Annotated in this window: 52 protein-coding genes, 4 pseudogenes and 1 riboswitch (1 of these 57 running past the window's edge); of the genes and pseudogenes, 21 read left to right on the top strand and 35 right to left on the bottom strand. The window is 75.5% G+C overall.

Annotation, left to right across the window (positions count from 1 at the left end; all coding sequences use genetic code 11):
* The 4 genes in view from ABGB16_RS18800 to ABGB16_RS18785 are tightly spaced (at most 20 nt apart) and all read right to left on the bottom strand, a layout consistent with a single transcriptional unit that may run on beyond the window.
* Nucleotides 1-1,411 carry the 5' portion of an acetyl-CoA carboxylase biotin carboxylase subunit gene (locus ABGB16_RS18800; RefSeq protein WP_347669379.1) on the bottom strand. It extends 77 nt beyond the left edge of the window, so the window shows 1,411 of its 1,488 coding nt (coding positions 1-1,411); it begins with the start codon at nt 1,409-1,411; the stop codon falls past the left edge of the window.
* Between the two features lie 18 nt (nt 1,412-1,429).
* Complete coding sequence (accB, locus tag ABGB16_RS18795; protein WP_347669395.1) at nt 1,430-1,918, bottom strand: acetyl-CoA carboxylase biotin carboxyl carrier protein; 489 nt, start codon at nt 1,916-1,918, stop codon at nt 1,430-1,432.
* A gap of 20 nt (nt 1,919-1,938) precedes the next feature.
* Entirely contained in the window at nt 1,939-3,654 is a 1,716-nt protein-coding gene (locus ABGB16_RS18790) for an acetyl-CoA carboxylase carboxyltransferase subunit alpha (RefSeq protein WP_347669378.1), read from the bottom strand.
* The gene (locus ABGB16_RS18785; protein WP_347669377.1) at nt 3,651-3,989 is read right to left on the bottom strand and encodes a TcmI family type II polyketide cyclase; all 339 of its coding nucleotides are present in this window, start codon (nt 3,987-3,989) and stop codon (nt 3,651-3,653) included. The genes ABGB16_RS18790 and ABGB16_RS18785 overlap by 4 nt, the downstream gene beginning before the upstream one ends.
* Before the next feature lie 451 nt (nt 3,990-4,440).
* Between ABGB16_RS18785 and ABGB16_RS18780 the strand changes: the two genes are divergently transcribed.
* From ABGB16_RS18780 to ABGB16_RS18765, 4 genes are all read left to right on the top strand, one after another.
* Nucleotides 4,441-5,286, top strand: coding sequence for a BTAD domain-containing putative transcriptional regulator (locus tag ABGB16_RS18780; protein WP_347669394.1), 846 nt, complete (start codon nt 4,441-4,443; stop codon nt 5,284-5,286).
* Nucleotides 5,287-5,444: 158 nt separating this feature from the next.
* Nucleotides 5,445-5,798 (top strand): TcmI family type II polyketide cyclase, encoded by a 354-nt coding sequence (locus ABGB16_RS18775; RefSeq protein WP_347669376.1) that lies wholly within the window; start codon nt 5,445-5,447, stop codon nt 5,796-5,798.
* A gap of 240 nt (nt 5,799-6,038) precedes the next feature.
* Nucleotides 6,039-7,133 carry a helix-hairpin-helix domain-containing protein gene (locus ABGB16_RS18770; RefSeq protein ID WP_347669375.1) on the top strand — a complete coding sequence of 365 codons (1,095 nt, stop codon included), beginning with the start codon at nt 6,039-6,041 and terminating at the stop codon, nt 7,131-7,133.
* Between the two features lie 182 nt (nt 7,134-7,315).
* Nucleotides 7,316-7,525, top strand: coding sequence for a hypothetical protein (locus ABGB16_RS18765; RefSeq protein ID WP_347669374.1), 210 nt, complete (start codon nt 7,316-7,318; stop codon nt 7,523-7,525).
* Between the two features lie 123 nt (nt 7,526-7,648).
* On the opposite strand, the gene ABGB16_RS18760 is transcribed toward ABGB16_RS18765, so the two are convergent.
* The 3 genes from ABGB16_RS18760 to ABGB16_RS18750 all read right to left on the bottom strand — a co-directional run bounded on the left by ABGB16_RS18760 (nt 7,649) and on the right by ABGB16_RS18750 (nt 11,658).
* Complete coding sequence (locus ABGB16_RS18760; protein WP_347669373.1) at nt 7,649-9,745, bottom strand: amino acid transporter; 2,097 nt, start codon at nt 9,743-9,745, stop codon at nt 7,649-7,651.
* A 430-nt stretch (nt 9,746-10,175) separates the two neighbouring features.
* Nucleotides 10,176-10,742 (bottom strand): dienelactone hydrolase family protein, encoded by a 567-nt coding sequence (locus ABGB16_RS18755; RefSeq protein WP_347669372.1) that lies wholly within the window; start codon nt 10,740-10,742, stop codon nt 10,176-10,178.
* Between the two features lie 58 nt (nt 10,743-10,800).
* Entirely contained in the window at nt 10,801-11,658 is an 858-nt protein-coding gene (locus tag ABGB16_RS18750; RefSeq protein ID WP_347669371.1) for a nucleotide disphospho-sugar-binding domain-containing protein, read from the bottom strand.
* A 242-nt stretch (nt 11,659-11,900) separates the two neighbouring features.
* Between ABGB16_RS18750 and ABGB16_RS18745 the strand changes: the two genes are divergently transcribed.
* Entirely contained in the window at nt 11,901-12,437 is a 537-nt protein-coding gene (locus tag ABGB16_RS18745) for a CrcB family protein (protein ID WP_347669370.1), read from the top strand.
* The gene (gene crcB / locus ABGB16_RS18740) at nt 12,434-12,796 is read left to right on the top strand and encodes a fluoride efflux transporter CrcB (protein WP_347669369.1); all 363 of its coding nucleotides are present in this window, start codon (nt 12,434-12,436) and stop codon (nt 12,794-12,796) included. The genes ABGB16_RS18745 and crcB overlap by 4 nt, the downstream gene beginning before the upstream one ends.
* A gap of 57 nt (nt 12,797-12,853) precedes the next feature.
* Here the strand turns inward: crcB and cobA are convergent, their stop codons facing one another.
* The 15 genes and pseudogenes from cobA to ABGB16_RS18665 all read right to left on the bottom strand — a co-directional run bounded on the left by cobA (nt 12,854) and on the right by ABGB16_RS18665 (nt 32,664).
* The gene (gene cobA / locus ABGB16_RS18735) at nt 12,854-14,530 is read right to left on the bottom strand and encodes a uroporphyrinogen-III C-methyltransferase (RefSeq protein WP_347669368.1); all 1,677 of its coding nucleotides are present in this window, start codon (nt 14,528-14,530) and stop codon (nt 12,854-12,856) included.
* Entirely contained in the window at nt 14,527-15,123 is a 597-nt protein-coding gene (locus tag ABGB16_RS18730) for a precorrin-8X methylmutase (protein WP_347669367.1), read from the bottom strand. Before ABGB16_RS18730 ends, cobA begins: the two co-directional genes overlap by 4 nt.
* Entirely contained in the window at nt 15,120-16,292 is a 1,173-nt protein-coding gene (locus ABGB16_RS18725) for a HoxN/HupN/NixA family nickel/cobalt transporter (RefSeq protein WP_347669366.1), read from the bottom strand. Before ABGB16_RS18725 ends, ABGB16_RS18730 begins: the two co-directional genes overlap by 4 nt.
* Complete coding sequence (locus ABGB16_RS18720; RefSeq protein WP_347669365.1) at nt 16,289-16,498, bottom strand: 4Fe-4S binding protein; 210 nt, start codon at nt 16,496-16,498, stop codon at nt 16,289-16,291. Before ABGB16_RS18720 ends, ABGB16_RS18725 begins: the two co-directional genes overlap by 4 nt.
* Nucleotides 16,486-18,193, bottom strand: a pseudogene (gene cobJ / locus ABGB16_RS18715) (precorrin-3B C(17)-methyltransferase). The gene ABGB16_RS18720 and the pseudogene cobJ overlap by 13 nt, the downstream one beginning before the upstream one ends.
* Nucleotides 18,190-19,482 (bottom strand): annotated as a pseudogene (gene cbiE, locus ABGB16_RS18710) (precorrin-6y C5,15-methyltransferase (decarboxylating) subunit CbiE); the annotation flags it as partial. The pseudogenes cobJ and cbiE, both read right to left, overlap by 4 nt.
* An 8-nt stretch (nt 19,483-19,490) precedes the next feature.
* Nucleotides 19,491-20,642, bottom strand: a complete 1,152-nt coding sequence (locus ABGB16_RS18705) for a cobalt-precorrin-5B (C(1))-methyltransferase (RefSeq protein WP_347669364.1) — start codon at nt 20,640-20,642, stop codon at nt 19,491-19,493.
* Nucleotides 20,639-21,547 carry a precorrin-4 C(11)-methyltransferase gene (gene cobM, locus ABGB16_RS18700; protein WP_347669363.1) on the bottom strand — a complete coding sequence of 303 codons (909 nt, stop codon included), beginning with the start codon at nt 21,545-21,547 and terminating at the stop codon, nt 20,639-20,641. Before cobM ends, ABGB16_RS18705 begins: the two co-directional genes overlap by 4 nt.
* A complete protein-coding gene (cobI, locus tag ABGB16_RS18695) occupies nt 21,544-22,365 on the bottom strand; it encodes a precorrin-2 C(20)-methyltransferase (RefSeq protein ID WP_347669362.1) in 822 nt (273 codons plus the stop codon). Before cobI ends, cobM begins: the two co-directional genes overlap by 4 nt.
* Nucleotides 22,362-23,735 (bottom strand): cobyrinate a,c-diamide synthase, encoded by a 1,374-nt coding sequence (locus ABGB16_RS18690; protein WP_347669393.1) that lies wholly within the window; start codon nt 23,733-23,735, stop codon nt 22,362-22,364. Before ABGB16_RS18690 ends, cobI begins: the two co-directional genes overlap by 4 nt.
* Nucleotides 23,736-23,800: 65 nt before the next feature.
* Nucleotides 23,801-24,412, bottom strand: coding sequence for a cob(I)yrinic acid a,c-diamide adenosyltransferase (cobO, locus tag ABGB16_RS18685; RefSeq protein ID WP_347669361.1), 612 nt, complete (start codon nt 24,410-24,412; stop codon nt 23,801-23,803).
* A gap of 43 nt (nt 24,413-24,455) precedes the next feature.
* Nucleotides 24,456-26,615, bottom strand: a complete 2,160-nt coding sequence (locus tag ABGB16_RS18680) for a VWA domain-containing protein (RefSeq protein WP_347669392.1) — start codon at nt 26,613-26,615, stop codon at nt 24,456-24,458.
* A 29-nt stretch (nt 26,616-26,644) separates the two neighbouring features.
* Complete coding sequence (gene cobN / locus ABGB16_RS18675) at nt 26,645-30,316, bottom strand: cobaltochelatase subunit CobN (protein WP_347669360.1); 3,672 nt, start codon at nt 30,314-30,316, stop codon at nt 26,645-26,647.
* A gap of 357 nt (nt 30,317-30,673) precedes the next feature.
* A riboswitch (cobalamin riboswitch) is annotated at nt 30,674-30,803 on the bottom strand.
* 170 nt (nt 30,804-30,973) lie between these two features.
* Nucleotides 30,974-31,309 (bottom strand): hypothetical protein, encoded by a 336-nt coding sequence (locus ABGB16_RS18670; protein WP_347669359.1) that lies wholly within the window; start codon nt 31,307-31,309, stop codon nt 30,974-30,976.
* A gap of 119 nt (nt 31,310-31,428) precedes the next feature.
* Nucleotides 31,429-32,664, bottom strand: coding sequence for an MFS transporter (locus tag ABGB16_RS18665; protein WP_347669358.1), 1,236 nt, complete (start codon nt 32,662-32,664; stop codon nt 31,429-31,431).
* 176 nt (nt 32,665-32,840) lie between these two features.
* Between ABGB16_RS18665 and ABGB16_RS18660 the strand changes: the two genes are divergently transcribed.
* Complete coding sequence (locus tag ABGB16_RS18660; protein WP_347669357.1) at nt 32,841-33,545, top strand: phospholipase; 705 nt, start codon at nt 32,841-32,843, stop codon at nt 33,543-33,545.
* A 53-nt stretch (nt 33,546-33,598) separates the two neighbouring features.
* Here ABGB16_RS18660 and ABGB16_RS18655 read toward each other — a convergent pair whose 3' ends face one another.
* Nucleotides 33,599-34,723, bottom strand: a complete 1,125-nt coding sequence (locus ABGB16_RS18655; protein WP_347669356.1) for an FUSC family protein — start codon at nt 34,721-34,723, stop codon at nt 33,599-33,601.
* Between the two features lie 119 nt (nt 34,724-34,842).
* On the opposite strand from ABGB16_RS18655, the gene ABGB16_RS18650 reads away from it, so the two are divergent.
* Nucleotides 34,843-36,156: a TIGR04013 family B12-binding domain/radical SAM domain-containing protein gene (locus tag ABGB16_RS18650; protein WP_347669355.1), complete on the top strand. Its 1,314-nt coding sequence runs from the start codon at nt 34,843-34,845 to the stop codon at nt 36,154-36,156.
* Between the two features lie 74 nt (nt 36,157-36,230).
* Here the strand turns inward: ABGB16_RS18650 and ABGB16_RS18645 are convergent, their stop codons facing one another.
* The gene (locus ABGB16_RS18645; RefSeq protein WP_347669354.1) at nt 36,231-36,563 is read right to left on the bottom strand and encodes a nuclear transport factor 2 family protein; all 333 of its coding nucleotides are present in this window, start codon (nt 36,561-36,563) and stop codon (nt 36,231-36,233) included.
* 142 nt (nt 36,564-36,705) lie between these two features.
* Nucleotides 36,706-37,584 carry an NUDIX domain-containing protein gene (locus ABGB16_RS18640; RefSeq protein WP_347669353.1) on the bottom strand — a complete coding sequence of 293 codons (879 nt, stop codon included), beginning with the start codon at nt 37,582-37,584 and terminating at the stop codon, nt 36,706-36,708.
* A gap of 124 nt (nt 37,585-37,708) precedes the next feature.
* On the opposite strand from ABGB16_RS18640, the gene ABGB16_RS18635 reads away from it, so the two are divergent.
* Entirely contained in the window at nt 37,709-38,470 is a 762-nt protein-coding gene (locus tag ABGB16_RS18635) for an HD domain-containing protein (RefSeq protein WP_347669352.1), read from the top strand.
* Between the two features lie 27 nt (nt 38,471-38,497).
* Here ABGB16_RS18635 and ABGB16_RS18630 read toward each other — a convergent pair whose 3' ends face one another.
* The gene (locus ABGB16_RS18630) at nt 38,498-38,923 is read right to left on the bottom strand and encodes a barstar family protein (protein WP_347669351.1); all 426 of its coding nucleotides are present in this window, start codon (nt 38,921-38,923) and stop codon (nt 38,498-38,500) included.
* Between the two features lie 61 nt (nt 38,924-38,984).
* Entirely contained in the window at nt 38,985-39,422 is a 438-nt protein-coding gene (locus tag ABGB16_RS18625; protein ID WP_347669391.1) for a ribonuclease domain-containing protein, read from the bottom strand.
* 520 nt (nt 39,423-39,942) lie between these two features.
* On the opposite strand from ABGB16_RS18625, the pseudogene ABGB16_RS18620 reads away from it, so the two are divergent.
* Nucleotides 39,943-40,137 (top strand): annotated as a pseudogene (locus tag ABGB16_RS18620) (transposase family protein); the annotation flags it as partial.
* Between the two features lie 97 nt (nt 40,138-40,234).
* On the opposite strand, the gene ABGB16_RS18615 reads toward ABGB16_RS18620, so the two are convergent.
* The gene (locus tag ABGB16_RS18615; RefSeq protein ID WP_347669350.1) at nt 40,235-41,167 is read right to left on the bottom strand and encodes an HNH endonuclease; all 933 of its coding nucleotides are present in this window, start codon (nt 41,165-41,167) and stop codon (nt 40,235-40,237) included.
* A 71-nt stretch (nt 41,168-41,238) separates the two neighbouring features.
* Nucleotides 41,239-41,478, bottom strand: coding sequence for a winged helix-turn-helix domain-containing protein (locus tag ABGB16_RS18610; RefSeq protein ID WP_347669349.1), 240 nt, complete (start codon nt 41,476-41,478; stop codon nt 41,239-41,241).
* Nucleotides 41,479-41,776: 298 nt separating this feature from the next.
* On the opposite strand from ABGB16_RS18610, the gene ABGB16_RS18605 reads away from it, so the two are divergent.
* Nucleotides 41,777-42,055: a DivIVA domain-containing protein gene (locus tag ABGB16_RS18605; RefSeq protein WP_347669348.1), complete on the top strand. Its 279-nt coding sequence runs from the start codon at nt 41,777-41,779 to the stop codon at nt 42,053-42,055.
* Nucleotides 42,056-42,057: 2 nt separating this feature from the next.
* On the top strand, nt 42,058-42,267 hold the full coding sequence (locus ABGB16_RS18600; RefSeq protein WP_347669347.1) for a hypothetical protein: 210 nt from the start codon (nt 42,058-42,060) through the stop codon (nt 42,265-42,267).
* Between the two features lie 116 nt (nt 42,268-42,383).
* On the opposite strand, the gene ABGB16_RS18595 is transcribed toward ABGB16_RS18600, so the two are convergent.
* From ABGB16_RS18595 to ABGB16_RS18580, 4 genes and pseudogenes are all read right to left on the bottom strand, one after another.
* Entirely contained in the window at nt 42,384-43,925 is a 1,542-nt protein-coding gene (locus ABGB16_RS18595; protein ID WP_347669346.1) for a plasmid pRiA4b ORF-3 family protein, read from the bottom strand.
* Between the two features lie 49 nt (nt 43,926-43,974).
* A complete protein-coding gene (locus tag ABGB16_RS18590) occupies nt 43,975-44,178 on the bottom strand; it encodes a hypothetical protein (protein WP_347669345.1) in 204 nt (67 codons plus the stop codon).
* Nucleotides 44,179-44,260: 82 nt separating this feature from the next.
* Nucleotides 44,261-45,214: a DUF559 domain-containing protein gene (locus tag ABGB16_RS18585; RefSeq protein WP_347669344.1), complete on the bottom strand. Its 954-nt coding sequence runs from the start codon at nt 45,212-45,214 to the stop codon at nt 44,261-44,263.
* A 301-nt stretch (nt 45,215-45,515) separates the two neighbouring features.
* Nucleotides 45,516-46,273: pseudogene (locus ABGB16_RS18580) on the bottom strand (winged helix-turn-helix domain-containing protein).
* Between the two features lie 65 nt (nt 46,274-46,338).
* On the opposite strand from ABGB16_RS18580, the gene ABGB16_RS18575 reads away from it, so the two are divergent.
* Together ABGB16_RS18575 and ABGB16_RS18570 are read left to right on the top strand one after the other, a co-directional pair.
* Nucleotides 46,339-46,962, top strand: a complete 624-nt coding sequence (locus tag ABGB16_RS18575; RefSeq protein ID WP_347669343.1) for a flavin reductase family protein — start codon at nt 46,339-46,341, stop codon at nt 46,960-46,962.
* Between the two features lie 192 nt (nt 46,963-47,154).
* The gene (locus ABGB16_RS18570; RefSeq protein ID WP_347669342.1) at nt 47,155-48,075 is read left to right on the top strand and encodes a hypothetical protein; all 921 of its coding nucleotides are present in this window, start codon (nt 47,155-47,157) and stop codon (nt 48,073-48,075) included.
* A gap of 74 nt (nt 48,076-48,149) precedes the next feature.
* Here the strand turns inward: ABGB16_RS18570 and ABGB16_RS18565 are convergent, their stop codons facing one another.
* Nucleotides 48,150-48,503 (bottom strand): hypothetical protein, encoded by a 354-nt coding sequence (locus ABGB16_RS18565; RefSeq protein ID WP_347669341.1) that lies wholly within the window; start codon nt 48,501-48,503, stop codon nt 48,150-48,152.
* Between the two features lie 235 nt (nt 48,504-48,738).
* On the opposite strand from ABGB16_RS18565, the gene ABGB16_RS18560 reads away from it, so the two are divergent.
* The 6 genes from ABGB16_RS18560 (at nt 48,739) to ABGB16_RS18535 (ending at nt 52,325) form a co-directional block, all read left to right on the top strand.
* Nucleotides 48,739-49,485 carry a lysozyme gene (locus ABGB16_RS18560; protein WP_347669340.1) on the top strand — a complete coding sequence of 249 codons (747 nt, stop codon included), beginning with the start codon at nt 48,739-48,741 and terminating at the stop codon, nt 49,483-49,485.
* 98 nt (nt 49,486-49,583) lie between these two features.
* A complete protein-coding gene (locus tag ABGB16_RS18555) occupies nt 49,584-49,994 on the top strand; it encodes a metalloregulator ArsR/SmtB family transcription factor (RefSeq protein ID WP_347669339.1) in 411 nt (136 codons plus the stop codon).
* Nucleotides 49,995-50,633, top strand: coding sequence for an SRPBCC family protein (locus ABGB16_RS18550; RefSeq protein WP_347669338.1), 639 nt, complete (start codon nt 49,995-49,997; stop codon nt 50,631-50,633).
* Between the two features lie 87 nt (nt 50,634-50,720).
* A complete protein-coding gene (locus ABGB16_RS18545; RefSeq protein ID WP_347669337.1) occupies nt 50,721-51,296 on the top strand; it encodes an NADAR family protein in 576 nt (191 codons plus the stop codon).
* Between the two features lie 120 nt (nt 51,297-51,416).
* Nucleotides 51,417-51,932, top strand: coding sequence for an NUDIX domain-containing protein (locus tag ABGB16_RS18540; RefSeq protein ID WP_347669336.1), 516 nt, complete (start codon nt 51,417-51,419; stop codon nt 51,930-51,932).
* Between the two features lie 18 nt (nt 51,933-51,950).
* The gene (locus ABGB16_RS18535) at nt 51,951-52,325 is read left to right on the top strand and encodes an SMI1/KNR4 family protein (RefSeq protein ID WP_347669390.1); all 375 of its coding nucleotides are present in this window, start codon (nt 51,951-51,953) and stop codon (nt 52,323-52,325) included.
* A gap of 31 nt (nt 52,326-52,356) precedes the next feature.
* On the opposite strand, the gene ABGB16_RS18530 is transcribed toward ABGB16_RS18535, so the two are convergent.
* Nucleotides 52,357-54,096 carry a M28 family peptidase gene (locus ABGB16_RS18530; RefSeq protein WP_347669335.1) on the bottom strand — a complete coding sequence of 580 codons (1,740 nt, stop codon included), beginning with the start codon at nt 54,094-54,096 and terminating at the stop codon, nt 52,357-52,359.
* Between the two features lie 355 nt (nt 54,097-54,451).
* Between ABGB16_RS18530 and pgi the strand changes: the two genes are divergently transcribed.
* Entirely contained in the window at nt 54,452-56,089 is a 1,638-nt protein-coding gene (gene pgi / locus ABGB16_RS18525) for a glucose-6-phosphate isomerase (RefSeq protein ID WP_347669334.1), read from the top strand.
* The last annotated feature ends 61 nt before the right edge of the window (nt 56,090-56,150 follow it).

Here is a 56,150-nt window from a genome sequence, read left to right as displayed (position 1 = left end):
CGGGGGCGGCGGCACGGTCCGCGGGCGGCGCGGGGGCGGCGGCACGGTCCGCGGGCGGCGCGGGGGCGGCGAGCAGGCGGTCGACGAGGGCGGTGGTGTGCCCGGCCTTGCGGAACGTCGGGTCGTCGAGGACCCGACGCACGAAGGGGATGGTCGTCCGCACGCCCGGCCCGTCGATGTCGAACTCGTCGAGGGCGCGCTCGAGCCGGTCCAGCGCCAGGGTGCGGTCCGGCCCCCAGACGGCGACCTTGGCCAGCAGCGAGTCGTAGTGCGGGCCGACCACGTAGCCGACGTGGCCGTGGGTGTCGACCCGGGTGAACGGGCCGCCGGGCGGCGTGAACCGGGTCAGCCGGCCGGGAGTGGGCGCGAAGCCCCGCGCCGGGTCCTCGACGTTGATCCGGCACTCCACGGCCACCCCGTGCGGGCGGATGTCCTCCTGCCGCAGCCGCAGCGGCACCCCGGCGGCGACGTGCAGCTGCTCGTGCACCAGGTCGATGCCGGTGATCATCTCGGTGACCGGGTGCTCCACCTGGATCCGACAGTTGATCTCCAGGAAGTGGAACCGCTCCTCGTCGTCGACCAGGAACTCGACGGTCCCCGCGCCGGTGAAGCCGACGTCGAGGACGCCGCGCAGCGCCGTGGCGGCGATCGCGTCCAGGGTGGCCGTGGACAGTCCCGGGGCGGGCGCCTCCTCGACCAGCTTCTGGTGGCGCCGCTGCACCGAGCAGTCCCGGGTGCCCAGGTGCACCCCGGCGCCGTGGGCGTCGCAGAGCACCTGCACCTCGACGTGCCGGGCGTCGGTGAGGTACCGCTCGACGTACACCCGGTCGTCGCCGAAGACGGCCTGCGCGGCAGCGCGGGTCCGCGCGTACGCCCGGGCGAGGTCGGCGGGGCGGCGCACCACGGTCATGCCCCGGCCGCCCCCGCCGGCGGCCGCCTTCACGATCACCGGGTAGCCGATCCCGGCGGCCACCTCGGCGGCCGCCTCGACGGTCGGCAGGGTCTGCACGCTGCCCGGCGGCAGCGGCAGCCCGGCCTCGAGCATCAGCGCCCGCGCGGTGGACTTGTCCCCGAGCGCGGACATCACCTGCGGCGGCGGGCCGATGAACGTCAGCCCGTTGTCGGCGCAGATCTCGGCGAAGTCGGCGTCCTCGGAGAGGAACCCGTACCCCGGGTGCACCGCCTGCGCCCCGGTACGCCGGGCCGCCTCGACGATCGCCGCGGCGTTGAGATAGCTGCGCCGGCTGGCCGCCGGCCCGATCCGCACCGCCTCGTCGGCGAGGCGCACCGGCAGCGAGTCGGCGTCGGCGCTGGAGTAGACGACCACCGTACGGATGCCCAGCTCACGGCAGGCCCGCAGGACCCGTAGCGCGATCTCGCCCCGGTTGGCGATCAGCACCTTCTCGAACATCACCATCACCCGCGGCCCTCAGACCGTTGCCACGGCGACCAGCGGCTGGTCGTACTCGACCGGCTGGCCGTCGCCCACGAGCAGCTCGACCACCCGGCCCGCCCGGTCGGCGGTCACCTCGTTCATCAACTTCATCGCCTCGACGATCCCGATCACCTGACCGGGCCGCACCAGGTCGCCGACGGCGACGAACGGCGCCGCGCCGGGCTCCGGGGCTCGGTAGAAGGTGCCGACCATCGGCGAGCGCACCACCGACCGGCCGTCCGCGACGGGCGGCGCCGCGACCGGCGCGACGGCGGGGGCCGGGGCCGCGGCCGGGGCGGCCGGGCGGGGTGCCGGCACCGCTCCGACGGGGTCGTGCCACTCCACCTCCAGCACCGTGTCCCCGCTGCGCAGCCGGACCCGCCGCACCGGCCCGGCCAGCTCCTCCACGAGCTGGCGGGCGTGCCGCCGCAGCCCGGTCAGCACCTCCTCCCCACCGGTCGGCCTGCCGTTAGGGCTCGGCACCGACGTCGCCGACTCCGCGGTCACCGGGCACCCGCCCCGGCACCGAGGCGGGCTGCCCCGAACCGGCGGAACCGCTGCCGGCGGCGGCGCACCAGCGTCGCCGCCGGCACGTCCAGCAGCGGCGTGAGGTTGGCCAGTACGGCGGCGCGTAGCAGTTCGGCCGCGGCCGCCGGGTCGGCCTGCGTCCCGCCGGGCGGCTCGGCCACCATCTCGTCGGCGACGCCGATCCGGCACAGGTCCGCAGCGGTCAGCCGCAGCGCGCGGGCGGCCTGCGGGGCCGCCGAGCTGTCCGGCCAGAGGATCGCCGCGCAGCCCTCCGGGCTGATCACCGAGTAGACGGCCCGCTGCAGCATCAGCACCCGGTCGGCCACGGCCAGCGCGAGGGCTCCGCCGCTGCCGCCCTCGCCGGTGACCACGGCGACCACCGGCGTGGGCAGCACGCTCAAGGCGAGGATGTTCTCGGCGATGGCCGCCGCCTGCCCCTGCTCCTCCGCGCCGACGCCCGGGTCCGCGCCGGGGGTGTCGACCAGGGTCACCACCGGCAGGCCCAGCCGCGCGGCCAGCCGCATCAGCCGCAGCGCCTTGCGGTGCCCGGCCGGGCTGGCCATGCCGAAGTTGCGGGCCACCAGCTCGCCCGTGGTGTGTCCCTTCTGGTGGCCGATCACCATGACGTGGCGTCCGTCGAGCCGGGCCAGGCCGCCCACCACGGCCGGGCAGTCCCGCCCGAGCCGGTCGCCGTGCAGCTCCACGAACCCGTCGAACGCCGTGTCGAGGTAGTCCAACGTGGTCGGCCGGCCGGGGTGCCGGGCCGCCCGCACCGTCTCCCACGGGTCCCCGTCGGCCCCCGCGGCGGCGCGCGTCGTCCGGTCCCCGCCGGCCGCGCCGGCCGCCGACTCCTGCCCGGGTACGCCCCGATGGCGCGCCGCGGCCCGGCCGGCGTGCGCGGCGGCGAGCAGCGCGGTCAGCCGGCCGCGCAGGGCACGCCGGGTGACCACCATGTCGACCTGCCCGTGCCGCAGCAGGAACTCCGCGGTCTGGAACCCCTCCGGCAGCGCCCGGCCGGTCACCTGCCGGATCACCCGGGGGCCGGCGAACCCCATCCGCGCGCCGGTCTCGGCCAGCACCACGTCCGTGTTCGTGGCGAACGACGCGGCCACACCCCCGTACGTCGGGTCGGTGACCACGCTGACGGTGAGCAGGCCCGCCTCCCGCAGCCCGGCGATGGCCTGGCTGACGGTGGCCATCTGCATCAGCGACAGCGCCCCCTCCTGCATGCGCGCGCCACCGGAGGCGGTCACCAGCACCAGCGGGATCCCGTCGGCCAGGGCCCGCTCGGCGGCCAGGGTGATGAGCTCCCCGACGGCGCAGCCGAGGCTGCCGCCGAGGAACCGGAAGTCCATCACCGCCAGCGCCACCGGGTGACCGCCGATGCGGGCGGTGCCGCAGACCACGGCCTCGCCCAGGCCGGTCCCGGCCCGGGCCGCGGCGAGCCGCTGCGGGTACGGCACCGCGTCCACGAACCCGATCGGGTCGATCGCGACCGGCCGGTCGGGCAGCGGGGTGAAGGTGTCCGGGTCGACGAGCTGACGCAGCCGTTCCGGCGCGCTCAGCCGGGTGTGCGCCCCGCACTCGGGGCAGACGTCCAGGTTGCGGCGCAGCCGCTTGCGGTAGAGCAGGCTGGCGCAGCCGGCGCAGCGCGCCCAGAGCTGCTCGTCCTGCGAGGCGGTCGCGGTCACGGCCGGCTCACCTCGCCCGGGGCGTCCCAGCGGTAGAAGCAGTGCGCCATGGCGTCCCGGGGGGACTGCCAGGTCGGCAGGTACGGCGAGATGTACGGGCGGAGCCGGTCGCTGACCCGGACGAATTCCGGGTGCCCCCGTACCCCCTCCACGGCGCCGTCGGCGGGCTGCTCGGTCTCCAACAGGTGCACGTACAGGTCGTACAGCCGGTACAGCGACCGGTGGCGCACGCCGACCAGGCGCGGCAGCTCCGTCGCGTCCGACTCGGCGAAGATCTCGGCGACCCGATCCTCGGCGGTCGGGACGACCTTCGCCACGATCAGCGATCGGTCCATGTATGGCCTCCTGCGGCTGACGCGATCCGGTGCGGCGCGACGGACCCGTCACGCCCGACGACTGCGGACACGATGCGCGGCCCTCCGTCACCGGCACGTCACCCCGGACCGTCCACCGAAGCCTCCCCGTGGTGACGGTGGGTTGACGGAAACTGTGCATCAGCTATGTGCGGACTGTTCGGCCACGCGCCTCGACGGGTACATGTTTCCGCTGTTCGGAGCGGCTTTCACGAGCAGCGTGGACGGTTCCCACAGCGACCACTCCATTGACCCAGAGTAACCATTGTTGATATGTTCGACGCGGTCAGCCCGGCGCCCGCAGCGTCGCAGGCCGGCGCCCGGGGGTGGTGGCGTCGCGCGGCGCGACGTCCGGGGCAGCCGTGCCGGGGACACAGGACGGCCGGGGGCGGGCCCCGGCGCAGGGGGTGCCGCCGTGACCGCTGACAAGCGCATTCCGACCGTCGGCGCCCGTCCCGCGCCGGACATCTCGCTGCACCTGCTCGGCGGGTTCCGGCTGTTGCACGACGAGGTGCCGGTGGTCGTGCCGCGCGGACTGCAACGCGTCATCGCGCTCATCGGGCTGCGCCCGGGATCCACCCGCAGCCACCTCGCCGGGCTGCTGTGGCCCGAGGCGTCCGAGGAGCGCGCCCTGTCGTCCCTGCGCACCGCCCTGTGGCGGCTGCGCCAGGACCCGTGCTGTCCGGTGGAGACCAGCGGCGACAGCGTACGCCTGCACCCCGTGGTCCGACTCGACGTCGACGACCTGGTGCGCACCGCCGCCCGGGTCCGCGACGGCGACGAACACCGCATCGCGGCCGGCGCGCTCGCCGCCGGCCGACACGACCTGCTGCCCGGCTGGTACGACGACTGGGTGCTGATGGAGCGGGAGCGGCTACGTCAGCTGCGCCTGCACATGCTCGAGGAACTCGCCGACCACCATCTGGCCGCCGGCCGGCACGGCGAGGCCCTGGAGGCGGCCCTGGAGGCGATGGCCGCCGAGCCGCTGCGCGAGACCCCGCACCGGCTGGTGGTGCGCATCCACCTCGCCGAGGGCAACGCCTTCGAGGCGGTGCACGCCTTCTACGTCTACCGCGACCTGCTGCTGCGCGAGCTGCGGCTGGAACCGTCGGCGGCCATGTGCGCGCTGCTCGACGACACCCTCGCGCCCATCCGCCGGGCCACCCGCACCGCCCCGCGGCCCGCGGGGCCCCGGGACGCCACGCCGCGGCCCGCACCGCCCCGCGACGCCACCCCGCCGCCCGCCGGGCCCCGCGGTCCCGCCCCGCGGCCCCACTGACGCCGTCCCGCGCGACCGCCGGTCGGGCCCACCGACAATTCCGTCACGGTCAGTGTCCACATCGTGACGATGACGTGACACGGTGTGGCGCAGGGTGGGGACACGTAGCGCGCGGCCTGTCGATCGGGCCCGGCGTCCGATCCGGCGGGAGGGGTTCCATGAGTCGCCTACTGATCGTCAGCAGGATCATCCCCGGGTCCGAGGGGCGGGTCGCGCAGATCTTCGCCGAGTCCGACGAGACCGAGCTGCCCCGGCTGACCGGCATCCGGCACCGCTCCCTGTACTGCCTGCACGACCTGTGCGTACACCTGATGGAGACCGCGGACGTCCACGCGGACGCGCTGGCCGAGGCCCGCAGCCACCCGCTGTACCACCAGGTCAACGAGCGGCTGTCCGCGCACACCTCGCCGTACCTCCCGATCTGGCACTCCCCCCGCGACGCCATCGCCGGGTGTTTCTACAGCTGGGACGCCGGCCGGCCGTCGATCAGCCCCACCGGAAGCGCCGGCTGACCCGGCGTCCGTCGGCGTCGCCGGGGCGTCCACGCGGGACCCCGCCGCCGAGGGCCGACCCCGGCCGGGACGGCCGCCCGCGCGAACACCCTGGGTAACCTCGCGGCCACCGTAGGCGCGACCCGTCCTACCAGCACCGGAAGCCCGGAGCCACCGTGTCGCGCGATACCGAGCGTATGCGAAGCTGCGGCGAGTCTTACTCGCGACTTTCATTCGACATACGCAACAGGGAGGTGCACCGTGCCGTCGACTTTCGGGCAGTGGTTGTTCGCGATCCTGGCGCTGCTGGTGGGTCTGGCCGCCGGCTGGGTGCTGCGCGGCCGGCAGGACGCGCAGGCGTCCATCGTGGAGCGCGCCCCGGCCGCCGGGGCGACCGGCGTGTCCGACGCGCCGGTCGAGGCCACCATCGACCTGCAGCCACCGGCGGCGACGGTGGCTGCGACGACGACGGAGGCCGTCGTCGACGAGCCGGCCCCGGACACCGCCGAGCCCACCCGGCCGGGCGCGGTCCTGGCCGACAGCGACCAGGCCGCCTTCGCCCCCGAGGACACCGCGCCGGTGCCGGCGGACACCCGGGAGCCGGCCGGGGCCGCCGCCGAGCCGACCGGAGACGACGGGAAGGCCGCCCCGGCCGCGGCTCCGGCCGCCGAGCCCACCGGGGACGACCGGAAGGCCGAGCCGACCGTCCCGGCCCCGCGCGCCGAGACCGAGGACGCCGGCCTGCCGGAGACCGGAAACCGGGACACGGCCGAGACGCCGCCGGCCACCCTCCCGTCGGCCGGCGCGGCGACGCCGGCCGACGCGATCCGGGCCGACGTGAACCCGGCCGATGTAAACCCGGCCGACGTGAACCCGGACGCGGTGGGGACGGACGCGCCGGCCGCGGCGGTGGACGCCGACGCGAAGCCGGACGCGTCTCCCGCTGTCGCCGACGAGGCCGAGGTGCCGGCCGCCCCTGTGCCCGCCGCCAGCGGCGGGACCGGCGAGCCCGGGGCCGGAGCGACCGAGACCGTCGGGGCCGAGACCGTCGGGGCCGCCGCCACCGGCGGGACCGGGGCCGAGACCGACGAGGCCGCCGGGGCCGCCGCGTCGACCGACGACTTCCGTCGCATCCAGGGCATCGGCCCGAAGATGGCCGCCGCACTGCACGACGCCGGCGTCCGCACCTATCAGCAGCTGGCCGACCTGGACGAGGCGGCGCTGCGAGAGACCATCCGGGCCGCCGGGCTCCGGGGCGCGCCGAGCCTGGCCACCTGGCCGCAGCAGGCCCGGGTGCTCGCGGGCGCTCCGGCCGAGGCCGAGCGGGTGCTGCCGGTGGCCGTGGGCGACGCCTGACCGAGGTCCATCGCCAGGTCGGCGACATGGCGGTGACGGTGCCACGGCGTCACCGCCATGTCGCCGACAAGCGCGTTGACCGGCGGCGGCCATACCGCCGCGTCGGGCGCAGCGCCGTTTAGCCGATCCTCGCCGTTGGGTACAAGGGCCTCACCTCGGCCCATACAACCCCGGAGGAAGCCATGCGGAGCGGCCCCTCGATCCTGGGAGTCATCCTGGTCATCTGGCTGGTCATCGGCGCGATCGCCGCTGGTCAGCGTGGCTACTACAAAGGCGACGACGCCAACTGCGCCGAGGCCGGCACGATCCTGGTGACCATCGTGGCCGGCCCGCTGAACTACCTGGGCGCCAACCCGAAGGTCGACTGCGAACTCCCCGAGCCTTCGAAGTAGGCCAGCGCCACCCCGGCCCGCGCCGCACGAGCGACGCGGGCCGTACCGTGTCCGCGAGCGGCCAGTCGCGACGGGCACCCGGGCTGCCGCGATCGGACGCCTCCGGCGCTCCGTGGCCCTTCCTCACCCGCCGACGTGGATGCGGGGGCGGCGGGCCGGGTCCGGCTCGGACTCGCGGAGGATCTCCCGTACCACGGGCGGGGTGTCCCCCCGGCCCAGGATCAGGTACCGCAGCAGGTGGGCGATCGGGTTGCCCTCGGACCACTCGAAGTGCGCGTGCGGTCGTACCTGCGTGGCGTCGCGCAGCGCCAGCAGGATCGCCGCGATGGCGTTCGGCGCCGCCGGGCTGCTCGCCCGCAGCACCCGGTACCCCTCGACCTCGACCCCGTGCACCCGCAGCACCCGGCTGAACTCCGACGGGTCCACCACGTCGATCTCCAGGAACAGCACGTCCGCCGCGCCCGGCACCGGGTTCACGCCCCGCTGCGTGATCTCCTTGTCCCGGTACTCCTCCACCCCGCCGCTCTGCCGCCTGTTGGCGATCAGGTGCAGCTGCCCGTCGTGCGAGAGGCTGTCGGCGACGAACCGGCGGGCCGCCTCGTCGAACTCGATCCGCTCCGCCCGCAGCTCGGTGGTGCGCGACACCCGGGACACCAGCGACACGGCGATGATGCCGAGGATGAACATGGCGGAGATCGCGGTCCCGTCCGGTTTCTCGATCACGTTCTCGAACAGGGCGTACCCCAGGACGACGGTGAGCACCGTGAAGCCGACGGCGGCGAGGCGCTGCTGGCGGCGCACCGCCGAGATGGCCACCGCCACCGCGCCGGAGACCATCATCGCCAGGATGCCCGTGGCGTACGCGCCGGCCTGGGCGTTGACGTCGGCGCCGAAGGCGACGGTGATGGCGATGCTGATCGCCGTGTAGACGAGGACGACGGGCCGCACCGCCCGGCCCCACTCCGGCGCCATCCCGTACGACGGCAGGTAGCGCGGCACGATGTTGATCAGGCCGGCCATCGCCGACGCCCCGGCGAACCACAGGATCAGCACGCTGCTGATGTCGTACACGGTGCCGAAGCCCTCGCCCAGGTACTCGTGCGCCAGGAACGCCAGGGCCCGGCCCTGGGCCTGGCCGCCCGGGCCGAACTCGTGCGGCGGGATGAGCACGGTGGTGACGAAGGTCGTCGTGACCAGGTAACCCGACATGATGAACGCGGCGGTGGCCAGCAGCCTGCGGGTGTTGCGGACGCGGGCGGCCAGCCGGGCCTCCCGGTCCGGCCCCTGCCCGGCGACCAGCGGCATCATGCTGACCCCGGTCTCGAAGCCGGAGAGGCCGAGCACCAGCAGCGGGAACGCCAGCACGGCCTGGCTGACCCCGTGGACGAGCCCACCGCCGGCGGGGACCAGCGCGTTCCGCCAGGAGGCGAGCACACCGGGGTCGGCGAGGACGTTGGCCAGGCCGGCGGCGACCACCACCGCGTTCAGCACCAGGAACGCCGCCACCAGCGGGATGGCCACCCCGACCGCCTCACGGAAGCCGAGCAGGAACACCCCGCCGAGGACGAGCAGCAGCCCGACGGTGACCGCGACCGCGACGAACCGGCCGTGCAGCGCGTCCGGCAGGTACGGGTTCTCCAGCAGGTGCACGGTCGCGTCGGCCGCCGACAGGGTGATCGTGATGATCCACGAGGTGGCCACGAAGCCGAGCAGGACGAGGACGAAGATCTTTCCCCGCCAGAACGGCAGCAGCCGCTCCAGCATCGCCACCGACCCCTGCCCGTGTGGGCTCTCCCGGGCCACCCGCCGGTACATCGGCAGCATCCCGAACAGGGTCAGCGCCACGATCAACAGCGTCGCCAGCGGGGACAACGCGCCGGCCGCGACGGCCGCGATGCCGGGCAGGTACGACAGGGTGGAGAAGTAGTCGACGCCGGTCAGGCACATCACCTGCCACCAGGCGTGGACCCTGGCCTCGGTCTCCCGCGTCTCCGGCCCGATCGGCTGCACCCGGTGCTGGAACAGCCAGCGACGCAACCGGCCCGGAGGCGGGCCGGGCCGGTGGTGGCTGTCCACGCACGCCGGGATCGTCGCGAGGCCCCGGTGGGGGCGGTCGCTGTGGACCGGGTCCCGTGCGGCGTGCAGGCTCCGGTCCGGCCGGCTCGGCTCCCGCTGCCCCCGCGTCCGCCCCGGTTGCACCCCGTCCCGCCGTTCCGCCATGCCGCGCCACCCCCTCACGCCCTGCCCCGACGGTAGGCGGAACCCGCGGCGTTCCCGGGCGGAACGGGCGAAGCGGCGACAGGCCGGTCCGTGCCCCGGCCTGCCACGCCTGCCAGCCGCGCCGGGCTCAGTTCCCGGGTCGACCACGCGTGCCCCGTCGGCCGCCTGTGGAGCTGCCCGCACAGCCGGGGCGGTGCGCGACGGCGCTCTGCGGGTTCGGCCGAACTCGGCGAGGATCACGAAGATGTGGTCGGTCGTCGGGAGCACGGCTCCCCCATGCCGCGACGAGGCCGCGTACCGACGGCACGGCATGGGAGGCGGGAGCGTCGCACTCCCGGGCGCACGAACGGGGCAGCTCCACAGCGACCGACGACGCCGGGTGGTCCCCGGATCCAGCCGACGGCGGGGCAGAGCGCAGCCGCGGGCGGGGTCAGCGGCCGTCGAGGAAGGCGAGCACCCGTTCCCAGGTCAGCTCCGCGGCGGCGGCGTCGTGGTCGGGCAGGTCGGGGTCGGTGTAGAGGTGGCCGGGCCCCGGGTAGCGGAAGACCGTCAGGTCCGCCCCGGCCTCGGTCATCGCCCGCTGCCACGCGTCGACGTCCTCCTGGGGCTCGAACTCGTCTGGGTCGGCCAGGTGCAGCTGCACCGGCAGGCCCGGGCGGACGGCCTCCGGGCCGCCGGCGATGCCGTGCAGCAGGAGCAGGGCCGCGGCGGAGGGCCGCTCGACGAGCAGGTCGGCGGCCACCGCGCAGCCGAACGAGAAGCCGCCCAGCACCGCGTCGGGCGGCAGATCGGCCACCGCCGCGCGGGCCCGGTCCAGCGCCGTGTCCCGGCCGACCTTGTCGAGCAGGGCGAAGCCCTCGTCGACGGTCCCGGCGGCGGGCACCCCGTACAGGTCGGGGGTGACCACCTGGTGCCCGGCGGCGCGGAGGCGGTCGGCGGCGGCCAGCACGGCCGGGCGCAGGCCGTACACGGAGTGGAACAGGGCGATCTGAGTCATCCCGCCATCCTGGCACCGGGGTGAGACATCGGCGCGCCGGGCCGGCGCTGCCAGCGGATCAGCACAGCGCCTCCAGGCGGGGCACCAGGTCGGCCGGGGCCGGCCGGTCGGCGATCTCCCGGCTGACCTGCCGGGCCGCCTCGGCCAGGGACGCGTCGGTGACCAGTCGGGTGAGCAGCGCCGCGGTGATCCGCCGGCCCGGGGCGGCGAGACCGGCGCCCCGGGCGGCGATCAGCTCCGCGTTGTGCCGGCGGTCCCCCGGGCCGACGGTGGCCAACTGCGGGACGCCGGCGACGAGCGCCCCGAGCGCGCTGCCCGCCCCGCCGTGGTGCACCAGCGCGGCACTCGCCGGCAGCGCGGCGGCCAGCGGGATCCAGTCGACCGCCCGGACGTTGGCCGGCAGCCGGGACGCGGCCAGCCGGGCGGAGGGGCGGACCAGCACGAACTCGGCGTCCACCCGGTCGGCGGCGGCGACCACCGCGCGCATCGCGCCGCCCCCGTCGGGGCCGGCGAGGGTGCTGCGGGTGACCAGGACGCGGGGCCGGGAGCCCGGCTCGGCGAGCCAGTCGGGCAGCTCCCCGCCGCCGGCGTAGGAGACGTAAAGCATCGGCCAGCCCTCCTGCGCGGTGACGCTGGGCGGGGCGACGGCCAGGGCCGCGGCGGGCGGCGGAAGCGCGGCGAGGCCGTGCCGGCGCAGCGCGGGGCCCAGCCGTTCCGTGGTCGCCCGGACCAGCTCGCGGCCGTCGAACAGGGAGTTCTCCTGGCGTACGGCGGGGACGCCGGCCCGGGCGGCGGCCAGCCCGTCGGCGCCGGTGGCGACGAGCACCTCGTGCCCCGCCTGGCGCAACGCGACGGCCAGGGGCAGCAGCGGAAAGACGTGCCCGATCAACGGCGCGGAGACCACCAGGACGCGCATGGCGCCGATCCTAGGACCCGCCCGCCCTGTGGAGCCGCCCCGGCCGCGCTGTCGGCAGCCACCGCCGTCCCGCGGCCGGAACCCGACGCCGATCCTTCGGGCGCTAGCGTGAACGGGGCAGCTCCACAGCGGCCGTCGACCGGGTCCGCCCCGCGACCCAGCCAGGTCGATCATGGAGTTGACGGCCGGTCCGGTGCCCGAGAGCGCCGCCAACTCCATGATCGACGGGAAAGGACGGACAGGTGAGCGAAGGGAGCCCGGGTCGGGTGGATCCCGACGTCGACCTGCGCGTACCCGCGGACCGGGCCGAACTGCGCGCGCACCCGGCGGCGGTGCTCGGCGCCATCGCGGCCGGGGGCGTGCTCGGCGCGCTCGCCCGCGCGGGGCTCCAGGCCGCCCTTCCGCACCGCCCCGGTGGCTTCCCGTGGGCGACGTTCGCCGTCAACGTGACCGGTTGCCTGCTGATCGGGGCGCTGATGGCGGTGGTCGCCGCCGGCCGCACCCGCCCGCTCACCCGGCCGTTCCTCGGCGTCGGGGTGCTCGGCGGCTTCACCACCTTCTCCACGTACGTGGTGGACGCGCGCCTGGCGCTGGCCGCCGGGGCGCCGGGCACCGCGCTGGCGTACCTGGCCGCGACCCTGGTGACGGCGCTGGTCGCGGTCTGGCTCGGCGACGCCGCCGCCGGCCGGCTGCTCGCCCGCGCCGGGAGAGCAGCCCCCGCCTCCGGCGGCGCGGGCGACCCGGCCTCCGGCGGCGTACGACCGGACGCGGCCCGGTGACCGTCCTGCTCGTGGCCCTCGGCGCGGCCGTCGGGGCGCCGCTGCGGTACCTCACCGACCGCGCCGTGCAGGCCCGGTACGGCTCGGCGTTCCCGTGGGGCACGCTGACCGTCAACGTGCTCGGGTCGCTCCTGCTCGGCGCCCTGGTGGGGGCGCCCACCGGGCCGGCGCTGGGCGCGCTGCTCGGCACGGGCCTGTGCGGCGCGCTGACCACGTACTCGACGTTCGGCTACGAGACGCTGCGACTGGCCCGCGACGGGGCCCGGGGGCGCGCCCTGGCCAACGCGCTGGGCAGCGTGGCCGCCGGCCTGGCCGCGGCGTCCGCCGGCTACGCGCTGGCCCGCGCCCTGCTCGGCTGAGGAACAGGAGAGGGAGGAGGGGCTGGCCCTGTCGACAGGAGCAAGCCCCTCCTCCTCTCACAGCAGCGCGGCGACCGGGCCGATCACGAACACCGCCGGGGGCTGGACGCCCTCCCGGGTGGCCAGCGCGCCGACCTCGTCCAGCCGGGACGGCAGCGCCCGTTGGCTCGGGTGCCCGGCGTCCTGCACCGCCACCGCCGGGGTGTCGGGGGCCCGGCCGTGCTCGATCAGCTCGGCGGCGATCTTGTCGATCGTGTCGACCGCCATGAGCAGCACGAGGGTGCCCCGCGCGCGGCCCAGCGCGGCCCAGTCGACCAGGGACTGCGGATGCCCCGGCGGCAGGTGCCCGGACACGACCGTGAACTCGTGCGCCACGCCCCGGTGGGTCACCGGCACGCCGGCCAGGGCGGGCGCGGCGACGGCGCTGGTCACCCCGGGGACGACGACCGTCTCCACCCCGGCCGCGGCGCACGCCTGCACCTCCTCGTGCCCGCGGCCGAAGACGTACGGGTCGCCGCCCTTGAGGCGGACCACCCGCCGGCCGGCGCGGGCGTGCCGGACCAGGGTGTCGTTGATGGCGTCCTGCCCCATCGACGGGCCCCGGGGCACCTTCGCCGCGTCCACGACCAGCACGCCGGGGCGCAGCCCGTCGAGCAGGCCGCGGGGGGCGAGCCGGTCGGTCACCACCACGTCCGCCGCGTCCAGCATGGCCTTGCCCCGTACGGTGATCAGGTCGTCGGGGCCGGGCCCGCCGCCGACGACGGCGACCTGCCCCGGGCGCAGCACCGGCTCGTGGTCGTGCCCGTGATGGTGGTGGTCGTGGGCGTGCGGATGCCCGTCGTGGTCGTGGTGGTCGTGGCCGCCGACCGGGTCGTCGGGGTGGTCGTGCGGGGTCTGCGGCCGGCCGACCTTGTCGAGGAAGCCGGGCAGCGCCACCCGGTACGCGCAGGTGTCGCAGTTCATTCGGATGTCCCCGCGCAGCGCCTCGGCGTGCCGGAGCAGCACCAGGTCGGCGAGGGCGTCGCAGTCGCCGATCAGGTCGGCGACCCGCACGTCCAGGTCGGGGTGGGCGGCGGCGAACTCCGCCGACTGGGCGGCGATCCGGTCCGGCAGCACCCCGGCGAACAGGAAGTACGGGGCGACGACGATCCGGCGGGCGCCCAGGCGGCGCAGCCGGTCCAGCACGGCCGGCACCGACGGCTCGGCGAGCGAGATGAAGCCCGCCTCCACCCCGGCGTACCCGCGCCCCTCCCACAGCAGCCGCGCCACCTTGACGACCTCGGCGTTGGCGTCCGGGTCGGTGGAGCCGCGGCCGATCAGCGCCACCCACGTCCCCGCCCGGTCGTCGCCGGCCAGCGCGTCGTCGATGCGCTGCTCCAGGGCCTCGTGCAGCAGCGGGTGGGGGCCCAGCGGCCGGCCGAAGGCGTACGTCAGCCCCGGCTGGCGGGCCCGCTCCCGGGCCAGCGCGGCGGGGATGTCGCCCTTGCCGTGGCCGGCGGCGGCGAGGACGAGGGGCAGGGCGACCAGCCGACGCCGGCCCCGCTCGACGAGCGCGCCGACCGCGTCGGTCAGCGGCGGGCGGGACAGCTCGATGAACCCGCCCTCGACGTCGTCGAAGGCGGCGCGGCGGCGGATGCGCTCGACCAGCGCGAGGAACTGGTCGACCCCGGCCGTGCTGCGGGTGCCGTGCCCGACCAGCAGCAGCGGGGTCCGGGGGTCCGGGGCCGGGTTCATGGGGATTCCTCCAGGTAGAGCAGGGCGTTGAGGGCAGCGGCGGCGACGGCGGAGCCGCCCTTCTCGCCGACGTTGGAGACCGCGGGCAGTCCGCTGGCCCGCAGCGCGGCCTTGGACTCGGCGGCGCCGACGAACCCGACGGGCAGGCCGACGACCAGCGCCGGCCGGACGTCGAGGTCGATCAGCTCGAACAGCGCGGTGGGCGCGCAGCCGACCACCCAGACCGCGCCGGGGCCGACCCGGTCGTACGCCAGCCGGACGGCCGCCGCGGAGCGGGTGATCCCGGCCTCGCGGGCCAGCGCGGCGGCGGCCGGCTCGGCGATCGGACAGACCAGGTCCAGGCCGGCACGGGTGATCCCGGCGGCGACCATCGCCACGTCGGTGACCACGGGCGCGCCGGCGCGCAGCGCGGCCAGCCCGCCGGCCAGGCCCGCCTCATCACAGACGAGGTCGGCGACGTAGTCGAGGTCGGCGCTGGCGTGCACGACCCGCTCGGTGACGGCGCGGGTCAGCGGCGGCAGGCCGGACAGGTCGACCCGGGAGCGCAGGATCGCGTACGACTCCTGCTCGATCGGGTGCACGACCCGGCTCACCGGCGCTCCCCCTCCGCGTCGGCCGCCCCGGTCTCGCCCCCGGAGCCGGCGACGGCCCCGGACTCGCCCCCGGAGCCCGCGACGGCCGCGGCCGGGCCGGAGGAGCCGTAGCGGCGGTCGTAGCCGCGCAGCTTCCACAGCGCGACCGCGCCCGCCCAGGCGAGGGCGAACACCGCGACGACGGCGTAGCCGAGCTGCTCGAAGTGGTCGGCGACCGCCGCGTACCCGGCGAGGGCGGACACCCCGAGGTGGTCGGCCAGCAGGCTCGCCAGGTAGACGCTGGCCACCAGCGCGCCGACCAGCACCGTCACGGCGGTGGTGGCCAGGTTGTAGTACAGCCGCCGGGCCGGCTGCCGGTACGCCCACGAGTACGCCCGGCTCATCAGCAGGCTGTCGGCGGTGTCCATGGCCGACATCCCGGCGGCGAACAGCAGCGGCAGGGTGAGCAGGGCCAGCACGGGCAGCCCGCCGGCGGCGGCGGCGCTGGCCGACAGGGCGAGCAGGGTCACCTCGCTGGCCGTCTCCAGGCCGAGGCCGAAGAGGAAGCCGACGGGCGCCATGTGCCAGGAGGAGCGGACCAGGGCGCGGGCCCGGGAGCCGAGCACCCGCTGCATCAGCCCCCGGTTGAGCAGTTGCAGGTCCAGCTCCCGCTCGTCGAGGTCGCCGTGGCGCAGCCGCCGCCACAGCCGGGCCAGGCCGGCCAGCACCACGGCGTTGAGCACGGCGACCAGGGCCAGGAACAGCGTGGCGGTGACGGCGGCGACGGTCGCGCCCACCTCGCGTGCCTGGGCGAGGCCGGGCCCGGTGAGGTTGGCCGAGGCCAGCCCGATCACCAGGGCGAGCAGCAGCACCACCGCGCTGTGCCCGAGGGCGAAGAAGAAGCCGACGCCGACGGGCCGGCGCCCGCGCAGCAGCATCAGCCGGGTGGTGTCGTCGATCGCGGCGATGTGGTCGGCGTCGAAGGCGTGCCGCACGCCGAGCGCGTACGCCAGGGCGCCCGCCCCGGCCAGGCCGCCGGCCGCCGCGGGCTGGTCGTTCCAGTACAGGTACAGGCTCCAGCCGGCGACGTGCAGCACGGCGACGGCGAGCACGATACCGCCGAGGCGTAGCCGCTCGGCGCGGCTCCACCGGCCCGCCGGGGGCGCTGCGCTGACCGTGGTCGAACTCATCGGACTCCTTCTGGGCGGTCGGTGCCGGCGACGCGGATCGCGTCCACCGGGCAGATCTCCAGGCACTCCAGGCAGCCGGTGCACCGGTCGGCCCGGACCCGCAGGCCGGCCGGCGTGGGCCGGATGGCGTGCGTGGGGCAGGTCAGCAGGCACGCGCCGCAGCCCTGGCAGGGGCCGATGACCACGGGCGCGGTCAGCTGCGCCACCGGTACCCCCGCGGGGTGACCATCCGGCCGGCGACGATCCGGGTCTGACTGCTGCCGACGACCACGACGCTGTACATGTCCACCGTCCCGGCGTCGAAGGTGGCCAGGGTGGCCAGCCGCACCCGCTCGCCGTCGCGGCTGGCGTTGCGCACCACGCCGACCGGGGTGTCCGGCGGGCGGTGCTTCGCGAAGACGCGCAGCGCGGCGTCGAGCTGCCAGTCCCGGGCGCGGCTGCGCGGGTTGTACAGCAGCGCCACGAAGTCGCCCTCGGCGGCGGCGGCGACCCGCCGCTCGATGACCTCCCAGGGGGTGTGCAGGTCGGACAGGCTCAGGTACGCGTGGTCGTGGCCGAGCGGCGCGCCGAGCAGCGCCGCCGCGGCGAGGGCGGCGGTCACCCCGGGCACCCCGACCACGTCGATGCGGTCGTCGGCGTACTCCAGGGCGGGGCTGGCCATCGCGTACACCCCGGCGTCGCCGGAGCCGATCAGCGCGACCGCGTACCCGGCGGTGGCCTCGGCCACGGCGGCGCGGGCCCGCTCCTCCTCCGCGCCGAGGCCGCTGGCCAGCACCCGGGTGCCGGGGCGCAGCAGGTCGCGCACCTGCTCGACGTACTGGTCGAGGCCGACGACCACGGCGGCGCGGCGCAGCTCGGCGACCGCGCGCGGGGTGCGCAGGTCGGTCGCGCCGGGGCCGAGGCCGACGATCGCCAGCCGGCCGCGCGGCGCGTGCCGGGCCACCGCCACGGTGGCCATCGCGGAGGCGGTCTTGGGCGCCACCAGCTCCGCGGTGGCGTGCCGGCCGGGCTCGCCGAGCAGCGCCGCGGCCTCCGCGACGCTGGGCGTGCCGACCGCCGCGCGGACCACCTCGCTGGGGTTGGGCACGTCGACCGCCGCCAGGTCCGCCGCCGGGTGGGTCACCAGGGGTACGCCGAGCGTGTCGGCGGTCGACCGGATGCCCGCCTCGTCGGCCTTGACGTCGGCGCTGGCCAGGGCGCGCACGCTCGCCGGGCTCAGCCCGGCGTCGGGCCAGCACCCGGTCCAGCAGGGCGCGCACCTCGGCGGCCGGTACGCCCCGGCTGCCGCCCACCCCGACCACCAGCGACGGGGGCCGGAGCACAGCGGTCCGCTCGTCCGTCGGCACCACCCGGTCGGTGACCAGCAGCCGGTACGCGTCGGCGGGCGCGTCGGGGCGCACGGTGTCGGGCAGGGCGGGCAGCGGCCAGGTGGCGTCGGCCTCGAGCCGCACGGGCTCGCCGTCGAGGATCGCCCGGCTGACGGCGGCGACCGCCCCCTCGACGGGCCAGCCGAGGGTGTCCAGGCCGGGCAGGTCGACCGCGTCGGTGGCGGTGGTGACCACCGGCCGGGCGTCGAGCAGCGCGCCGACCTCGGCGGCGAGGGCGTTCGCGCCCCCGGCGTGGCCGCCGAGCAGCGCCACGGCGTGCCGGGCCGCCTCGTCCACCACCACGACCGCCGGGTCGGTGCGCTTGTCGCCGAGCAGCGGCGCGAGGACGCGGACGACCGCGCCGGTGGCCAGGAACGCCACCACCGCGTCGTATCCGGTGAAGGCGGCGCGCAGCGCGTCGCCGACGGTGTCGGCGTCGACGAGGCGGGCGTGCGGCCAGGCGTCGGCGACGGTACGGGCGTGCCGGCGTCCGGCGGCGGTGGCCGCGACGAGTCCGATGCGGATCGTGGTCAAGGAAGCTCCCCCGTGAGGACGACGACAGGATTGGTGGCGGCCAGCCGCACCGACCCGCCGGGCAGGTCGGCCAGCCGGGCGGCGGAGAGTTGGACGCCCTCGGCGCGGTAGCCGTGCTCGCGCAGCAGGGCCAGCGCGGGGGCGACCCGGTCCAGGGCGGCGAGGGTCACCACGATCCGGGCCGGTTCGCGGGCGGCCACGGCGGCGAGCACGTCCAGACCGCCCCCGCCGACGAAGACGGCGTCCGGGTCGGGCAGCCCGTCGAGCGCGGCCGGGGCCGCCCCGGCGACCACCCGCACGTCGACCCCGTGGGCGGCGGCGTTGCGCCGGACCAGGTCGACGGCGTCCGGGTCGCGCTCGACGGCGACGACGGCCGCGCCGAGCAGCGCGCACTCGACGCCGACGGAGCCGCTGCCCGCGCCGACGTCCCAGACGAGCCGGCCGAGCCGGGGGCGCAGCCGGGCCACGGCGAGGGCGCGTACCTCCGCCTTGGTGATCATGGAGTCGCGGTGGGCGTACGCGTCCTCGGGCAGCGCCCAGCCGCCGGCCGGGGCGGCGGCCGGCTGGTTGTCCGCCCGCGCCCCGCCGGCCGGCCCGGCGGGATCGGGCCGGCCGGCCCCGCCGGCCACGCCGGGACCGGCCGGATCAGGGGCCACGGCGGGATCGGGGGCCACCGCGGGATCGGTGGTCCGGTCGGCGAGGGACAGCAGCACGTGCGGGTCGGCCCAGGTCGCGGCGGCGGCCTCGGCGGGCGTGGTCTCGGTGACCCGCTCGGCCGGGGTGCCCAGGTGCTCGGCGACGACGAGCCGGCGCGGCCAGCCGACCAGGCCCGCGCCGATCTCGGCGGCCCCCGCGCCGGGCGCGGTGAGCACGGCGACGGCCGGCAGCGCGCGGGCCGCGTTGAGCGCGGGCCGCAGGTCCCGGCCGTGGGCGCTGACCACCGCCGCGCCGTCCCACGGCAGGCCGGCGCGGGCGAACGCGGCGGCCACGCTGGACACGGCGGGCAGCACCCGCACGGGCAGCCCGTCGGCGCGCAGCCGGCGGACGATGCCGAACAGCCCCGGGTCGCCGCTGGCCAGCACGACGGCCGGGACGCCGTCGGCCACGGCGGCGGCGAGCCGTTCCAGCGCCGGCGCGAGCGGGCCGAGGGCCACCGTGGCGCAGCCCTCGGGGAGGGCGACGGCGGCGAGGTGCCGGGCCGCGCCGACGGCCAGCCGGGCCCCGGCCAGCGCGGCGACGGCGGCCGGGTACGGCGGCGCCCCGGCCGCGTCGACGCCGACGACGGTGACGGGGTGGGTCACGCGGCCCACCGCCCCGAGGAGGCGACCAGCCGGTCCCCCGCGAAGTCGACCATCGCCACGTCGACGTCGACGGCGTGTTCGGCGAAGCGCAGCAGCACCTGGCGTACCCGGTGGCAGAGCAGGTCGCCGGCGGGGCGCAGCAGCCCGGCGGCCTCCCACAGCTCGTACGCGTGCCGGCCGGTGTTGGCCGCCGCCACCTCGGCCACCAGGGCCGGGTCGCCGCCGGCCTCGGCGGTGACCGCGCCGAGCAGGGACAGGTCCACCTTGGACCGGGTGTAGTGGGTCATCAGCACGCCGGCGGCGAGCTTGGCCAGCTTGCCGGCCATCCCGACGAAGACCACCCCGGTCATGCCGTCGCCGACGGCGGCGGTGACCGCCGCGCCGGTGAAGTCGCCGACCTCGACGAAGCAGACCTCCGGCAGCTCCGGCAGCAGCGCCCGGGCGGCCCGCTCGGTGCGCCCGCCGGTGCACAGCACCACGGTCCGCTCGCCCTGGGCGGCCATGACGTGCACCGCCTGCACCACGCTGGCCCGCCAGGACGCCGTCGAAAAGGGGCGGACGATCCCGGTGGTGCCGAGGATGGAGATGCCGCCGAGGATGCCGAGCCGCCGGTTGGTGGTCTTGCGGGCCATCACCTCGCCGCCGGGGACGCTGATCACCACCCGTACGCCGACCTCGGCGAGGTCGACGACCTCGGCGACGGCCTGGCCGATCATCCGGCGCGGGGTCTCGTTGATCGCCGGGCCGCCGACGGGCAGCCCGAGGCCGGGCTTGGTGACGGTGCCGACGCCCGGCCCGCCGGCGAGGTCGAGGCCGGGCTCGTCGCGCCACTCGACGGTGGCCGTCAGGTGCGCGCCGTGGGTGACGTCGGGGTCGTCCCCGGCGTCCTTGACCACCACGGCCTCGGCGCGCGCGGCGGGCGGCGGGGCCAGCTCGCAGCGGTCGACCGGGAAGCTCACCCGGCGGCCGGCGGGCAGGCCGATCTCGACCTCCCGCGGCGGCACGCCGGTGACCAGCGCGGTGACGGCGGCCTTGGCCGCCGCGGTGGCGCAGGCCCCGGTCGTCCAGCCGGTGCGCAGCGCGCGGGGCCGGACCTTCGCGGTACGCGGCAGGTCCGGCTCGCGCAGCGGCGGCTCGGCGTACGTCACCGGGCCGGCCCCGGCGCCCCGGCGTCGCTGACCGACGGGTCCGCGTCCCCGGCGGCCCGGTCGGCGTTCCCGCCCGGCCGGGCCGCGTCCGCGCGGCGGCGGCGCAGCTCGGCGCGGGCGGCAGGCTCGGCCCGGCGGAAGGTGTGGAAGTGCCCGGGGTGGTACAGGTGCGACCGGGTGCCGCTGGCGCCCAGCGCCGGCCCGACCAGGAACAGCGTGTGCTTCCACAGCTTGTGCTCCCGAACGGTGTCGGCCAGGGTGCCGACCGTGCAGCGCACCACCAGCTCGTCCGGCCAGGTCGCCTGGTACGCCACCACGGCCGGGGTGTCCGCCGGATAGCCGCCGGCCAGCAGCTCGGCCTGCACCTGCCCCGAGCGGGCGGCGGAGAGGAACAGCGCCATGGTGGTGCCGTGGCGGGCGAAGTCGCGGACCCGCTCCCCCGCCGGCATCGGCGTCTTGCCGCCCTCGAGGCGGGTGAGGATCACCGACTGGGCGACCTCGGGGATGGTCAGCTCCCGCTCGACGAGCGCCGCGACGGCGGTGAACGAGGAGACGCCCGGCACGACCTCGACGGCCAGCCCGAGGGCCCGGCACATGTCGAGCTGCTCCTGCACCGCGCCCCACAGCGCGGGGTCGCCGGAGTGGATCCGGGCCACGGTCAGCCCCTGCGCGGCGGCCCGCTCGTAGAGGGGGAGCACGCCCTCCATCGGCAGCTCGGACGAGTCGATGATCTCGGCGTCGGCGCGGGCGTGGGCGAGCACGTCGGCGTGCACCAGGCTGGCCGCCCAGACCACCACGTCCGCCTCGCCGATCACCCGCGCGGCGCGCAGCGTGAGCAGGTCGGCGGCGCCCGGCCCGGCCCCCACGAACCAGACCTTCCCCGTGGTCGCTTCTACGGTGGTCAAAGCTTTCCTCCCCTGGTCTCCCGGCGGGCCGGGACGAGCAGCGTCGACAGGTACGGCAGGTCGTCGTCGTCCGGCGCGGGCGGGCCGATCCGCTCGCCGGGCAGGCCGAGCGCCCGCCCGAGCACGGCGTCGTCGAGGCGGCCCTGCCGGCGCAGCTCCTCGACGAACTCCGGGTGCCGCCGCCAGCCCTTGTACGCCACGACGGTCCCCGGGCCGGCGAGGGCGTCGGCGAACAGCGCGAGCCCGGCGGTGGCCGGCAGCAGGGTCAGCGGCTCGCGTCCCTCGCAGAGCACGGTGCCGCTGCGGGCGGCGAGGTCCTGCATGGCGGTAATTCCCGGGACGGTGCCGACCTCGACGGCGGGCCGCAGCGCGCGCACGCTTTGGGCCAGGTAGCCGAAGGTGGAGTACACGTTGGGGTCGCCGATGGTGGCGAACGCGATCCGCGTCGCGCCCGCGTCGAGGGCGTCGACGACGGCGCGGGCGGCGGCGTCCCAGGCGGCCCGCCGGCGGGGCGTGGCGCCGCCCCGGTCGTCGAGCGCGAACGGCAGCCGCCGCACCTGCCCGTCGGCCACGTACGCCCGCACGGTCGCCTCGGCGCGCCCGACGCCGTCGACGGCCCGCGGGTCCGTTCCGGCGCCGACCCCCGCGGCGGGGCCGGGGCCGTCGGCCATGACCGGGACGAAGACCACGTCGGCCTCGCGCAGCACCCGGACCGCCTTCACGGTCAGCAGCTCCGGGTCGCCCGGCCCCACGCCCACCCCGGTGAGCGTCGGCCGGCCCGGTCCACCCGTCGGCGGCTCACCCGTCGGGGCGCTCACCGGCACGCCTCCACCAGGCGGCGGGCGGCCAGCGGCTGGCCGGCCCAGTGCACGTGCAGGTAGGAGGCGTGCACCCGGCCGTCGACGAAGCCGTGCTCCCGGTCGTCCCAGCGCCACGCGGGGGTGTCGCCGTGGCCGGGGTCGGTGACGGTGCGGTGGAACTCGTGTCCGCGTACCGGCTCGCCGGCCCGGGTCACCGGGGAGTCGGCGGCGGCCACGGCCTGCCGGTAGCCGAGGGTGAGCCGGCCGCTCATCCGGGCGGTCAGGTCCAGCCGCCCGCACATCGGCACGCCGTCGAGGGAGCGCCCCAGGTAGAGCAGGCCGGCGCACTCGGCGACCACCGGCCCGTCGAAGGCGCCCAGCTCGGCGCGCAGCGCCGCGTTGCCGGCGAGGGCCTCGGCGTGCGCTTCGGGGAAGCCGCCGCCGATCACCACGGCCCGGGTGCCGGCCGGCAGCGCCGGGTCGCGCAGCGGGTCGAACGGGGCCACGGTCGCGCCGGCCGCCGCGAGCAGTTCGGCCGTCTCGGCGTACGAGAAGGTGAAGGCGGCGCCGGCGGCGAGCGCGACGGTCGGGCCGGCGCCGGTGGCGGGGCCGGTGGCGGGGCCGCCGACGGCGGCGACCGGATCCCAGGCCGGCGCGGTCAGCGGCGGGGCGGTGCGGGCCAGGTCGAGCAGCGCGTCCAGGTCCACGGTGGCGGTGACCAGGTCGGCGAGGGCGGCCACGATCTCCTCGGACTCCGGGGCCCGCTCGGCGACGGGGACGAGCCCGAGGTGCCGCGACGGGGCGGCGACCTCCTCGGCCCGGCTGACGGCCCCGAGCACCGGCACGTCCACCTCGGCGAGCGCGTCGCGCAGCAGGGCCTCGTGCCGGGGTGAGCCGACCCGGTTGAGGATCACCCCGCCGATGCGCACGGCGGGGTCGAAGGCGCGCATGCCGAGCACCAGCGCGGCGGCCGAGCGCCCCTGGGCGGTGGTGTCGAGCACCAGCACGACGGGGGCGTCCACCAGCCGGGCGACGTGGGCGGTGGAGGCGTACGCGCCGCGGCCGACCGCGCCGTCGTGCAGGCCCATCACGCCCTCGACCACGGCGATGTCGGCGGGCGTGGGGACGGTGGCGCCGTGGCGCAGCAGCGGGGCGACCCGCTCCTCGCCCACCAGCCAGGGATCGAGGTTGCGGCCGGGCCGCCCGGCGGCGAGCGCGTGGTAGCCGGGGTCGATGTAGTCGGGGCCGACCTTGTGCGGGCTGACGGTCAGGCCGCGGCGGCGCAGCGCCCCGAGCAGGCCGGTGGCCACGGTGGTCTTGCCGTGCCCGCTGGCCGGGGCGGCAACCACCACCCGGGGCAGCGACCAGGGTTCACCGGTGCTCACCACCCCCGGCAGCGACCAGAGTTCACCGGTGCTCACCACCCCCGGCAGCGACGGTGGTTCGCTCACGCTCACCACTCGATGCCCTTCTGGCCCTTCTGGCCGGCGTCCATCGGGTGCTTGACCTTGGTCAGCTCGGCCACCAGGTCGGCGGCCTCGACCAGCCGGGGGTCGGCGTCCCGGCCGGTGATCACCACGTGCTGGAAGCCGGGGCGGCCGGCCAGGGTCCGCACCACCTCGTCGACGTCCACCCAGCCCCACTTCATCGGGTAGGTGAACTCGTCCAGCACGTACAGGCCGTACCGCTGCGCGGCCAGGTCGCGCTGGATCTGCCGCCAGCCCTCCAGCGCGTCGGCGGCGTGGTCGGCCTCGCCGCCGCGCTGGATCCAGGACCAGCCCTCGCCCATCTTGTGCCAGGCCACCGGGGCGCCCTGGCCGGTGCGCTCGTGCACCTCGCCGAGGGCGCGGAAGGCGTTCTCCTCGCCCACCCGCCACTTGGCGCTCTTGACGAACTGGAACACGCCGACCGGCAGCCCCGCCGTCCAGGCGCGCAGCGCCAGCCCGAACGCGGCCGTCGACTTCCCCTTCATCTGGCCGGTGTGGACGATCAGCAGCGGCCGGTTACGCCGCTGCCGGGTGCTCAGCCCGTCGGCGGGCACGTAGTTCGGCTTCCCCTGCGGCATCAGCGGCCCCTCCTCTTCTTCGCGATCTTGCAGTTTTGGCCCCTCATCTGACCGTTTCCACCCGTTTCGCCTGGGCAACAAGTGCAAGATCGCGGGGGGTGGTCAGGGAGGACAGGGGGTGGTACTGGGCCGCGAGGTGGGTGGCCAGGCGGCGGGCCAGGTTCAGGCGCACCGGGCCGGACTCGCAGTCGACGACGACGCAGGGGGCGCCGGTGGCGGCGAGCACGGCCGCCGCCCGGGCGGCCCGGTCGAGGGGGCGGTGCCCGGCGGTGGCCCGCCCGTCGGTGAGCACCAGCACCAGGGGTCGCCGCCGCGGGTCCCGCAGCCGCTCCAGGCGCAGCAGCTCGGCGGCGGCGAGCAGCCCCTCCGCGAGCGGCGTACGCCCGCCGGTGGGCAGCTCGGCCAGCCGGGCGGACGCGGCCAGCACCGACGAGGTGGCCGGCAGCAGGGTCTGCGCGTCCGTACCGCGGAAGGCGACCACGGCCACCTTGTCCCGCCGCTGGTAGGCGTCGGTGAGCAGGGCGAGCACCGCGCCCTTGACGGCGGACATCCGCTGCCGGGCGCCCATCGACCCGCTCGCGTCGACGACGAAGAGGACCAGGTTGCCCTCGCGGCCCTCGCGGACCGCCTCGCGCAGGTCGCCCGGGCGCAGCCGCAGCGGCCCCCCGTGCCGGCCCCGCGCGGCCTGGTGCGGGGCGGCGGCGCGGATGGTCGCGGGCAGGTGCAGCGCCCCGGCCCGGCCGGCGAGCGGCGTGCGCGCCCCCGTGGTCCGGCCCCGGCCCGTGCGGGCGCGGGAGCGCCGGCCGGGCACCCCGTCGCCCACCCCGGGCGCCGCGAGCAGCCGGGCCCGCAAACCCCGATCGGGTACGGCCACCGGCTGCCTCCCCGCCGCCGGGTCACCGGGCCGGCCGGTCCCGGCGGGGTCCGCTCCGGCGCCGCCGGTTCGGCCGTCCTGCCCGGGACCAGCGGTTCCGCCGTCCTGCCCGGGACCGGCGGAACCGGAGTCCTGCCCGGGACCGGCGGAACCGGCGTCCTGCCCGGCGCCGCCCGGTCCGCCGGAGTCCTGCCCGGCACTGCCGTCGGCTCCGGCGCCGCCACCAGCGGGACCCGTCGGGCCGCCGCCGTCGGGACCCGTCGGGCCGCCGCCGTCGGGACCGTCGGGCGGGCCGCCGCCGTCGGGGCCGCCGTCGTCCGGGCCGGACGGCGGGTCGGTGTCGGGGTCGTCCTCGCCGGCGCGGCGCAGCGCCTCGTCCAGGCGCTGCTCGTCGAGGCCAGGGGTGTCGAACGGGTCGCGGCGGCGCCGGTGCGGCAGGGCCAGCCGGGCGGCCACCCGGACGTCCTCGGCGGTCACCACCGTCCGGTCCTGCCAGGCGGCGTGCGCCATCGCGGTACGCGCGGTGACGATGTCGGCGCGCATGCCGTCCACGTCGAACGCGGCGCACACCTCGGCGATCTGGCGCAGCGCCGCGTCGGGCAGCAGCACCCGGTCCAGCCGGTCCCGGGCGGCGGCCACCCGCCGGGCGACCTCCGCGTCGGCGTCGGCCCAGCGGGCGGCGAACCCGGCCGGGTCGGCGTCGGCGGCGAGCCGGCGGCGGACCACCTCCACCCGGACCGCCGGGTCCCGGCTGGCGCCCACCTCGACGGTGAGGCCGAACCGGTCCAGCAGCTGCGGGCGCAGCTCCCCCTCCTCCGGGTTCATCGTGCCGACGAGCAGGAACCGGGACGCGTGGCTGACCGACACGCCCTCCCGCTCGACGTGGCTGCGGCCCATCGCGGCGGCGTCCAGGAGCAGGTCGACGAGGTGGTCGTGGAGCAGGTTGACCTCGTCGACGTAGAGCACGCCCCGGTGGGCGGCGGCGAGCAGGCCGGGCTCGAAGGCGCGTACCCCCTCGCCGAGGGCCTTCTCCAGGTCGAGCGAGCCGACCACCCGGTCCTCGGCGGCGCCGACCGGCAGCTCGACCAGCCGGGCCGGGCGGCGGTCGGCCACCGGCTCGTCCGGGTGCGGGCCGTCCGGGCAGCCGGGGTCGGGGGCGGCCGGGTCGCAGGCGAAGCGGCAGCCGACGACGTGGTCGACCGGGGGCAGCAGCGCGGCGAGGGCCCGCACGGCGGTGGACTTCGCGGTGCCCTTCTCGCCGCGCACGAGCACCCCGCCGATGGCCGGGGAGACGGCGTTGAGCAGCAGGGCGAGCCGCATGTCGTCCATGCCGAGGACGGCGGAGAACGGGAAGGCACTCACTGGGCCCGGTCCTCCAGGTCGCCTTCCGTGGCCAGGTACGTCTCGCGGAGCCGGTCGAGGGTCGCCGGGTCCGGCGCGGCCCACAGCCCCCGGTCGGCGGCCTCCAGCAGCCGCTCGGTGATGCCGCGCAGCGCCCACGGGTTCGACTGCTCCAGGAACTCCCGCGTCCCGGGGTCGAAGACGTACGCGGCGGCGAGGTGCTCGTACATCCAGTCGTCGACGACGCCGGCCGTGGCGTCGTAGCCGAACAGGTAGTCCACGGTGGCGGCCAGCTCGAACGCGCCCTTGTAGCCGTGCCGGCGCATCGCGGCGATCCACTTCGGGTTGACCACCCGGGCCCGGAACACCCGCCGGGTCTCCTCGCCGAGGGTGCGGGTGCGCACGTCGTGCGGCATCGCCGAGTCCCCCACGTACGCGGCCGGGGACGCCCCCGTGAGGTGGCGGACCATCGCCACCATCCCGCCGTGGTACTGGAAGTAGTCGTCGGAGTCGACGATGTCGTGCTCGCGGGTGTCCTGGTTCTTCACCGCGACGGCAATGCGGGCGAAGGAGCGTTCCATGTCGGCGCGGGCCTCCCGACCGTCCAGCCCCGGGCCGTACGCGTAGCCGCCCCAGACGGCGTACACCTCGGCGAGGTCGGCGTCGGTGCGCCAGTTGCGGGCGTCGATCAGCGGCAGCAGCCCCGCCCCGTACGCGCCGGGCTTGGAGCCGAAGATGCGGGCGGTGGCCCGCCGCTCGTCGCCGTGCTCGGCCACGTCGGCGGCGACGTGCGCGGCGACGAAGTTGTCCTCGGCGGCCTCGTCGAGGGCGGCGACCCGGCGCACGGCGTCGTCGATCAGCGCGACGACGTGCGGGAACGCGTCGCGGAAGAACCCGGAGATGCGCACGGTGACGTCGACGCGGGGACGGCCCAGCTCGGCCAGCGGCACCACCTCCACGCCGGTGACCCGGCGGGACCGGTCGTCCCAGGTGGGCCGGCAGCCCAGCAGGGCCAGCACCTCGGCGACGTCGTCGCCCTGGGTGCGCATGGCGCTGGTGCCCCAGACGGTGAGCCCCACCGAGCGGGGGTACTCGCCGGTGTCGGCGAGGTGCCGGGCCAGCAGCGAGTCCGCCAGGGCCACGCCGACGTCCCAGGCGTTGCGCGACGGGATCGCCTTCGGGTCGACGGAGTAGAAGTTGCGGCCGGTGGGCAGCACGTCGACCACGCCCCGGGTGGGCGAGCCGGACGGGCCGGGCGGCACGAACCGGCCGTCGAGGGCGCCGAGCACCCGGTCGACCTCGTCGGTGGTGGCGTCGAGGCGGGGCACCACCTCCCGGGCGGCGAAGCGCAGCACGTCGGCGGCGTCGGGGATCGCGCGGCCGGCGACCTCCGTGACGACCTCGTCGACCCGGTCGGCGTCCCAGTCGAGGGTCTCCATGCCGACGACGAGGCGGCGGGCCAGCCCCTCGATCAGGTCGACGGCGTCGGCGGCCGTGGCGGCGGGCCCGTCCACGGCCTCGGTCAGCGCCGCGGGCACGGCGATCCGCTCGCCGGGCGCGGCGAGCAGCGCCTGCTCGTCGAGACCGTACGCGGCGGCGAGGGCCTGGCGCAGGCCGGGCAGCGCCCGCGCCCCGCGCCACACCTGGGGGGCGCGCAGCACGGCGAGGACCAGGTTGACCCGGGCCTCGCCGGCGGGCGCGCCGCCGAGGACGTGCAGCCCGTCGCGGATCTGCACGTCCTTGACCTCGCACAGGTACCCGTCGAGGTGCAGCACGAAGTCGTCGAAGTCGTCGGCGGCCGGCATGTCCTCGGTGTGCAGGTCGTGGTGCAGCTCGGCGGCGCGCACGAGGTCCCAGATCTGCGCCCGGACGACCGGCACCTTGGCCGGGTCGAGCGCCTGCACCGTGGCGTACTCGTCGAGGAGCTGTTCGAGCTTGGCCAGGTCGCCGTACGTGTCGGCGCGGGCCATCGGCGGGACGAGGTGGTCGACGACGACGGCGTGGGCGCGGCGCTTCGCCTGGGTGCCCTCGCCGGGGTCGTTGACGATGAACGGGTACACCAGCGGCAGGTCCCCGAGGACGGCGTCGGGGGCGCAGTCGGCGGCCAGCCCGAGCCCCTTGCCGGGCAGCCACTCCAGGGTGCCGTGCTTGCCCAGGTGCACCACGGCGTCCGCGCCGAACCCGCCCTCTTCCACGGGCGCGGCCAGCCACCGGTACGCGGCCAGGTAGTGGTGGCTCGGCGGCAGGTCGGGGTCGTGGTAGATGGCGATCGGGTTCTCGCCGAAGCCGCGCGGCGGCTGGATCATCAGCACCACGTTGCCGAAGCGCAGCCCGGCGAGGACGACGTCGCCGCCGTCGACGTACAGCTCGCCCGGCGGCTCGCCCCAGTGCGCGAGCACCGCCTCCCGCAGCCCGGTGGGGAGCCGGTCGAACCACCTCCGGTACGTCTCCCCCGGCACCCGGGCCTCGGCGCCGGCGAGCTGCTCCGGGGTGAGCCACTCGATGTCGTGCCCGCCGGCGGCGATCAGGGCGTGGATGAGTGCGTCCCCGTCGCCGGGCGGCGGCTGCTCCCCCAGGTCGTAGCCCGCGTCGGCGAGCGCGGCGAACAGGCGCACCGCCGAGGCGGGGGTGTCCAGGCCGACGGCGTTGCCGACCCGGGAGTGCTTCGTCGGGTACGAGCTGAGCACCACCGCGAGGCGCTTGTCGGCGTTCGGGACGTGCCGCAGCCGGGCCTGGCGCACGGCGATGCCGGCGACGCGGGCGGCCCGCTCCGGGTCGGGCTCGTAGACCGACAGCCCGTCGGCGTCGATGCGCTTGAACGAGAACGGCACGGTGACGATCCGGCCGTCGAACTCGGGGATGGCGACCTGCATCGCGGCGTCCAACGGGGACAGGCCGGCGTCGCTGGCCGCCCACTGGTCGCGGGTGCTGGTCAGGCAGAGCGCCTGGAGCACCGGGACGTCGAGGGCGGCGAGCGCGCCGACGTCCCACGCGTCGGGGTCGCCGCCGTTGGAGGCGTCCGCGGGGACCGTCCCGCCGGCGGCGAGGACGGTGACGACGAGCGCGTCGCAGCGGGCGAACAGTTCGAGGGGCCCGTCGCCCGGGGCGAGGCCGCGCAGCGAGCCACAGTAGACGGGCAGCGGGTTGCCGCCGGCCGCGTCGACCGCGTCGGCGAGGGCGTCGACGAACGCGGTGTTCCCCGCGAGGGTGTGCGCCCGGTAGAAGACGATCCCGACGGTGGGGCGGCCGGGCGCCGGCTCGCGGTCGCCGTGGACGCCGTACGCGGGGGTGGGCGCGGGCGGGGCGAACCCCTCGCCGGTGAGCAGCACCGTGTCGGAGAGGAACCGCGCGAGCTGGGCCAGGTTGTCCGGCCCGCCCTCGACCAGGTACGTCAGCGCCTGGGTGGCCACCCCGGAGGGCACGGTGGACACCGCCATCAGCTCCGCGTCCGGCACCGCCTCGCCGCCGAGAACCACGGTCGGCACGCCGGAGGCGAGCACCGCGGCCAGGCCGTCCGGCCACGCCTGCCGGCCGCCGAGCAGCCGTACGACGGCGAGGTCGACGCCGTCGAGCAGCGCGGACACGGCGTCGGCCGCGACCCGGGCCGGGTTGGCCAGGCGGTAGTCGGCGCCGCTGGCGCGGGCGGCGAGCAGGTCGGTGTCGGCGGTGGACAGCAGCAGGATGCGCACGAACGGCTCCGGAGAGTGACGCCCCCGGCGGCGAGCGGCCGTCGGCGGGCAGGGGATGGGCGCGGCTTCAGCGGGTACGGCGGACCGGGTGCCGGGTCAGCGGGGGCCGACCGGCCGGGCGGGCGAGGACCCGGCGGGGCGGGGGCGCGGACGTCGGCGGTCCCGAGGCACGGACCTCGGCGTGCGGGATACGGACGTCAGCGGCGGACGACGGGCCGGGCGCGGCCGGGCGGCGGCGCGGGTCGGCGGCCGGCCGCGGGCATGCTGCCACGCGCTGACCGGCGCAGACGGTGGTCGTCGGCGTGCGTCATCGGGTCCTCCTCGGGTGTCCACGCCCTGGGGTCGTCCCGACGGCCGAAGTGTCCTGGCTCCCGGATCGACGCTCACCCCCGGCCTTCCAACCGCAGACACACGGCCGTGACTCACGAGGGGGGATCGCTCCCCGGTGACAGTGGCGGGACCGCGCCGGAATCGCACCGGCTTCCTTCACTGCCGTCAGGCCGCGAATGCTGCCACACCCGCGCGCCGCCGGTCAACGGCGCGTCCCACGGCCGGCCCGCGCGGCGACCCCGTCCGGCCGGTCGGGGACGCGCCCCCACCTGCCCCAAGGGACGCCTTCGGAGCCGAGTCGCCCGCGAGGTCCCGGGGCCCGCCGGCTCAGCGCAGGCGGCGCTCGGGGTGGGCACGGTTCCAGGCCCGCATCCGCTCCGGGTACCCGGTGCGCGCCGCCTCGTACAACGGGACGGCGTACCGCTGGGCGATCCGCGCCGCCGCCCGGGGCGAGCCCGTCCGGCGGCGGATCCACTCGCCGTCGTAGGCGATCGCCATCACCGTGGTGTCGGTCGCCGTGGTCTCGGGCTCCAGATAGAACTCCACGCCCCGGCGGGTCCGCACGAACGCCTCCAGGGCGGCGAGGTCGTCGGCGTTCGCCTCGCGGTCGAGCTTCGTCGGCGTCCCGTCGGCGGCGCGCCGACGCCGGCTGAACCAGCCCATGTCCGACCCCTTTCCTGGGCGTCTCCCCCAGTGCAGCACCGCCGGCTGGCAACCGGCTGCGAGCCGGATGAGAAGACGCTGACCGTGGGCCCGGGCGGCCGCCGTCCGGCGGCGAGCGTTCAGCGCTTCAGCGGGCGGGTGGCCGGCACCAGGGCGAGGGTGGGCAGCAGCACCAGCGGCACCACGAGCAGGGCCCGCAGGGTGCCCACGTGGTCCCCGAGGAAGCCGAGCAGGGGCGGCCCGCCGAGGAACGCGGTGTAGCCGAGCACCGCGACGACGCTGACCCGGGCGGGCGCCCGCTCCTCGTCGTCGGCGGCGGCGCTCAGGCCCACCGGGAAGCCGAGCGACGCGCCGATGCCCCACAGGGCCACGCCGACGATCGCCACGAGCCCGGACCCGGCGAGCACCGCGAGGGCCGCGCCGGCCCCGGCGACCGAGATGGTGGCGAGCAGCACCGGCACCCGCCCCCACCGGTCCAGCGCCACCGTGCCGGCGGTGCGGCCGAGGGTCATGCCCGCCACGAACACCCCGTACACGGCCGCGCCGGCCGCCTCGCTCAGGTCGTACCCCTCGACGAAGGCCACCGCGACCCAGTCGTTGGCGGTGCCCTCGGTGAACGCCGCCACCAGCACCAGCAGGCCGATGAGCAGGGTGCGCGGCTCCCGCCAGGCCGCCAGCTGGGCGCGGCGCCGGGCGGCGGCGTCCGCTCCCGGCTTCGCGTCGTCCGTCGACGGGGCCGGCGCGGCGGCCAGGAACGCGCGGACCGCGAGCAGCGTCCCGACCAGCACCACCGCCGCGAGCACCGCCAGGTGCGCGGCGAGCGGGAACCCGAGCCGGGCGGCCCCCGCGCCGAGGCCGGCGCCGGCCACCGAGCCGAGGCTCCAGGCCGCGTGGAACCGGGGCATGATCGTCCGGCCGAGCCGCCGCTCGACCCCCGTCGCCTCGATGTTCATCGCCACGTCGCAGGTGCCGGAGCCGTAGCCGAGGGCGAACAGGCCGACCGCGACCCCGGGCAGCCAGCCGGCGAGACCGGCGGACAGCCCGATGACGGCCAGCGCCAGCGTGAGCAGCGCCGTGCTGTACGCCACCGTGCGGGCCGCCCCGAACCGCTGGGTGATCAGGCCGGACGTCGGCATCGCCACCAGCGCCCCGACGGACGCCGCCAGCAACAGCAGGCCGAGCCGCCCCGCGCTGAGCTCCAGCGCCTCCTTGACCGCCGGCACCCGGGAGAACCAGGCGGCGGAGGCGAGGCCGTTGAGGGCGAACACGACGGCCACGGCGTTGCGCGCCGCCAGCACCGGCCGGGCGACAGCTGGGGCCGCCACCGGATCGGTGACGTCGGTGGAACTGTTCACGCGGTTCCTTCTTCCTCTCCCCGTCCTTCGCCGCCCGCCCGCGGCCCCGCCGACGATCGCACACCTGAGAGCGCCACCACCAGACCGCCCCGAACGGCGGCCTGGCGGTTATCGGCCTCTCCTGCGGGTAACCGACGTCGACCGGCGACGCGCGACCTGGAGAGCGGGGAGAGCCAGTGACCGAGCCCGCCCCGGCGCACCGGGAACCGGCGCAGGACCACCGGCACGGGCGGCTGACGGCCCGCCCGGGCCCGCCGGTCACCCGTGCCCGGCGCGGCCTGGTGACCGTGCCGGGCCCCGGCGGCGAGCCCGCGGCCCTGCTGTACGCCCCGGCCGAGCGCGCCGACGACCGGCCGTACCGGCTGGTGCTGCTGCTGCACGGGGCGGGCGGGTCGGCGCGGCAGGGGCTGGACCTGCTGCTGCCGCTGGCCGACGCGCACCACCTGCTGCTGGTCGCGCCGAAGGCGACCGCGTCGACGTGGGACGTGATCGCCGAGGGGTTCGGCACCGACGTACGCCGGATCGACGCGCTGCTCGCCGACGCGTTCAGCAACTACCGCGTCGCCCGGGTGGCGTTCGGCGGCTTCTCCGACGGCGCCTCGTACGCCCTCTCGCTGGGCCTGACCAACGGCGACCTGGCCGACGCGGTGCTGGCCTTCTCCCCCGGTTTCGCCGCGCCCCTGGTCAGCCACGGTCGGCCCCGGCTGTTCCTCTCCCACGGCACCGACGACCCGGTGCTGCCGGTGGACGTGTGCAGCCGCCGGCTGGTGCCCCGGCTGCGCGGCCTCGGCCACGACGTGACGTACGCCGAGTTCGACGGCGGGCACGAGGTGCCCGAGCCGATCCGGCGTCAGGCGCTCGACTGGCTCGCCGCCGGCTGAGCCCTCCGTGCCCAGGTTCCCGTTCGGGCCGCTGTCTCCGGAACTCGACCGGCTCAGACGGCGGGCAGGCCGAGCGCCTCGTCGACCCGGCCGAGGACGGCCGCGTCGTCGCCGGGCGCGAGCCCGCGCAGCAGGTCGATGGCGGTGGCCCGGAGCTGCCCGACGATCATCGCCACCGGGAGCGTCTGACCGGAGGTGAACAGCCGGCCGGCGAGCCGGACCGCCTCCAGCGCGGCGTCCTCGGCGCGGGCGGCGTGCTCGTCGGCGGCGGCGTCCCGGCCGTCGAGGTCGGCGGCGAACGCCTCACCGGCGGCGTGCACCGCGGCGGCCAGCGACCGGACCGCCGCGCCCAGCTCCGCCGGGGCCGGGCTGGGCAGCCGGGTCAGGGTCACCCCGGCCCGGGCGAGCACCCGCACGTTGCGCACCGCGTAGTCGATCTGGCCGATCGACGGGTCCACCGAGCGCAGCCGGCCCAGGTCCCGGCGGCGGCGTACGTGCAGGGTCAGCGCCTCGCCGGCGGCGAGCACGCCGCCGCGCAGCCGCTCGACGGCGGCGTCCATGCCCCGGGCCCGGTGGAGGGCGGCCAGGGCGGCCGTCTCGTCGCGGGCGTCGAGCGCGTCGGCGACCTCGCACAGCAGCCCCGCCAGGTCCTCGAAGGTCTGCCGGAACTCGGCGACGAGCGGGGCGAGGGGACGCCGGGCGTCGAGGAGCTGGCTGGCGACGAGGGCGACCCCGCCGCCGACCAGCGCGTCGACGAACCGGAACGGGACCAGCGACTCCGTGGGCGGGGCGACCACCACCAGGTACAGGGCGGAGACGGCGGCCTGCACCACGGACACGCCGCTCGCGCCGACGGCCACCGCCAGCGCGACGGTGAGCAGGATGACCGTGAAGACCGTCCAGCTGGTGTGCGGTCCGAGGGCCTGCACCACCACGTCGGCGACGAGCACGCCGGCGGCGACGCCGAGCACCACCTCCACCGCCCGCCGCGTCCGCTGGCCCCGGGCCTGACCGAGGACGATCAGCGCGGCGGCCGGGGCGAAGAACGGCTGCGGGTGCCCGAGCAGCCGGGTGGCCAGCACCCAGGCGACCGTGGCGGCCAGGGTCGCCTCCACCACCGGGCGCCAGCCCCGCCGTACCCGGCCGGCGGCCTCCCGGAACCAGCTCCACCGCGGCATCGCCGCCTCCTCCCCTGGTCGCGCCGCCACCCATGGTGCCCGTCGGCGCGCCGGGCGGCCCGGCCGGGGCCCGATCGGCCCCCGCCGGTGGCCGGCGGGCCGGCTGGCACGATGTGACCATGACGACGGTGGACCTGGTGCTGGTGCTGCGGTACCGCAAGGCGGTGACGTACGGCCTGCACGTGCTGCTCGGGGCGCTGGAGCAGCACCAGACCGCGACGCGGTACGAGGTGCGCTTCGGCGAGACCCCGGAGGCGACCGCGGCGCACGTCCGGGCGGCGGCGGGCTCGGCGACGCGAGTGCTGGTGCTGTGGTCGTTCTACTCGCCGGACGCCGAGGCGATGGCGGGCGAGCTGGCCCAGGTCCGCGCCCTGGTCGACGCGCCGAACGTGACGCACGTCGCCGGCGGCGTGCACGCGACCGCCGAGCCGGTGCAGACCCTGGACGCCGGCTGGGACGTCGCCGCGGTCGGGGAGGGCGAGACCACCCTGCTGCGCCTGGTGGACGCCGTCGGCGACCCGACCGGCGTCCCCGGCCTCGCCTACCGCGACGACACCGGGGCGGTCGTGCGGACCGGGCGCCCGCAGCGGCGACCGCTCGACGAGTTCCGTGGCTTCTCGCTGAGGTGGGACCGGTTCAACGCCCTCGAGATCACCCGCGGCTGCGTCTTCTCCTGCCGCTTCTGCCAGACGCCGTTCATGTTCTCGGCGAAGTTCCGGCACCGCAGCGTCGAGAACGTCCGCTGGCACGTCGACGCCATGCGCCGGCGCGGACTGCGGGACGTCCGGTTCATCACCCCCACCGCGCTGTCGTACGGCAGCCAGGACGACGAGCCGAACCTGGACGCGGTGGAGGAACTCCTCGCGTCGTGCCGGGAGGGGATCGGCCCCGACGGGCGGGTGTTCTTCGGCTCGTTCCCCAGCGAGATCCGGCCCGAGCACGTCTCGCGGGAGGCGCTGCGGGTGGTGAAGAAGTACTGCGCCAACAACAACATCATCGTGGGCGCCCAGTCCGGCTCCGACCGCATCCTCGACGCGGCGAAGCGGGGACACGGCGTCGACGAGGTGGAACGCGCCGTCCGCCTCGGCGTCGAGGAGGGCTTCCGGATCAACGTCGACATGATCTTCGGGATGCCGGGCGAGGACCGGGCCGACGTCGACGCGTCGCTGCGGCTCGCCCGCGAGCTCGCCGACCTCGGCGCCCGCATCCACGCGCACACCTTCATGCCGCTGCCGGGCACCCCGTGGCGGGACGCGCCCCCCGGCGACGTGGCGCCGGAGACGATCAGCGAGGTCGACCGCCTCTCCCAGCGCGGCGCCCTCTACGGCCACTGGCAGCGGCAACGCGACCACGCCGCCCGGCTGGCCGCCGCGGCCGAGGCGTACCCGCGTCCCGGCCGAAGCCGGACGATCCTGCCCCTGGCCGAGCGCTGACCCGTCGCCCCGACGCGCCGGACGCCGAGGGCGAGCCGCGGGCCGGGGTGGCGGCGAAGATCCGGGCGTCGCGGCTACGGCCGGATGTCCAGGGCGCCGATCAGGCCGTCGCGCAGCGTGAAGCGGTGGCGCAGGCGGACCGGGCTGCCAGGAAAGGTGCCCGAGACCATCGCGGTGACCAGCAGGTTGCCGCCCGCCTCCTCCTCGATCGCCTCCGGCACGGCCTTGTGGTCGAACTCGGCCACCTGCCGTTCGCGCCAGGCCCGGATCGCCGCCGAGCCCTCGTGGATCCGGTCCTCGTCGGCCACGATCGCGTCGTCGGTGAAAAGGGCGACGAAGGCGTCCGTGTCGGTTTTGCCGCTCAGCTCGAAGTAGCGGACGATCACGCTGGGAACCGTGACGGTCATCGTGCCTCTCCTCGCGGTCGGGGTCCGTCCGTCGGGGCTGACTACCACGTACGCGCCCCGATAGACGTCGTACCCGCACCCCGGAGGGACGGGATTCGCGCCCGGCGCCGCCGCGCCGGCCGGGCGCGCCCGACCGCCCCGGTCAGCCGGCCGTGCGGGCGCGTCCGGCCGCGAGCGCCTCGGCGTACTCCGGGGAGGTGAGGAAGCGGGCCAGCACGTCGGGGGTGCCCGGGGTGTACGGCCGGCCGTCGAACAGCTCGTCGGCGGGGACGAAGACGATCGCGGCGCCCTCGCCGAGCACCACGTCCTCCTGCCGGGCCTCGGTTCGGCCCCAGTAGTAGTGCTTGACCCGGTCGATCTGCGGCAGTTCCTGGACGGCGAAGGGCCGCAGGCTCGCCTCGGGGGCGAGCCCCGTCTCCTCCCGCAGCTCGCGCACGGCGGTCTCGGCGATGGTCTCCCCCGGCTCCCAGTGCCCGCCGGGCAGCCCCCAGACGTTCGGGTGGTGGGGCGTGTGGGCGTCGCGGATCCGGCGAGGTAGCCGAGCACCGCCACGGCGACCGCCCAGACCGCGCCGCCGGCGACGTTGGCCACCGTGAAGGTGCGCCAGTGCAGCCCACTCAGCCCGGCGATCCCCGGTACGAGCGCGCGCAGCGCCGCCACCCACCGGCCGACCACCACCGCGACGGCGCCCCGGCGGCGTACCAGGTCCAGCGCCCACCCACCGCAGTTCCGCGGAGCGGACGAGCCGGCGGGGCATGCGGGCCAGCAGCCGGCGGCCGTAGCGGCGGCCCACCAGGTAGCCGGTCTGGTCGCCCGCCACGGCACCGGCGAAGGCCGCGACCACCACCGCCCACAGCGGCAGCCGTCCCTCGTGCGCGAGGGCCCCGCCCACCAGCACGACCGTCTCGCCGGGCACGACCAGCCCGAGGAAGGTGGACGCCTCCAGCGTCGGCAGCAGGAGGACCAGCGCCAGGACCAGGGCCGGCGACAGCCCCAGCAGCGCCTCCACCACCCGGTCCATCTGGTGATTCTGCCCCCGCGCACCGCCGCCCGGCCGGGATGCCGGAATTCCGTGATCCGCAAGGGTCACGTCGCGAGGCCGACGGCGCGCCCCGCCGACGGTGAAGATCAGCTATAAGTGGTCCATGAGCTTCCCGCCGTACCTTGCCTCGATGCCGATGCACGCGATCACCGAGATCCACGGCGAGGCCGGCCTGCTGGCGCGGTTCCGGCTGGAGATCCGCGCGTTCGACGACGACGCGCGGTCCCGGCTCACCGCCGCCCTCGACCTGGCCGCCGAGCTGCACCGCGACGACCGGCGGGTGCGCGAGCCGTACCTGAACCACCTGCTGCGGGTGGCGATCCGGATGATGCACCACTACCAGGTGCGCGACGTGGACGTGATCGTCGCGGGGCTGCTGCACGACGCCGTCGAGGACCACCCGGCGGAGCTGGCGGGGGGCGGCGAGGCCACGGTGGCGGGCGCGCGCGACGCCTCGGCGGGCGCCGACGTGACGGCGGCGGCGCTGGCCACGCTCGCCGCGCGGTTCGGCCCGCGGGTGGCGCGCCTGGTCGCCGCGGTCACCAACCCGGCGTACGACCCGGGCCGCGACCGATACGTCCAGTACCGGGAGCACGTGGCGGCGAGCCTCGACCGGGAGCCGTGGGCGCGGGTCATCAAGGTCTCCGACTTCACGGACAACGGGGTCGGGGTGATCCACACCGTCGGCCCGAAGGTCTTCAAGTCGGCGACCAAGTACCGGCCGCTCGTGCCGGTCCTGCGGGAGCTGGTCGCCCGGCCGGACACCCCGCTCTCGCCGGCGGTCAAGGAGCACATCTTCAGCCAGCTCGACCTCGCCGAGGAACGCTTCAGCGCCATCCTCGACCAGCCGGTCAGCGCCCCCTGACGGGCGCCGCCTTCTCTGCCGTGGGCGTCAACATGGGGCCCCGCCTCGCATGCGGGCGCGCAGGGCCGGGAGGCGGTCGGGGACGTCGCGCAGCACCATCCGCAGCGGGTACGCCGCGTCGGCCGCCGCGTCGCCGAGCACCCGCAGCAGGAGGGCGAGCTGGTCGTCGGGCTCGTCGGCGAGCAGTTGCCCGGCGTCGTCGACCAGCAGGGTCAGCGGCCCGGCGGCGAGCCGGTCGCGCAGGACGTCGGCGAGCGCGTCCCAGGTGCGCCCGGTGTACGCGGGCAGGTCGAGGGCGTCGACCAGCGCCGCGTGCAGGCCGGCCCGGGTGCGGGCGGCCCCGGCCGGCAGCCGCGCGGGCGGGGCCCGGTGCTCCTGCTCCCCCACGTCCACCGGGCCCGGTGTCACGGTCAGCCAGGGCGGCAGGTCGCCCGGGGCGTACCCCTCGGTCATTATCGCCTCCCCCGGCGCGGGGTCCGGGCCCGCCTCGGCCCCGACCCCGCCGGGTGTCGCGTCAGAGCAGGTAGAAGTCGGTGTAGTGGTTGGGCGAGAACCAGGTGGCGCCGGTGCTCTTGTTGACCACGATCCGGTACGCGTCCCGGGGGGCGCCGTAGGCGCGCGGGTAGACGTCGTACTCGTAGTAGGTGGCGTTGGCGGGCAGCTGGCCCTCGTAGTTGTAGAACCGCCCGCCCGCGAAGTTGTAGAGCCCACCGCTCCACGAGTACCAGCCCCGGGTGGTCGGGAAACCCTTCGCGGCCCAGCCGGAGCGGGCGGTGCGCGCGTCCGCGCAGCGGGTCATCGTGCAGGAGCTGTAGACGGCGGCCTCGGCCGGCTCGGCCAGCCGGGGCGTCACCACGGACGGCCCGACCAGGGCGGCGGCGACCATGGCGGTGAGCAGCGCGAGCGCGCCGAGCACCCGGCGGGCCCGGCCGGCGGGCGTCGTGGTGGGCATCGTCGTGTCGGTCACGGTTCCTCCCCATCGTGGCGGCACCGAATCCATCGATGCAGCTGAGCTCATTGATGAGGATCAGTGTCCGGCGCGCGGGTGCCCGTTGGCCAGAGGGCCGAGCGGAACTGATCGGCACGTCCCGGCGAAATCGGCGCGAACCGCGGACGGTACGGGTGGGCGAGCCGTTCCGCCCACCCGCACCTCCTCGACGCCAGGTCGAAACGCACCTGAGCATCGGGGCGCCTGAGCCATAGTGACGACCAGACGACCAGGCGCGGATGCTCCGCGTGCAGGATCTGCGGAGGTTGCTCGTCGTCGAGTAGCCGCAGCCAGGGGCGCGTCGGGTCACGGTCAGGCTTGGTGAGCGCCTCGAAGACGATGGCCGGTGGGGGTGGCTGGCTACGTGCGCGGCTGCCGGCTTCGAGCATGCCTCAGACTAAAGGCGAACAGCTCATCGTGATGAAGGGCGCCTGATCAGAAAGCGCGACGGCGTGTCGCCGCTCCAGATGGGACGAAGCTCCCGCTGATCCGTGACTGGCGCCGCATGCTGGGCGGGGGCTGGCGCAGGCTGCCCGCGCAGCGGCAGGCGCTGGTGCCCTTGGCCCACCTGCGCAACGGCGACACCCTCGCCCACCTCGCGGCCGGCTTCGAAGAGTCTGTCACCACCGTGTGGCGGTACCTGCGCGAAGCCGTCGACCTGCTCGCCGCCTGCGCCGAACCACCCCGATCGTGCAGAGGCCATCCTCGTTCTTCAAGCCGTTGGCCCCCGCCATTCATGCATCTTGGCGAACGTCACCGGGAGTCCACGCAACGGGTCAGGCGGCTTTGAAGACGGTGTCCAGATGCCACTCGAGGAACTCGGCGTTGGGCCGGTCACCGCGCCGCTCAGGCACGGCGATGGGCGTACCAGCCTTGGCATAGAACTGCTCGCCGTTGCCGAATTCGCTGCGCAGCCGAGGGCTGACCAGCAGCCGGTACTTCGGGTCCACTCCCAGGTATCCCCGGTCGAAGAGGATGTGGACGTCCGACTTGAGCAGCAGGCCGTTGTCGATGCGGTGCTCCCCGCCCTGTGGGAGCGGTCGGATGTGCGCCGCCTGCAACACCGGCCGGACCTTGTTGCCCGTGATGGCGCAGCGCCGCCCGTAGGCGCCGAGCACCACCGCCTTGAACGACTGCTGGCCGAGGCGCTGCGGGACGAGCCGCGGATCCCCGTACACGGGACCGGGGCGGTGCCACGGCTCGCCCAGATCCAACTCCACGGTCACGCCCAGCATCCGGTGCAGCAGCAGGTCGAAGTACCCGGCCACGGACGGGTCGGCGAGGTCGTACGTCTTTCCCTGCACCACGTTGGACGCGAAGCCCGGTGGTGGATCGGCCGTCGAGTCATCGGGAAAGAAGACGCTGTCCCGGACGAAGATGCAGCCGATGACCGGGTCCTCGTCGAGTCCGATCGGCTGCTTGCGGTACCGGCCGACGCTGCGGCGCATCTCGTCGAGGCTGGCGACACCGTTGGCCTCGCCGAACAACTCCCACGCCTCGGAAATCCTCAGCCGAGTGAAGCCGCTGAAGAAGCCGCCTCCGACTATCCGGTTGAGCGGGTAGTGCGCCTTGAAGAAGAAGGGTTCACCGGGCGTGAGAGCCCGGAAGCTGCCGCCGGAGGGCCGCCAGAAGTTGACTTCCGTCAGGCCGGGACGCGCGGCCAGGAACCGGTACCACTTCTCGTCCGTCACGCCGACGAAGCTCTTCACGCCGTCAGCGTGCACCCCATTTGATCTCCTCGCCACCCTGTGAACGGTCAGCGTTTGGGCGGCAGAAAGCGTCAGGGCTCGCGCATCCAGGTCTTCGGATCGGTGATGAAGATGCCCTTGCCCTGCTGCCGCCGAATCACACGCAGCGCCTCCAGCCGCGCATAGGACATCTGGATCGTCCCGTGGCTCACCCCGTAACGCTGCCGCAGTTCGGCGATCGAGGGCAGCTTGTCACCCGGCTTGAGCTTGTCGGCTCTGACATCGGCGATCACGTCGTCAGCGATACGCCAGTAATCCGGCACTTCAGGCATGGCACTCCTCGCGTGGCAATCAGATTCGATCACACCGCGACGCGCCTAACAAGCAGCGTTGACTCTTCTAGCTGTTCTAGATATGTTGCTCCTGAGTCGCTCCTCGCGTGGCAACGAGTTCGGCTCATCCCCCTGGTCGGGGCGGGTGCGCCTGCCCGTCCCGACCCACCGGACCACTCCGCTGTCGTACCGCCGAACTGGGCTGCGGTGGCGGAGCGGGCGGGCCGCCCGCAGCCGGCGTGCGGACGGCCCGCCCTTCCAGCCCCACCGGCTCTCCCCTGCCCTGGAAAGGATCGTCGTGGCCCAGGTGTATCGATCCGGCCAGCTCTACGGGACCGGTCGCCCGGCCCGCTTGACCCCGCACGAGGTGCGGACCCGCACGTTCGACCCGCGCCGCCGGGGCGTCGACCCCGAACAGGTACGCGAGTTCCAGGCCCGGGTCGCCGACGAGCTGAACGACCTGCACCAGCAGGTACGCATGCTCAGCCAGGAGAACGACCGGCTCAAGCGGGCGCTGCGCGACTGGCAGGCGATGCACGCCCGGGAGTGCCGCCGACCGAACGACGGGCACTGGTAACGGTGCGACCCCGCCCCGGCGACCTGCTCCTCATCGACGGCCGGGCCTCGGTGCAGTTCGCCGGGGACCGCGCCCTGACCTTCCGGGTCGTGTCCGTCTGCGACGGCCCGACGTACGCCGGGTGGATCTGGCTGACCGGCTACGTCCTCGACCGACGCGGCCAGGCGACCGCCAAGCGCGAAATCTACGTCCAGCTCGCCGGGCTCGGCTGAAGGTTGGCAGTTGAGCGGCTTTGTTGTCGGCGTGTCGAGTCGCTCAACCGTCAACGATCGCCTTCCCCGTGCCCGGCGGCGGCACCGCCTCTGCCCACGATCGTGAGCGACTGGGGCTACCGCTCCTGGAGGGCCGCGGTCACCGCCTTCGCGTCGAAGCGGGCCGGGTCGAACTCCGTCGGGTCGTCCAGGCCCAGCCAGTCCAGCCTGTCCCGGTGCTCCGGGTGGGCGGGGTCGCCGAGGATCTCCACCAGCTCCGCGTACCCCCACACGCCGCCGCAGTCCTCCGGCGGCGCCGCTCGCCGCCCGCCGACGCAACGCGGGTACGTCACCGACGGGTCCCGGTCGACGGTCTTCTCCACGACGATGTCGTGTTCCCAGGAGTCGCCGAAGTCGTACGTGTAGGACAGCTTGTCCCCGACGGCGGGGGCGACCTGTTCCAGGGTGACCCGGGACGCGGCGCGGTGGCCGAGATCGGCGTCGGGGCGACCGAAGCTGCCGTACCCGGTCTCGAAGACGTGCAGGTGGCTGTCGTCCCAGTCGAAGGCGACCTGGATCAGCTCGTGCAACCGGGCGAGGCTGACGTCGGCCGGCACCTCGAGACGCCGCCAGATCGGCGGGCGGGCGCCCCGCAGGCCCACCTTGATCTGGTAGATCGGCGCCGGGCCGTCCGACTTCTTGCGCTTCGCGGGCAGGCCGGCGGGACGGCGCTGGGCCGGTAGGGCGGCGCCGCGCCGGGGCGGTGCCAGGATGTCGAGCAGCGCGGAGATCGTGGCGATGTCCGCTTCGCCGTCGCGCGGCTGAGGCCGCCTGCGCCGGGGCGCGGGGAGCGTCCGCATCCGGCTGCGCAGCAGCAGGGCCAGGGGCTGGTAGGCCGGGCCGTCCTCGTCGGCGAGTTCGTCCAGCGGCTCGGCGTCGAGCTGGTCGTGCTCGGCGCGGGCGTCCAGCGCGTCCTCTACGGCTCGGCGGAAGTCGACCGGCCGCAGCTTCTCCTCCGTGACGTCGACGCCGCCGGCGCGCAGGTCGGACAGGAGGGACTCGCGCGCCTCGTCCCACTGGTCCGCCTCGATCGGCAGGATCTGGCCAGCGGCACCACAGTCACAGTCGTCCAGGAGAACGAAGACAGCGTGCCGCCGGTCGGCCCGCTGGAACCTGCCAGCCAGCAGGAACGTCATTCCCTCCGGGCCGACGAAACGGCGGCACTCCTCCACCGTGACCGGGGCGTCCAGCTCGGCGAGCCAGGGCGGCGCGGGTACGCCGGCGGCGGCGAGCCGGCCGGCCGCCTCCGCGGCGGCCCGACTGACCTCACCCTCGGCAACCGAGGCGATCCCCGCCAGCATCGCCCGCGCCTCCGGCGTGGACTGCGCCTCGAACCGCGGCACGAACAGCTGCAGCAACGCCTGGTCGAAGTCGTCGCCGAGGGCGGTCCCCATCGCCAGCAGCATCGAGGCGGCGATCTCCAGCTCGAGCGGATCCTGCAGGGCGTCGATGTCGACCGACTGCGTAAGCATGTCGACGAGCTGCTCCGGGTCGGGCTGCTCCCCGGTGCAGGCCGGGCAGTCGCACTCCTCCGGCGCCCCCATCACGACGAGCGGCGCACCGCTGCGTACTGATCGCTTCTTCGTCTTGCGGCGTCGACCACGGCTCACTGGACTCACCCGGACAGTGTGGCCCATTCCCCCGGCCCGACCGAAACGCGACGCGCGCTCAGGCGTCGGCGTGTCGGATGGCCCAGGGGGCGGCGACCGCGCTGCGGTGGGCGTCGACGACCCGGGCGTCCGGTAGCGTCAGCCCCAGAAAGAATGCCGGTGGGGTCCCGCTGCACCTCGTCGAGCAGCTCAGCGACATCGCGGGTCGGCGCCGGACGGTCTCCGGGACGCGCTCGGCGCACCAGTCGCGTACGCGTGCCACGTCGTGTTCGCCGAAATCCGGCCGCTGCCATGTCCCGCAGTCTGTCGCACCCGACAGCCCTGTCCGAAATCCAACGCGCGGCTCAGGTGTTCCTCCGGGTGGCCAGAATGGCAAGGGTTTCCCGGCGTACGTCGTCGGCCTCGTGGACCAGACGGCGACGGGCGAAGCGGACCACCAGGATGCCGACGGTCGCCAGCAGGGCGTCCCGGCGCAGGTCGATCTCCCGCTGGCGCGGATCGCCGTGCGTGCTGGCCCCGTCGAGTTCGATGTCGACCCGTTCCCGCTCGGCGAACAGGTCGAGGTACATGGTCCGCCGGCCGACGCGTACCCGCACCTGGCGACGGAACGCCGGCATCCCCGGGCCGGTGAAGACGTGCTCGTGGCCCCAGATCTCCAGCTCGCTGCGGCAGCCCTCTGCGAGCCGGGCCAGCAGGGTCCGGCACGCTGCCCGGTCCTCCAGCGTCGGCACCCTCCCCAGGGTCGCCGACAGCCGCTCCGGCGTGGTCAGCCGATCGTTGACCGCCCGGATCAGTGGCTCCCGCCGCTCGCCGGGTGGCAGCACCGGCCACGAGTCGAGGAGGGTCCGCTCGAGGCAAGTGACCGCCAGCCCCCGCCGGACCACCACGTCCGGCGGCCCGGGGGCGAACCCCCGGCGTCGGTGCACCGCCACCCCGGGCCGGCTGCGCAGGCCGGCGCCGGCCGGTGCGCTCAGGTGCAGCAGGTCACCGGTCACCGGCTCGCGCAGTCCCCACAGCGCGAGCGCGCTGAGGTGGCTGAGCGCGCCGCGCCCCTCGACCCAGGCACACGCCGCACGGTGGGCCAGGGCGGGGTCCAGTCGGCTAATGGCCGGGGCGCCGTCGGTCCCCTGTCGGCGGTTCAGCAGCCGCGCCGCGACGAACACCTCGGGCAGCACCCGCACCAGGTGACCGCCGTCGCACGCCCGCCGCAGCGTCCACTCCGGCACGACCTGCTCGGCCACGGCGCGGGTCACCAGCCCGCCGCCGCGCTCCACCAACTCCCGCAGCACCGAGTTCACGCCGCCGACCCTGTCGCCCGCCCCCGCCGGCCCGCAACGCCCCCTGCCCTACCTGTGGACACCCGGCCTCCCTGTGGACGTCCCCCCGCCACGCCTGGCCGTCTGCTATGGCCGGTGTTGAAGGTTGGCAGCTCAGCTACTTCCTGCACGGCGTGTCGAGTTGCTCGTCCGTCAACGTTCGCGCGGCCCACCGACCACAGCACGCCCACCAGCCACAGCGGGCCGGCCACCGACCACAGCACGCCCACCAGCCACAGCGGGCCGGCCACCGACCGCAGCGCGTCGGCCACCAGCCCCGGCCTCAGGCGAGATCGTCGATGTCCAGGTGCTCGGCGAGGGCCTTGCGGCCGGCGTCGGTGACCTTCACGGCGCGGCTGGTGCCGATGCGGGTGATCCATCCGGCGCTGAACGCGTGGGCGCACAGCGCGGCGCCGACCGTTCCCGCCAGGTGGGGTCGACGTTCGGTCCAGTCGAGGCAGGACCGCAGCACCGGGCGCCGACGTGACCTCTCGTCGGGCAGGGCGATGCCCAGCGCCGTCAGCCAGGCCACACCGGGGCCGGTCAGGGTCAGCCCGTGTTCCCACGCCAGCATGCCTTTGGCGGTCATGGCGTCGGCGACCGCCACGGCGACGGCACCGGCGAGGTGGTCGTAGCAGGTGCGCGCGTGTGCCAGGGCGCGACGCCGGTGCGCGGCGGACAGCGTACGCGCCGGCTGCGGTCGGTGCCCCGCGGCGGCGGCGATGGCCTCGATCAGCGATGCCAGTTGCGCGTCGGCGAGTCGCAGGTAGCGGTGCCGGCCCTGGCGGTGCTGCACGACGGCGTGGCCCCCAGCTTCGTCGCCGCCGTCGGCGCGCCGGGCCCGGACGGCGCCAGTCCGCCCGCGACGAGCCGTCCAGCGTGCTCGCTGGCGGTGGAGACCGCCACGCCGGCATGGCGGGCCAGCTCGCCGATGGTCCAGGCCCGTCCGTCCAGCAACGCGAGGCAGAACGCCGCGCGGGTACGGTCAGCCAGCAGCGCCGCCCACGCCGCTACCGCCGCACTGCCACCCTCGGGGTCCACCCGCCCATCATGACGCACGGTCACTTCGGCGGGCGCCGAAGCATGACGCCCGTACGGTCGGCGACGTGAAAACGATCAACCCGGACGAGCACGTGACGATCGACCCCAAGATCTTGTACTTCGGCACCCCGGTGGTGCTGCTGAGCACCGAGAACGCCGACGGCAGCGCGAACCTGGCTCCCATCTCCTCGGCCTGGGCCCTTGGTCGGGTCGTGGTGCTCGGCCTGGGCAGGGAGGGCCAGAGTGCCCGCAACCTCGCCGCTCGACCCGGCTTGGTGATCAACCTTCCCGCCGCGCACCAGTGGGAGGCCGTCGAGCGCCTCGCCCCCTTGACCGGCCGGTGCCCGGTACCGGTCGAGAAGCGTGACCGCTTCCGCTACGAGCCGGCGAAGTTCGAGGCCGCCGGTCTCCGGCCGGCACCGGCACAGCACGTGCGGCCCCCACGGGTGGCTGACTGCCCACTGCAGTTGGAGGCACGCGCCGCGCGCATCCACACCGACACCACCGGAGACTTCCTCGTCGTGGAGGCTCACGTGCTGGCCGTGCACGCGGACGCCCGCGTCGTCGTGCCGGGAACCGACCATGTCGATCCAGGCTCCTGGAACCCGCTGATCTACAACTTCCGCCACTACTTCGGGCTCGGCGCCCAACTCGGGCACAGCTTCCGCTCGGAGACGCCCACCGGGTGACCGCCGTCACCGGCAGTGGGTGAGCGTACGCCCGCGCGGCTGCCGGCCGCCGCGCCGCCGTCTTGTTAGCGTGGGGCGAGGTTCGTCACCGTCGACACGTCCCGGCTGGTCCGCGCCGACGGCGCGACACCCCTCGACCAGTCACCCGCCGCCGGCGGTGGCACCGGCTGACGGTGCGCAGGAGGGGTGACATTGAGCGACGCGTCGGGCGGGAAGGCGAGCCCGCAGAACCGGCCGCCGCGGTGGGTCGACCGGGGCCGGAAGCTGGCCCGTCGGGCCGGCCCCCGCGTGCTGGCGGCGCTGCGTACCTCGTGGGCGCGGCTGCTCCAGCTGCTGAGCAGGGTGCGCAGGGCGATGGAGGGGAGCCGGTCGTCGCCCCCGCCCGAGGAGGTCTTCGAGCACCGGGAGCCGTCCGGCCCGATCAGCGTCGCGGCGAAGGGGCACGTCTTCACGTTCACCGTCCGCGCCGTACTCACCTGGTCGGCGACCGGCCTCGGACCCGACGTGTTGATCTGGTACGCGCGCCACTTCATGCCCGCGGCGGTCCAGCGGTTGCGCCGCGCCGCCACGGAGCGGGCGCGGCATGTCGCCCCGCACCGGGCGGGTCACCTCGAGGTCGCCCTGCAGGCGGTGCTGGACGAGCAGGCCCCGTGGCGGTACGAGCGCGGCGGCGCGACGGTGGAGTGCCGGCTGGAGGTGTCGGTGCGCCATGACGACCGGGTCCGGCAGGCGCTGCGGCCGCACTGGGAACGCCTGATCGAGTTGGAGCAGCAGTACGAGTTCTACCTGAAGCGGGCCCGGTACGCCGAGCAGCTCAACCGGCGATGGGTCACGATCCTCGACGGGATGGTCGACGACCCCGCCGGTGGCGACGAGGCGCGGGCGGTCCGCGAGGAGCTGTCCCGGGCCCGGCGGCACATGGCCGCGGAGCAGCGGGCCGCCGCCCGGTGGACCGGGGACCTCCTGCGGGACCGGCGGCGCTTCGACGGGATCTTCGAGCCGCTCACCGCCATCGACGTCGTCCCGCCGCAGGCGTCCGGCCCCGCCCGGGGCACGTCGGGCCGCACCGCGCAGGTGACGACCGAGACGACCTCACGTGAGACGCCACCTTGATCGTCTGATGGTGGGAAGCAGTCTTACCGGCGTGTCGCCTGCGTGGCGAGCAGACGATCAACGAGTACGTCCGCTCACCCGAACAGGATCGTCATGCCGGGTGCCTGGAAGCTCCGACAGCGTCGACGGGACCGTTCGTCGGAGTGCCGCCACCACATCGCCTCGATGACCCGCCCGTCAGGCAGGACGTGTGTCGGTGGGCCCTCAGCCGGGACGAAACCACAGGCGGCCAGCCACCGCCGACTGGCGACGTTGCTGACCTCGCAGCCGGCGCTCAGGTCCCGGATGCCGAGGTGGCGGTCGGGGGTCGACCGCGTCGAGCGACGCCAGCCAGCCCGGCTGCGAGAAGCCCTGGCGGTACCGCGACTCGTCGTCCTCACCGGCTGCCCGCCGACCGGCTGGTACATGTTGATCAGGTACTGCTTCACGGTTTCCTCCTCGCCTCGGGCCGGCCTCTCGCCGACCTTCACCCTGCACACGAACGGGGCGGGGCGGAATCGACACGCCGGTCGGCGGATCTTCGCGGCGGCTCCCGCAGACAGATAGAGAAAGATAATCTTCAATGAATCTCTTGAAAGCCGGCTTCAGCCCGTGAACAGAATGGTGGCAGTTCCTTTCGTCGCTCCCCGTGTCGCCTCGGCGACCAACCCCCTGGGAGGAAAGATGAACAGTCCCCTGCGCGCGGTGGCCCGCGCCGCCGCCACCGCCCTGGCCGCGGTGGTCGCCATGGCCGCCGCGACCGCCGTCGCCCCCACCCCCGCCAGCGCCGCCCCGGCCGGCCTGCCCGGCATGGACGTCTCCAGCTGGCAGGGCAACGTCAACTGGTCGGCCGCCTGGAACAACGGCGCCCGGTTCGCGTACGTCAAGGCGACCGAGGGCACCGGCTACACCAACCCGTACTTCGCCCAGCAGTACAACGGCTCGTACAACGTCGGCATGATCCGCGGGGCGTACCACTTCGCCCTGCCGGACCGGTCCAGCGGCGCCACCCAGGCCAACTACTTCGTCGACCACGGCGGCGGCTGGTCCAGGGACGGCAAGACCCTGCCGGGGGCGCTGGACATCGAGTACAACCCGTACGGCGCGACCTGCTACGGGCTGTCCCAGGCCTCGATGCGCAGCTGGATCGCCTCGTTCGTCAACCAGTACTACGCGCGCACCGGCCGGTGGGCCACGATCTACACCACCACCGACTGGTGGACCACCTGCACCGGCAACACCTCGCAGTTCGCCGCGAACAACCCGCTGTGGATCGCCCGGTACGCCAGCACGGTCGGCACCCTGCCCGCCGGCTGGCCGACGTACTCCTTCTGGCAGTGGGCGTCCTCCGGCGTCTTCCCCGGCGACCAGAACGTCTGGAACGGCAGCCTGGACCGGCTGAAGGTGCTGGCCTGCAACGGGCCCTGCTGAGGCACCCCGTCCTTCCGCACCGCCGCGGCGGTGGTCCTGTCCCCCGGACGGGTCCACCGCCGCGGCATTCTATAAGCCGTGCGTGATATAAAGGGGTCATGCACGCCTTCGATGTGCTGGGCGAGCCGGTGCGGCGGCGGATCCTGGAGCTCCTCGCCGACGGCGAGCGCAGCGCCGGCGAGGTCTGCGCGGTGATCCGGGAGGAGTTCGGCATCTCCCAGCCGGCCGTCTCCCAGCACCTGAGGGTCCTGCGGGACAGCGGCTTCGCCACCGTGCGACCACAGGGCACCCGGCGGCTGTACGCGGTCAACCCCGAGCCGCTGCGCGAGGTCGAGGACTGGCTCGGCCACTTCCGCCGGTTCTGGGCCCAGCCGCTGGACGCCCTGGCCACCGAGCTGGCCCGCGGCCGGCGGCAACGGCGGCTGGCCGAGGAGGCCGCCGCGGCCGGGCACCGCCGGCACGGCGGCGCCGACGACGGCGGAAGCGCCCACGAGGAGAGGACCGGTTGAGTGGACGTCACCCATCAGATCGCCGCGGTGGAGCGCCGGGTGGGCAGCCGGGTGCTGCCGGCCGGCGAGGCCCGCGTGCTGACCATCTCCCAGGCGTACGACGCGCCGGTGGAGGACGTCTGGGAGGCCTGCACGGACCCCGAGCGGATCCGCCGCTGGTTCCTGCCGGTCAGCGGTGAGCTGCGGCTGCACGGCCGCTACCAGTTGGAGGGTCAGGCGGGCGGCGTGGTGCAGCGCTGCGACCCGCCGGAGAGCTTCGCCGCCACGTGGGAGTACGGCGGGGAGGTCAGCTGGATCGAGGTGCGGCTGACCGCGGAGCCGAACGGGCGTACCCGGTTCACCCTCGAACACGTCGCGCACATCGACGACGAGACCTGGGCCCGGTTCGGCCCGGGCGCCATGGGGATCGGCTGGGACCTGGCGCTGGTCGGGCTGGCCACGTACCTGGGCGGCGGCACCGGCGGCGTCACGCCGGAGCAGGCGAACGCGTGGCTGGCGTCCGACGAGGGGCGGGAGTTCATCGTGGAGAGCGGCCGGCGGTGGGATGAGGCGAGCGTCGCCGCGGGCACCGACCCGGCCGAGGCCACCGCGGCCACCGAGCGCGTCGTCGCGGCCTACACGGGAGCGCCGCCGGCCTGACCCGGTCGCGGTCCGCCGGAGCCGCCGGAGCCGCCGGGGCGAGAATCGGGCGGCAGGATGTCGGGGGTACGGGGCAGACTGTCACGCATGCCTGTCCGATCCGTCGCCGACCTGCTCGCCCTGCACGCGTCGGGCGCCCAGGTGAAGTACCTACACTTCTGGGGCCACCGGCCGCGGCGGGGCGGCTCCGTCGGGCCCGGCTGCCTGAGCCAGTGGTGGCCGGCGCCGTTCACCGTGGACGGCCGCACGTTCGACACCGCCGAGCACTGGATGATGTGGCACAAGGCCACCCTCTTCGGCGACCACGGGGTGGCCGAGCGGATCCTGAGCGCCGGGCACCCGCAGCGCGCCAAGTCCCTCGGCCGCCAGGTCGACGGCTTCGACGAGGCGGTCTGGGCCGCCCGGCGGTACGACATCGTGGTGGCCGGCAGCGTCGCCAAGTTCGCCGCACACGACGACCTGCGAGCGTTCCTGCTCGGCACCGGTGACCGAGTGCTGGTGGAGGCGAGCCCGGTGGACCGGGTGTGGGGCATCGGCCTGGCCGCCGACCATCCCGACGCGGCGGATCCGGCCCGCTGGCGGGGCGCCAACCTGCTCGGCTTCGCCCTGATGGACGCCCGGTCGGCGCTGCTCGGGGCCGATTCCCCCACGCCGCAACGCTGACGGCGACATGCGGCAGCACGGCGGCAACGAGGCAGCACGGCGGCAGCACGGCGACGCGTAACGTGACGGCGGCGGCGGTGCGGTCGACGGCGGAGGCGGGCGGGCCGGTACGGTTTCGGCGTGACCGGCGTGCCCTACTCCCACTGCTCCTACTGCGGCGCCGTCTACCCGACGGCGGCCGGCTGGCCCCGCGTCTGCGCGGCCTGCGGCCAGACGGTGTGGCGCAACCCGCTGCCCGTCGCGGTCGCGGTGCTGCCCGTGCGCACCGCCGCCGGCCTCGGCGTCGTCGTCGTCCGCCGGGACATCGAGCCGGCCCGCGGTCAGCTCGCCCTCCCCGGCGGCTTCATCGAGTACGGCGAGGACTGGCGCGACGCCCTGGTCCGCGAGCTGCGCGAGGAGACGGGGCTCGTCGCGGCCGCCGGGGAGGCGCAACTGTTCGCGGTGCACGGCGCGCCGAGCGGCGGCACCATGATGGTGTTCGGGACGCTGCCGGAGCGCGCGGCCGGGGAACTGCCCCCGTCCGCGCCCACCGAGGAGGCCACCGAGTGGCTGGTGCTCACCGAGCCGGTCGAGCTGGCGTTCTCCACGCACACCCAGGTGCTCGCCGACTTCCTCGCCCAGCAGCCCGGGGCTTGATTCCCGTACTGCCCGTCGCTGCCCGCCCCGCTCTCCCCGACCAGGATCGCCGAGGCGGAGCAGCGTCTGGGCTTCGCGCTGCATCCGCTGCTGGCGGCGATCTACCGGGACCTCGCCAACGGCGGCTTCGGCCCTGAGTACCAACTCCTCAGCCTGGTCGACGGCCCGACCTCGGAGCAGGCGGTCGAGTGCTACACCGAGGCCCGCGCCGAGTACGCCGACACGGAGTGGGCCTGGCCGGAGGGTGTCCTGCCGATCCTCACCTGGGGCTGCGGCATGTACGCGTGCGTCGACTGCCGCAGCGACGAGGGCACGGTGCTGCTCTTCGAGCCCAACCCCGGGGATCCGGGCCTCGCCTGGTGGATCGACTCGCCCAGCCTGGCCGCGCACTAAAAGGGCGGAGAAAGGACCCCCTTTTCACAGGTCAGCTGGCCGTGAGCGTGACGTCGTCGACGACGAAGCTGGTCTGCAGCGACGCGTCCTCGACGCCGGTGAACTTCAGCGTCACCGTCTGGCCGGCGTAGGCGGCGGCGTTGAACGTGCGCTGCGTGTAGCCGCTGGCGGCGTTGAGGTTCGAGTACGTCGCGAGCGTGGTGCTGCCGAGCTGGACGGTGAGCCGGTCGTACGCGGTGGTGGTCGTGGTCTCGGCGGTGTCGATGTGCAGCCAGAACGACAGGGTGTACGTGCTGCAGCCGGCCGGGATGGTCAGCGACTGGGACAGCGTGTCGGTGTGGCTGCTGCCGTACCCGTCGAGCCACGCCTTCCAGGTGCCGGTGCGGGCTGCCTGGCCGCTGTCGTTGGTGATCACGCCCGAGCTGGCCGTCCACGGGGCGCTGCCGCTCTCGAAGCTGGAGTTGCCGACCACCTGGCCGCCGGAGCAGCCGCCGGTGCCGGTCACGGTCAGCGTGTACGTGGCGGTGTGGGCGACCGACCCGGTGCCGATGACCGTGATCGTGTACGTGCCGGTGGTCGCCGTGGACGAGGCGGTGACGGTCATGGTGGCCGAGCCGCCGGAGGTGACCGAGGACGGGCTGAACGAGACGGTCACGCCGCTGGGCGCGCCGGAGGCGGACAGGGCGACGGTCTGGGCGCTGCCGCTGGTGGTGGCGGTGGAGACGGTGGCGGTGGTGGAGCCGCCGCGGGCGACGCTGCCGGAGGTGGGGCTCACCGCGACGGAGAAGTCGTTGGTCGGGGTGCCGGTGCCGACCGCGAGGTTCCAGATCGCGTACGCGACGCCGTCGGCGCTGCGGTTCAGCCCGGTGGCGTTGATGTTGCTGGTGGTGTCGCAGGACCGGTGGTAGCAGGGGTCGTACGACGCGCCGGCCGTGCCGCCCCACTTGGCCGCCTGCGCGGAGGTCTTCGTGTAGCTGGCGCCCGTCGCGTACCCGGAGGTCTGGATGCCGGCCTGCTGGAAGTAGTAGTCGTCGGAGCGGCCCTGGCCCTCGACGTTCTCCTCCGGCTGCAGGCCGAGGGAGTCCCAGTACGCCTTCAGTGGCGCCGCCGTGGCCGAGGTGAGCCGGTTGATGAAGTAGCCGCCGTTGGTGGAGGCGACCATGTCGAAGTTGTAGTACCCCTTGATGTAGCCGCGCTGGGTGGTGTTGAGCGAGTTGACGTAGAACCTGGAGCCCTGCAGGCCCTGCTCCTCGCCGTTCCACCAGGCGAACCGGACCCGCTTGGTCATGCTCGGGTTCTGCTGGGCCAGCACGAGGGCGTTCTCCAGCAGCACGGACGAGCCGGAGCCGTTGTCGTTGATGCCCGGGCCGGCGGAGACGCCGTCGAGGTGGGCGCCGAACATGACCACCTGGTCGGCCGGGCCGCCCGGCCACTCGGCGATGAGGTTGTTGCCGGGGTACGTGCAGGTGGTGCAGAGCTGCTCGGTGACGGTGTACCCGGCGGCCTGGAGCTTGCCCTTGACGTAGTTGAGGGAGGCGGTGTAGCCGGCCGAGCCGGAACGTCGGTTGCCGCCGTTGCTGGTGGCGATGCTCTGGAACTGGCTCAGGTGGGCCTGGACGTTGGTCACCGAGATGTCGGGGGCGGCCAGCGCGGCGACCGGGGCGGCGGCTACGGCCGGCGCGGACGCGGAGGCCGGCTGGGTCGCCAGGGTCGCCGTCAACGCGGCGACGGAGGCGAGCGCCAGGCCGGTGGTCAGTGTCGTGCGTCTCATGAGGGCTCCTCGGTGCAGGTGGGGGTCTGTGCACCTGGCCGTGACCGGCCCCGCCCGCGGGGTGGCCGGGCGGGGCCGGCGGCGCCCCGACGGGTACGCCGCCGTGTTCGTTCCAGGGAAGAAAACACTTACATGCGTCTATCTTCCGGTCAACATCCGTCCCGGTCGTACTCCCGCACCGATCCCCCGAGAGCCCGCCGGCCCGCGCCGTGGCGGGTGCGACCCGGCCGGGTGGCGCGGGCGCGCCCGGGCTGCGACGCGTCCCGGCTGGTGGCAATCTGGCCCGATGGGCCGGCGGGACACAGTACGGTGACGGCCGCCGGACGAGCGAGCAGGCGCGGGAGGAGAGCCGGGAATGGCAGAGGACATCACCACGACCGACGAGTGGCGGGCGCTGGCGGCGCACGCGGAGAAGCTGCGGGACGCACACCTGCGCGACCTGTTCGACGCCGACCCCGAGCGGGGCGAACGGCTCGCCGGCGAGGTGGCGGACCTGCACGTCGACTGGAGCAAGAACCTCGTCACCGACGAGACGCTGGACCTGCTGGCGGCCCTGGCCCGGCGGGCCCGGCTGACCGACCGGATCGCCGCCATGTTCTCCGGCGCGCACATCAACTCCACGGAGGACCGGGCGGTCCTGCACACGGCCCTGCGCCGGCCCCGCGACGCCTCGCTGACCGTGGACGGCCGGGACGTGGTCGCCGACGTGCACGCGGTGCTGGACCGGATGGCGGCGTTCGCCGAGCGGGTCCGCTCGGGACAGTGGGTGGGACACACCGGCGAGCGCATCCGCACGGTGGTCAACATCGGCATCGGCGGCTCGGACCTCGGGCCGGTGATGGCGTACGAGGCGCTGCGGGCGTACCGGGACGCGGGGATCACCTGCCGGTTCGTCTCCAACGTCGACCCCACCGACATCGCCGAGGCGATCGCCGACCTCGACCCGGCGAGCACCCTGTTCGTGGTGGTGTCGAAGTCGTTCACCACTCAGGAGACCCTCGCCAACGCCCGGCAGGCCCGCGCCTGGCTGCTGGCCGGCCTCGGCGGCGACGACTCCGCCGTCGCCCGGCACTTCGTGGCGGTCAGCACGAACGAGCAGCGGGTGCGCGACTTCGGCATCGACCCGGAGAACATGTTCGGCTTCTGGGACTGGGTGGGCGGCCGGTACTCGCTGCCGTCGGCCGTCGGCCTGTCGGTGATGCTGGCCGTGGGGCCGGACCGGTTCCGTGAGCTGCTGGCCGGGTTCCACGCGGTCGACGAGCACTTCCGCACCACCCCGGTGGAGCGCAACGTCCCGGCGCTGCTCGGGCTGCTGAACGTCTGGTACACCAACTTCCTCGGCGCGCAGACCCACGCGGTGCTGCCGTACTCGCAGTACCTGAACCGGTTCCCGGCGTACCTGCAGCAGTTGACGATGGAGAGCAACGGCAAGTCGGTGACCCTCGACGGGCGGCGGGTGTCGTACGACACCGGGGAGATCTTCTGGGGCGAGCCGGGCACCAACGGCCAGCACGCCTTCTACCAGCTCATCCACCAGGGCACCCGGCTGGTGCCGGCGGACTTCATCGGGTTCAGCCGGCCCCGGCACGACCTGGCCGACATGCACGACCTGTTCATGTCGAACTTCTTCGCGCAGACCGCCGCGCTGGCCTTCGGCCGCACCGCCGAGCAGGTGGCGGCGGAGGGCACCCCGGCGGAGCTGGTGGCGCACAAGGTGATGCCGGGCAACCACCCGACCACCTCGATCATCGCCCCGGAGCTGACCCCGGCCGTGCTCGGCCAGCTCGTCGCCCTGTACGAGCACGTCGTGTTCACCGAGGGCGCCATCTGGGACATCAACTCGTTCGACCAGTGGGGCGTGGAGCTGGGCAAGGTCATGGCCAACCAGCTCGCGCCGCTGCTCACCGGGGCGGAGGCCGACCTGTCCGGGCTGGACTCGTCGACCCGGGCGCTGATCGCCCGCTACCGCGCGCAGCGGCACCGCGCCGGCTGACCCGCGCGCACCTCGTCGAGAGCCCGGCGCCGCCCGCACGGCGCCGCGCCGGGCGGGGGGG

Origin of the sequence: Micromonospora sp. B11E3 (genome assembly GCF_039871625.1) — a bacterium.
In the GTDB taxonomy this organism is placed as follows: Bacteria; Actinomycetota; Actinomycetes; order Mycobacteriales; family Micromonosporaceae; genus Micromonospora.
Note: the sequence above shows the minus strand (reverse complement) of the source record. Positions and strands in the feature narration are given on the sequence as shown.

What these genes read in the sequence shown, in the direction of transcription:
- ABGB16_RS18785 (WP_347669377.1), bottom strand. Translation starts at nt 3,989, where the DNA reads ATGGACCGATCGCTGATCGTGGCGAAGGTCGTCCCGACCGCCGAGGAT.
- ABGB16_RS18775 (WP_347669376.1), top strand. Translation starts at nt 5,445, where the DNA reads ATGAGTCGCCTACTGATCGTCAGCAGGATCATCCCCGGGTCCGAGGGG.
- ABGB16_RS18765 (WP_347669374.1), top strand. Translation starts at nt 7,316, where the DNA reads ATGCGGAGCGGCCCCTCGATCCTGGGAGTCATCCTGGTCATCTGGCTG.
- ABGB16_RS18760 (WP_347669373.1), bottom strand. Translation starts at nt 9,745, where the DNA reads ATGGCGGAACGGCGGGACGGGGTGCAACCGGGGCGGACGCGGGGGCAG.
- ABGB16_RS18755 (WP_347669372.1), bottom strand. Translation starts at nt 10,742, where the DNA reads ATGACTCAGATCGCCCTGTTCCACTCCGTGTACGGCCTGCGCCCGGCC.
- ABGB16_RS18750 (WP_347669371.1), bottom strand. Translation starts at nt 11,658, where the DNA reads ATGCGCGTCCTGGTGGTCTCCGCGCCGTTGATCGGGCACGTCTTTCCG.
- cobA (WP_347669368.1), bottom strand. Translation starts at nt 14,530, where the DNA reads ATGAACCCGGCCCCGGACCCCCGGACCCCGCTGCTGCTGGTCGGGCAC.
- ABGB16_RS18725 (WP_347669366.1), bottom strand. Translation starts at nt 16,292, where the DNA reads ATGAGTTCGACCACGGTCAGCGCAGCGCCCCCGGCGGGCCGGTGGAGC.
- cobO (WP_347669361.1), bottom strand. Translation starts at nt 24,412, where the DNA reads ATGCCGCAGGGGAAGCCGAACTACGTGCCCGCCGACGGGCTGAGCACC.
- ABGB16_RS18680 (WP_347669392.1), bottom strand. Translation starts at nt 26,615, where the DNA reads ATGGACGACATGCGGCTCGCCCTGCTGCTCAACGCCGTCTCCCCGGCC.
- ABGB16_RS18670 (WP_347669359.1), bottom strand. Translation starts at nt 31,309, where the DNA reads ATGGGCTGGTTCAGCCGGCGTCGGCGCGCCGCCGACGGGACGCCGACG.
- ABGB16_RS18655 (WP_347669356.1), bottom strand. Translation starts at nt 34,723, where the DNA reads ATGCCGCGGTGGAGCTGGTTCCGGGAGGCCGCCGGCCGGGTACGGCGG.
- ABGB16_RS18650 (WP_347669355.1), top strand. Translation starts at nt 34,843, where the DNA reads ATGACGACGGTGGACCTGGTGCTGGTGCTGCGGTACCGCAAGGCGGTG.
- ABGB16_RS18645 (WP_347669354.1), bottom strand. Translation starts at nt 36,563, where the DNA reads ATGACCGTCACGGTTCCCAGCGTGATCGTCCGCTACTTCGAGCTGAGC.
- ABGB16_RS18640 (WP_347669353.1), bottom strand. Translation starts at nt 37,584, where the DNA reads ATGGACCGGGTGGTGGAGGCGCTGCTGGGGCTGTCGCCGGCCCTGGTC.
- ABGB16_RS18635 (WP_347669352.1), top strand. Translation starts at nt 37,709, where the DNA reads ATGAGCTTCCCGCCGTACCTTGCCTCGATGCCGATGCACGCGATCACC.
- ABGB16_RS18630 (WP_347669351.1), bottom strand. Translation starts at nt 38,923, where the DNA reads ATGACCGAGGGGTACGCCCCGGGCGACCTGCCGCCCTGGCTGACCGTG.
- ABGB16_RS18625 (WP_347669391.1), bottom strand. Translation starts at nt 39,422, where the DNA reads ATGCCCACCACGACGCCCGCCGGCCGGGCCCGCCGGGTGCTCGGCGCG.
- ABGB16_RS18610 (WP_347669349.1), bottom strand. Translation starts at nt 41,478, where the DNA reads ATGCCTGAAGTGCCGGATTACTGGCGTATCGCTGACGACGTGATCGCC.
- ABGB16_RS18560 (WP_347669340.1), top strand. Translation starts at nt 48,739, where the DNA reads ATGAACAGTCCCCTGCGCGCGGTGGCCCGCGCCGCCGCCACCGCCCTG.
- ABGB16_RS18555 (WP_347669339.1), top strand. Translation starts at nt 49,584, where the DNA reads ATGCACGCCTTCGATGTGCTGGGCGAGCCGGTGCGGCGGCGGATCCTG.
- ABGB16_RS18545 (WP_347669337.1), top strand. Translation starts at nt 50,721, where the DNA reads ATGCCTGTCCGATCCGTCGCCGACCTGCTCGCCCTGCACGCGTCGGGC.
- ABGB16_RS18530 (WP_347669335.1), bottom strand. Translation starts at nt 54,096, where the DNA reads ATGAGACGCACGACACTGACCACCGGCCTGGCGCTCGCCTCCGTCGCC.
- pgi (WP_347669334.1), top strand. Translation starts at nt 54,452, where the DNA reads ATGGCAGAGGACATCACCACGACCGACGAGTGGCGGGCGCTGGCGGCG.